The organism is Sphingopyxis sp., from assembly GCF_035998965.1.
Lineage (GTDB): Bacteria > Pseudomonadota > Alphaproteobacteria > Sphingomonadales > Sphingomonadaceae > Sphingopyxis.
Genome location: NZ_DASYHE010000060.1, coordinates 1 through 56,721, shown reverse-complemented (window position 1 = coordinate 56,721; position 56,721 = coordinate 1). Strand labels below are relative to the sequence as shown.

The 56,721-nt window shown below is 65.0% G+C and carries 49 protein-coding genes and 2 pseudogenes (1 of these 51 only partly in view); 18 read left to right on the top strand and 33 right to left on the bottom strand.

Annotated features, from left to right (window positions below; all coding sequences use genetic code 11):
• The 4 genes from VGN68_RS11040 to VGN68_RS11025 all read left to right on the top strand — a co-directional run.
• Nucleotides 1-1,953, top strand: the 3' portion of a protein-coding gene (locus tag VGN68_RS11040; RefSeq protein WP_327476610.1) for a ligase-associated DNA damage response DEXH box helicase. The gene continues 456 nt to the left of window position 1, outside the view; only the last 1,953 of its 2,409 coding nucleotides appear in the window; its start codon lies beyond the left edge, outside the window; it ends in the stop codon at nucleotides 1,951-1,953.
• Nucleotides 1,954-2,031: 78 nt separating this feature from the next.
• Nucleotides 2,032-3,078, top strand: coding sequence for a retroviral-like aspartic protease family protein (locus VGN68_RS11035; protein ID WP_327476608.1), 1,047 nt, complete (start codon nucleotides 2,032-2,034; stop codon nucleotides 3,076-3,078).
• A gap of 40 nt (nucleotides 3,079-3,118) precedes the next feature.
• Nucleotides 3,119-3,832, top strand: coding sequence for a ligase-associated DNA damage response endonuclease PdeM (gene pdeM / locus VGN68_RS11030; RefSeq protein ID WP_327476606.1), 714 nt, complete (start codon nucleotides 3,119-3,121; stop codon nucleotides 3,830-3,832).
• A 160-nt stretch (nucleotides 3,833-3,992) separates the two neighbouring features.
• A complete protein-coding gene (locus VGN68_RS11025) occupies nucleotides 3,993-6,755 on the top strand; it encodes a TonB-dependent receptor (RefSeq protein WP_327476604.1) in 2,763 nt (920 codons plus the stop codon).
• A gap of 202 nt (nucleotides 6,756-6,957) precedes the next feature.
• Here VGN68_RS11025 and holA read toward each other — a convergent pair whose 3' ends face one another.
• From holA to VGN68_RS11005, 4 genes are all read right to left on the bottom strand, one after another.
• On the bottom strand, nucleotides 6,958-7,989 hold the full coding sequence (holA, locus tag VGN68_RS11020; RefSeq protein WP_327476602.1) for a DNA polymerase III subunit delta: 1,032 nt from the start codon (nucleotides 7,987-7,989) through the stop codon (nucleotides 6,958-6,960).
• Between the two features lie 6 nt (nucleotides 7,990-7,995).
• Entirely contained in the window at nucleotides 7,996-8,550 is a 555-nt protein-coding gene (gene lptE / locus VGN68_RS11015; protein ID WP_327476599.1) for an LPS assembly lipoprotein LptE, read from the bottom strand.
• A 128-nt stretch (nucleotides 8,551-8,678) separates the two neighbouring features.
• Nucleotides 8,679-11,228: a leucine--tRNA ligase gene (gene leuS, locus VGN68_RS11010; RefSeq protein WP_327476597.1), complete on the bottom strand. Its 2,550-nt coding sequence runs from the start codon at nucleotides 11,226-11,228 to the stop codon at nucleotides 8,679-8,681.
• 51 nt (nucleotides 11,229-11,279) lie between these two features.
• Complete coding sequence (locus tag VGN68_RS11005) at nucleotides 11,280-11,741, bottom strand: DUF3576 domain-containing protein (protein WP_293968541.1); 462 nt, start codon at nucleotides 11,739-11,741, stop codon at nucleotides 11,280-11,282.
• Between the two features lie 280 nt (nucleotides 11,742-12,021).
• On the opposite strand from VGN68_RS11005, the gene VGN68_RS11000 reads away from it, so the two are divergent.
• The gene (locus tag VGN68_RS11000; protein WP_327476592.1) at nucleotides 12,022-12,735 is read left to right on the top strand and encodes a hypothetical protein; all 714 of its coding nucleotides are present in this window, start codon (nucleotides 12,022-12,024) and stop codon (nucleotides 12,733-12,735) included.
• A gap of 114 nt (nucleotides 12,736-12,849) precedes the next feature.
• Here VGN68_RS11000 and VGN68_RS10995 read toward each other — a convergent pair whose 3' ends face one another.
• On the bottom strand, nucleotides 12,850-13,449 hold the full coding sequence (locus VGN68_RS10995; RefSeq protein WP_327476590.1) for a thiamine phosphate synthase: 600 nt from the start codon (nucleotides 13,447-13,449) through the stop codon (nucleotides 12,850-12,852).
• Between the two features lie 56 nt (nucleotides 13,450-13,505).
• Between VGN68_RS10995 and VGN68_RS10990 the strand changes: the two genes are divergently transcribed.
• The gene (locus tag VGN68_RS10990; protein ID WP_327476588.1) at nucleotides 13,506-14,168 is read left to right on the top strand and encodes a YggS family pyridoxal phosphate-dependent enzyme; all 663 of its coding nucleotides are present in this window, start codon (nucleotides 13,506-13,508) and stop codon (nucleotides 14,166-14,168) included.
• A 7-nt stretch (nucleotides 14,169-14,175) separates the two neighbouring features.
• On the opposite strand, the gene VGN68_RS10985 is transcribed toward VGN68_RS10990, so the two are convergent.
• The 4 genes from VGN68_RS10985 to argH all read right to left on the bottom strand — a co-directional run bounded on the left by VGN68_RS10985 (nucleotide 14,176) and on the right by argH (nucleotide 18,188).
• Complete coding sequence (locus VGN68_RS10985) at nucleotides 14,176-14,964, bottom strand: siroheme synthase (protein ID WP_327476586.1); 789 nt, start codon at nucleotides 14,962-14,964, stop codon at nucleotides 14,176-14,178.
• A gap of 161 nt (nucleotides 14,965-15,125) precedes the next feature.
• Nucleotides 15,126-16,385, bottom strand: coding sequence for a diaminopimelate decarboxylase (gene lysA, locus VGN68_RS10980; RefSeq protein WP_327476584.1), 1,260 nt, complete (start codon nucleotides 16,383-16,385; stop codon nucleotides 15,126-15,128).
• A 148-nt stretch (nucleotides 16,386-16,533) separates the two neighbouring features.
• Nucleotides 16,534-16,785 (bottom strand): hypothetical protein, encoded by a 252-nt coding sequence (locus VGN68_RS10975; protein WP_327476582.1) that lies wholly within the window; start codon nucleotides 16,783-16,785, stop codon nucleotides 16,534-16,536.
• On the bottom strand, nucleotides 16,785-18,188 hold the full coding sequence (gene argH, locus VGN68_RS10970) for an argininosuccinate lyase (RefSeq protein ID WP_327476580.1): 1,404 nt from the start codon (nucleotides 18,186-18,188) through the stop codon (nucleotides 16,785-16,787). The genes VGN68_RS10975 and argH overlap by 1 nt, the downstream gene beginning before the upstream one ends.
• Here argH and VGN68_RS10965 point away from each other — a divergent pair.
• Nucleotides 18,160-18,783, top strand: a complete 624-nt coding sequence (locus VGN68_RS10965) for a TlpA disulfide reductase family protein (protein WP_327476578.1) — start codon at nucleotides 18,160-18,162, stop codon at nucleotides 18,781-18,783. The genes argH and VGN68_RS10965 overlap by 29 nt on opposite strands.
• A 102-nt stretch (nucleotides 18,784-18,885) precedes the next feature.
• Here the strand turns inward: VGN68_RS10965 and VGN68_RS10960 are convergent, their stop codons facing one another.
• From VGN68_RS10960 to zwf, 10 genes are all read right to left on the bottom strand, one after another.
• A complete protein-coding gene (locus VGN68_RS10960) occupies nucleotides 18,886-19,887 on the bottom strand; it encodes an NAD(P)H-dependent glycerol-3-phosphate dehydrogenase (protein ID WP_327476576.1) in 1,002 nt (333 codons plus the stop codon).
• Between the two features lie 149 nt (nucleotides 19,888-20,036).
• On the bottom strand, nucleotides 20,037-20,981 hold the full coding sequence (locus VGN68_RS10955; RefSeq protein ID WP_327476574.1) for an alpha/beta fold hydrolase: 945 nt from the start codon (nucleotides 20,979-20,981) through the stop codon (nucleotides 20,037-20,039).
• A 118-nt stretch (nucleotides 20,982-21,099) separates the two neighbouring features.
• Nucleotides 21,100-21,945, bottom strand: coding sequence for an alpha/beta hydrolase (locus VGN68_RS10950; RefSeq protein ID WP_327476572.1), 846 nt, complete (start codon nucleotides 21,943-21,945; stop codon nucleotides 21,100-21,102).
• Nucleotide 21,946: 1 nt separating this feature from the next.
• Nucleotides 21,947-23,398, bottom strand: coding sequence for a DUF3336 domain-containing protein (locus tag VGN68_RS10945; protein WP_327476570.1), 1,452 nt, complete (start codon nucleotides 23,396-23,398; stop codon nucleotides 21,947-21,949).
• Between the two features lie 147 nt (nucleotides 23,399-23,545).
• Nucleotides 23,546-25,135 (bottom strand): wax ester/triacylglycerol synthase family O-acyltransferase, encoded by a 1,590-nt coding sequence (locus VGN68_RS10940; RefSeq protein ID WP_327476568.1) that lies wholly within the window; start codon nucleotides 25,133-25,135, stop codon nucleotides 23,546-23,548.
• A gap of 113 nt (nucleotides 25,136-25,248) precedes the next feature.
• Entirely contained in the window at nucleotides 25,249-27,579 is a 2,331-nt protein-coding gene (locus VGN68_RS10935; protein WP_327476566.1) for a glycerol-3-phosphate 1-O-acyltransferase, read from the bottom strand.
• 178 nt (nucleotides 27,580-27,757) lie between these two features.
• Nucleotides 27,758-29,365: an HAD-IB family hydrolase gene (locus VGN68_RS10930; protein WP_327476564.1), complete on the bottom strand. Its 1,608-nt coding sequence runs from the start codon at nucleotides 29,363-29,365 to the stop codon at nucleotides 27,758-27,760.
• Between the two features lie 174 nt (nucleotides 29,366-29,539).
• Nucleotides 29,540-30,160: a bifunctional 4-hydroxy-2-oxoglutarate aldolase/2-dehydro-3-deoxy-phosphogluconate aldolase gene (eda, locus tag VGN68_RS10925; protein ID WP_327476562.1), complete on the bottom strand. Its 621-nt coding sequence runs from the start codon at nucleotides 30,158-30,160 to the stop codon at nucleotides 29,540-29,542.
• A 123-nt stretch (nucleotides 30,161-30,283) separates the two neighbouring features.
• On the bottom strand, nucleotides 30,284-32,128 hold the full coding sequence (gene edd, locus VGN68_RS10920) for a phosphogluconate dehydratase (protein WP_327476560.1): 1,845 nt from the start codon (nucleotides 32,126-32,128) through the stop codon (nucleotides 30,284-30,286).
• Nucleotides 32,129-32,236: 108 nt separating this feature from the next.
• Nucleotides 32,237-33,640 carry a glucose-6-phosphate dehydrogenase gene (gene zwf, locus VGN68_RS10915; RefSeq protein WP_327476738.1) on the bottom strand — a complete coding sequence of 468 codons (1,404 nt, stop codon included), beginning with the start codon at nucleotides 33,638-33,640 and terminating at the stop codon, nucleotides 32,237-32,239.
• 183 nt (nucleotides 33,641-33,823) lie between these two features.
• Here zwf and glpD point away from each other — a divergent pair, with 183 nt between their 5' ends.
• On the top strand, nucleotides 33,824-35,338 hold the full coding sequence (glpD, locus tag VGN68_RS10910; protein WP_327476558.1) for a glycerol-3-phosphate dehydrogenase: 1,515 nt from the start codon (nucleotides 33,824-33,826) through the stop codon (nucleotides 35,336-35,338).
• A 35-nt stretch (nucleotides 35,339-35,373) separates the two neighbouring features.
• On the opposite strand, the gene VGN68_RS10905 is transcribed toward glpD, so the two are convergent.
• Nucleotides 35,374-36,039, bottom strand: coding sequence for an MOSC domain-containing protein (locus tag VGN68_RS10905; RefSeq protein ID WP_327476556.1), 666 nt, complete (start codon nucleotides 36,037-36,039; stop codon nucleotides 35,374-35,376).
• Between the two features lie 93 nt (nucleotides 36,040-36,132).
• Between VGN68_RS10905 and fdhD the strand changes: the two genes are divergently transcribed.
• Complete coding sequence (gene fdhD, locus VGN68_RS10900; protein ID WP_327476554.1) at nucleotides 36,133-36,924, top strand: formate dehydrogenase accessory sulfurtransferase FdhD; 792 nt, start codon at nucleotides 36,133-36,135, stop codon at nucleotides 36,922-36,924.
• A complete protein-coding gene (mobA, locus tag VGN68_RS10895; RefSeq protein WP_327476552.1) occupies nucleotides 36,921-37,439 on the top strand; it encodes a molybdenum cofactor guanylyltransferase in 519 nt (172 codons plus the stop codon). Before fdhD ends, mobA begins: the two co-directional genes overlap by 4 nt.
• On the opposite strand, the gene VGN68_RS10890 is transcribed toward mobA, so the two are convergent.
• Genes VGN68_RS10890 through VGN68_RS10880 form a run of 3 tightly spaced genes read right to left on the bottom strand, consistent with a single transcriptional unit; the run spans nucleotide 37,436 to nucleotide 41,721 of the window.
• Entirely contained in the window at nucleotides 37,436-39,709 is a 2,274-nt protein-coding gene (locus VGN68_RS10890) for an FdhF/YdeP family oxidoreductase (protein WP_327476550.1), read from the bottom strand. The genes mobA and VGN68_RS10890 overlap by 4 nt on opposite strands.
• Nucleotides 39,710-39,742: 33 nt before the next feature.
• Nucleotides 39,743-41,038 (bottom strand): HAMP domain-containing sensor histidine kinase, encoded by a 1,296-nt coding sequence (locus VGN68_RS10885; RefSeq protein ID WP_327476548.1) that lies wholly within the window; start codon nucleotides 41,036-41,038, stop codon nucleotides 39,743-39,745.
• Entirely contained in the window at nucleotides 41,035-41,721 is a 687-nt protein-coding gene (locus tag VGN68_RS10880; RefSeq protein WP_327476546.1) for a response regulator transcription factor, read from the bottom strand. The genes VGN68_RS10885 and VGN68_RS10880 overlap by 4 nt, the downstream gene beginning before the upstream one ends.
• A 143-nt stretch (nucleotides 41,722-41,864) precedes the next feature.
• On the opposite strand from VGN68_RS10880, the gene VGN68_RS10875 reads away from it, so the two are divergent.
• On the top strand, nucleotides 41,865-42,923 hold the full coding sequence (locus tag VGN68_RS10875) for a type 1 glutamine amidotransferase domain-containing protein (protein ID WP_327476544.1): 1,059 nt from the start codon (nucleotides 41,865-41,867) through the stop codon (nucleotides 42,921-42,923).
• 66 nt (nucleotides 42,924-42,989) lie between these two features.
• The gene (locus VGN68_RS10870) at nucleotides 42,990-43,454 is read left to right on the top strand and encodes a pyridoxamine 5'-phosphate oxidase family protein (RefSeq protein ID WP_327476542.1); all 465 of its coding nucleotides are present in this window, start codon (nucleotides 42,990-42,992) and stop codon (nucleotides 43,452-43,454) included.
• A gap of 141 nt (nucleotides 43,455-43,595) precedes the next feature.
• Here VGN68_RS10870 and VGN68_RS10865 read toward each other — a convergent pair whose 3' ends face one another.
• Nucleotides 43,596-44,582 (bottom strand): dipeptide epimerase, encoded by a 987-nt coding sequence (locus tag VGN68_RS10865; RefSeq protein WP_327476540.1) that lies wholly within the window; start codon nucleotides 44,580-44,582, stop codon nucleotides 43,596-43,598.
• Between the two features lie 24 nt (nucleotides 44,583-44,606).
• Between VGN68_RS10865 and VGN68_RS10860 the strand changes: the two genes are divergently transcribed.
• Nucleotides 44,607-45,002: a YkvA family protein gene (locus tag VGN68_RS10860; RefSeq protein WP_327476538.1), complete on the top strand. Its 396-nt coding sequence runs from the start codon at nucleotides 44,607-44,609 to the stop codon at nucleotides 45,000-45,002.
• Between the two features lie 238 nt (nucleotides 45,003-45,240).
• Here VGN68_RS10860 and VGN68_RS10855 read toward each other — a convergent pair whose 3' ends face one another.
• Nucleotides 45,241-46,461 (bottom strand): polyhydroxyalkanoate depolymerase, encoded by a 1,221-nt coding sequence (locus tag VGN68_RS10855; protein ID WP_327476536.1) that lies wholly within the window; start codon nucleotides 46,459-46,461, stop codon nucleotides 45,241-45,243.
• Nucleotides 46,462-46,684: 223 nt separating this feature from the next.
• Here VGN68_RS10855 and VGN68_RS10850 point away from each other — a divergent pair, with 223 nt between their 5' ends.
• Both VGN68_RS10850 and VGN68_RS10845 read left to right on the top strand, forming a co-directional pair.
• The gene (locus VGN68_RS10850; protein ID WP_327476534.1) at nucleotides 46,685-48,484 is read left to right on the top strand and encodes an ABC transporter transmembrane domain-containing protein; all 1,800 of its coding nucleotides are present in this window, start codon (nucleotides 46,685-46,687) and stop codon (nucleotides 48,482-48,484) included.
• Between the two features lie 29 nt (nucleotides 48,485-48,513).
• The gene (locus tag VGN68_RS10845) at nucleotides 48,514-49,050 is read left to right on the top strand and encodes a DUF1993 domain-containing protein (protein WP_327476532.1); all 537 of its coding nucleotides are present in this window, start codon (nucleotides 48,514-48,516) and stop codon (nucleotides 49,048-49,050) included.
• Nucleotides 49,051-49,355: 305 nt separating this feature from the next.
• Here the strand turns inward: VGN68_RS10845 and VGN68_RS10840 are convergent, their stop codons facing one another.
• The 7 genes and pseudogenes from VGN68_RS10840 to VGN68_RS10815 all read right to left on the bottom strand — a co-directional run bounded on the left by VGN68_RS10840 (nucleotide 49,356) and on the right by VGN68_RS10815 (nucleotide 54,068).
• Nucleotides 49,356-50,474, bottom strand: a complete 1,119-nt coding sequence (locus tag VGN68_RS10840) for an OmpA family protein (RefSeq protein WP_327476530.1) — start codon at nucleotides 50,472-50,474, stop codon at nucleotides 49,356-49,358.
• A gap of 130 nt (nucleotides 50,475-50,604) precedes the next feature.
• Entirely contained in the window at nucleotides 50,605-51,057 is a 453-nt protein-coding gene (locus VGN68_RS10835) for a DUF2793 domain-containing protein (RefSeq protein WP_327476528.1), read from the bottom strand.
• Between the two features lie 12 nt (nucleotides 51,058-51,069).
• Nucleotides 51,070-51,525 (bottom strand): hypothetical protein, encoded by a 456-nt coding sequence (locus tag VGN68_RS10830; protein WP_327476526.1) that lies wholly within the window; start codon nucleotides 51,523-51,525, stop codon nucleotides 51,070-51,072.
• 9 nt (nucleotides 51,526-51,534) lie between these two features.
• Nucleotides 51,535-51,711, bottom strand: a pseudogene (locus VGN68_RS20575) (phage tail baseplate protein); the annotation flags it as partial.
• A 541-nt stretch (nucleotides 51,712-52,252) separates the two neighbouring features.
• Nucleotides 52,253-52,360 (bottom strand): annotated as a pseudogene (locus tag VGN68_RS10825) (transposase); the annotation flags it as partial.
• 123 nt (nucleotides 52,361-52,483) lie between these two features.
• The gene (locus VGN68_RS10820; protein WP_327476524.1) at nucleotides 52,484-52,873 is read right to left on the bottom strand and encodes a VOC family protein; all 390 of its coding nucleotides are present in this window, start codon (nucleotides 52,871-52,873) and stop codon (nucleotides 52,484-52,486) included.
• A 43-nt stretch (nucleotides 52,874-52,916) separates the two neighbouring features.
• A complete protein-coding gene (locus VGN68_RS10815) occupies nucleotides 52,917-54,068 on the bottom strand; it encodes a cell wall hydrolase (protein ID WP_327476522.1) in 1,152 nt (383 codons plus the stop codon).
• Nucleotides 54,069-54,243: 175 nt separating this feature from the next.
• On the opposite strand from VGN68_RS10815, the gene VGN68_RS10810 reads away from it, so the two are divergent.
• Complete coding sequence (locus tag VGN68_RS10810) at nucleotides 54,244-54,750, top strand: hypothetical protein (protein ID WP_327476520.1); 507 nt, start codon at nucleotides 54,244-54,246, stop codon at nucleotides 54,748-54,750.
• 74 nt (nucleotides 54,751-54,824) lie between these two features.
• On the opposite strand, the gene VGN68_RS10805 is transcribed toward VGN68_RS10810, so the two are convergent.
• On the bottom strand, nucleotides 54,825-55,031 hold the full coding sequence (locus VGN68_RS10805) for a cold-shock protein (RefSeq protein WP_120217235.1): 207 nt from the start codon (nucleotides 55,029-55,031) through the stop codon (nucleotides 54,825-54,827).
• A 404-nt stretch (nucleotides 55,032-55,435) separates the two neighbouring features.
• Between VGN68_RS10805 and VGN68_RS10800 the strand changes: the two genes are divergently transcribed.
• Complete coding sequence (locus VGN68_RS10800) at nucleotides 55,436-55,966, top strand: hypothetical protein (RefSeq protein WP_327476513.1); 531 nt, start codon at nucleotides 55,436-55,438, stop codon at nucleotides 55,964-55,966.
• Between the two features lie 173 nt (nucleotides 55,967-56,139).
• Nucleotides 56,140-56,685, top strand: coding sequence for a ribosome maturation protein RimP (gene rimP, locus VGN68_RS10795; protein ID WP_327476511.1), 546 nt, complete (start codon nucleotides 56,140-56,142; stop codon nucleotides 56,683-56,685).
• Nucleotides 56,686-56,721 lie beyond the last annotated feature (36 nt).

The following is a 56,721-nucleotide window of genomic DNA, read 5'->3' as shown; positions in this document are numbered from 1 at the left end:
GCCTTCGCTCCGGGCAAGCGCGGCGATTTGCTCAGCCTCGCGCTCGCGCGGTTGCAGACGATCGCGCCGGGACTGCGCCGCGTCGGCCTGTCGGCGACCATCGCGGACACCACCGCCTACCGCGCGTGGCTGGCGCCCGACAGCGATGCCGAGAGCGTGACGCTGGTCGAGGGCGAAGCGGGTGCCGATCCCGACATCCAGATCCTGCTGCCCGAAGGCGCGGTACCGTGGGCGGGGCATTCGGGGCGCTATGCGGTGCATCAGGTGATGGCCGAGGTCGCGAAGAACCGCACCACGATCATCTTCTGCAACACCCGCGGGCTCGCCGAACTGATCTTTCAGGAATTGTGGAAGGTCAACGACCTCAGCCTGCCGATCGCGATCCACCACGGCAGCCTCGACCGCGAGGCGCGCCAGCGCGCCGAGGCGGCGATGGCCGAGGGGCGCTTGCGCGCGCTCGTCGCGACCTCCAGCCTCGATCTCGGGCTCGACTGGGGCGATGTCGATTGCGTGATCCAGATGGGGGCGCCCAAGGGATCGTCGCGGCTGCTCCAGCGCATCGGGCGCGCCAATCACCGCCTCGACGAACCGAGCAAGGCGTTGATCGTGCCGGGAAACCGCTTTGAATATCTGGAGGCACAGGCCGCGCTTGACGCGGTCGAGGCGGGCGAGCGCGACGCCGACCGCTTTCGCCCCGGCGCGCTCGACGTGCTGGCGCAGCATGTGATGGCGATGGCGTGCGCGGCGCCATTTCAGGAGGAGGCGCTGCTGGCGGAGATCCGTTCGGCCGCGCCCTATCGCTGGGTCGATGCCGCGCTGTTCACGCGACTGCTCGGCTTTGTCCGCGACGGCGGTTATGCGCTCAAAAGCTATGATCGCTTCCGCCGCCTCGCCCCGGACGGGCAAGGCGGCTGGCGCATCGCGCATCCGCGGCTGGCGGCGCAGCACCGGCTGAACGCGGGGATCATCGTCGATGCGCCGACGCTCGACGTGCGTTTCAGGAACGGGCGACGGCTGGGTACGGTCGAGGAGTATTTCGCGAGCACGCTCAGCCCCGGTGATACTTTTGCCTTCGCTGGGCTGAGCCTGGAGGTCGAGGGCATCCGCGATACCGACGTGCTGGTTCGCGCGACCAGCAAACCGGCGCGTATCCCGTCCTATGTCGGCGCGCGCATGGCGCTCTCGACACGGCTGGCCGACCGGGTGCGCGGGTTCCTCGCCGCCCCCGCGAGCTGGGCGCGCTTTCCCGCCGATGTCCGTTTCTGGCTTGAGATGCAGCAGCTGCGCTCGGTGTTGCCGCGCCCCGGCGAACTGCTTGTCGAAACCTTCCCACACGAGGGCAATCATTATCTGGTCGCCTATCCGTTCGAAGGCTGGAACGCGCACCAGTCGCTCGGCATGCTGATCACCAAAAGGATGGAGCGCGCCGGATTGCAGCCGCTGGGCTTTGTCGCCTCCGATTATGCGCTCGCGATCTGGTCGCTGCGCCCGGTGACCAATCCGGCGGCTTTGTTCGACCCCGCGATCCTTGAGGAGGAATTTGTCGAGTGGGTCGAAGGGTCGCACTTGCTCAAGCGCGCCTTCCGCGAGGTCGCGGTGATCGGCGGGCTGATCGAACGCCAGCATCCGGGCAAGCGCAAGACCGGCAAACAGGTGACCTTTTCGACCGACCTGATTTTCGACGTGCTGCGCAAATATGAGCCAGACCATTTGCTACTCGAAGCCGCGTGGGCCGATGCGCGCGAGCGGCTGACCGACGTCGCGCGCCTCGGCGATCTGCTCGACCGTGCGGCGGGGACGATGTTGCACCAGAAGTTGGAGCGGATCAGTCCGTTGGCGGTGCCGGTGCTGGTGCTGATCGGCCGCGAAAGCGTCGCGGGCGCCGATATCGACGATGCGCTGCTCGGCGAGCTGGCCGACAGTTTGGCCGACCAGGCGATGGGGTCGGCGTAGCCCGGCCGTCCGGCCTTTCGCTTGCTGCCAACGCGGATCAGGCGTAGATTGCACCAAAACATATAGAGGATGCCCGCAATGACCCACCTTTTCAGGCGGTCGATGTTCTGGACGGCACTACTCGCCGCGCCGGTGCTGATCGGCGCCAGCCAAACACCCCCGGCGCCGCCCGTTCTCGCGGCTCCAGCGACCGCTGGCCCGGCCGACGTCCTGATCGAGCCGGGGACGGTGAGCGAGGTCGTCCCGTTCATCCAGCCGTTCGATCTCGATGCAACGCGGCGCATGGCGGTTAACGTCATGGTCGGCGGACAAGGGCCGTTTTCCTTCCTCGTCGACACCGGCGCCGAACGCACCGTCATCGCGCGCGAGCTGGCCGCCCGGCTGGGGCTGGTCGAAGGCGCCAAGCTGCGGCTCGCAACAATCGGCGGGTCGGCGACGGTGCCCAGTTTCCGGATTGCCGCGCTGCAAATGTCGGACCTGCATCTGGCGTCGGTCGATGCGCCCGCCTTTCATGGCCGTCATATCGGCGCTGCTGGACTGATCGGCGTCGATATGCTGGAGGAACGCCGGGTGCTGATCGATTTCCGCAAGGAAAGGATGCAGATTCTGGAAACGCGCCGCCGCGCCCCATCGCTGATCCGAGACGATGACGCTATCGTGGTCACGGCGCGTAATTCGGCCGGCCGTCTGATCCTGACCGACGCGCGGCTGCACGGCAGGCGTATCGACGTCATCGTCGACACCGGAGCGCAGACCAGCGTCGGCAACATGGCCCTGCAGAAGATGGTCGCCGACCGGCGCGCCAATCGCCTACCCTTTTCCGCGACCGAGCTCACCGCAGTGACGGGCGAAGATGTCCCCGCCCTGCGCACCGCGATCAAGCGCATCGTGATCAACGGGCTGGACATCAACGACCTGCCGGTCAGCTTTGCCGACAGTCAGGCGTTCCGCGTGCTCGGGCTCCACGAACGCCCCGCGCTGTTGCTGGGCATGGACAGCCTGTCGCTATTCGACCGGGTCGAGATTGATTTTCCCAACAAACGCGTCGTGTTCGACCTGCCCGACGGAGCGCAGCGGCGGACGGGGCAGCAGATGGCGTTGACGATGGCGAGCCAAGGCGGATAGCAGACTTGCCGGTAGCGGAGCGCGGCGCCATAGCGGCGCGATGACCGCCGCCACCGCCTTTGATTTTGCCGGCCATCAGTTTGTCGCGCTGGCCGACCGCGCCTTGTTCTGGCCGCGGCACGGGGCGCTAATCGTTGCCGACCTGCATCTGGAAAAGGCGAGCTGGTACGCGGCGCTCGGCCAGCCGCTGCCACCATATGACAGCCACGATACGCTGGACCGGCTGGCGAGGCTGGTCGCCGAAACCGGCGCGCAGGCGATCTGGTGCCTGGGCGACAGTTTCCATGACCGTGATGCCGCAAGCCGCATCGTCCCGGCGGTTGCCGAACGGCTGCGGGCGCAGGCGGCGGCGACCAGGCTGCTGTGGATCGCCGGCAACCATGACGGACTGAGCGGCGGCGCGTGGGGCGGCACGGTCGCCGACGAACTGCTGATCGACGGGATCGTGCTGCGCCATCAGTGCGACCGACGCGAAACGCGCCCCGAAATGTCGGGTCATTTTCACCCCAAATTGCGACTGACCGTTCGCGGGCGCAGCGTCGCGCGCGCCTGTTTCGCGGTCGATGAGCGGCGCCTGATTTTCCCGGCCTTTGGCAGTCTCACGGGTGGTCTGGACGTCGGCGACCCCGCCATCGCCTGTAATTTTGATGGAGATTACTGCGCGAAGCTGGTGGCGCAGGGTAAGTTAATTTCTTTTCCGTTCCGCAACGGACAGGAAAATGACGTTACGGCAACCAGCGTCATCGCCGACTGAACCCGTCAGAGCCCCCGCGGCCCGCTACTTTTCGCCTGTGGCGCAAAAGCATCACTTGCCCAGAGAATCGCGAAAAAGCGGGGCTCTGGCTGGATTGGCGGCGCATATCGGCTATGAATCACCGTCTAAAAATAACGAAATCAAGAGAGGAGTGCCCGACATGAAATCAACTTCCCTTCGTGCTGCCCGTTTTATGCGCACCAGCGCGCTTGGCGTTTCGATCGCCATGGCTGTGGTGGCGATGCCCGCCTTCGCGCAGGAATCGACCGCCGACGAAGCCGCCGACGACAGCGATAACACCCCGATCATCGTCACCGCGCAGGGCCGATCGCAGCTTTTGTCCGACGTGCCGGTCGCAATCTCGGCGGTGAACGCTGAAACGCTCCAGAACAGCGGCGCGAACGACATTCGTCAGCTCAACCAGGTCGCGCCCTCGCTGCTGGTGTCATCGACCGGATCGGAAGCAAACGGCTCGGCGCGTATCCGCGGCATCGGCACCGTTGGCGACAACCCCGGCCTCGAAAGCTCGGTCCCGGTGTTTATCGATGGCGTGTACCGGTCGCGGTCGGGCATCGGGCTCAACGAACTTGGCGAAATCGACCGGGTCGAAGTGCAGCGCGGCCCGCAGGGTACGCTGGGCGGTCGCAACTCGTCGGCCGGCCTGATCAGCATCTATTCGAAAAAGCCGGAGTTCGATTTCGGCGCCAATGGCGAAATCACTTACGGCAATTATGATTTCCTGCGCTTCACCGGCAGCGTGACCGGCCCGATCAGCGAAACGATCGCGGCGCGGATCGACGGCGTCTACGTCCAGCGCGACGGTTTCTATCGCGACACGACGAACGACACCGACGTCAACACTCGCGACCGCTATTTCCTGCGCGGCCAGATCCTGTTCGAACCGACCGACGCGCTGTCGATCCGCCTGATCGCCGATTACACCTATCGCGACGAGAAATGCTGTGCCGCGACCTATGTCGACAACAGCGTCAATCCGTTTATCGGCAATCTGAACAATCCGTCGACGCCGCTGGCGCCATTGCAGGCCAATGGCAACAACATCATCAACGTGCTGCGCGATCTGGGCCAGCCGCTGTCCGCGTTCAACCAGGGCTATGCCCGCGACATTTCGGTCAGCCCCGGCCGCAGCTTCGCCGGACAGACCAAGGATTACGGCTTTTCGGGCCAGATCGACTATGATTTCGGCGGCGCGACGCTGACCTCGATCACCGCGTACCGGGAATATCGCTCGGGTCAGGCGGGCGACGTCGATTACGGCTCGGTCGATATCCTCTATCGCGGCGAAAGCGACGACGCCTATCGCCAGTTCCACACCTTTACCCAGGAACTGCGGTTGCAGGGCGAAGCATTCGACGGAACGCTCGACTGGCTGGTCGGCGGTTTCTACGCCAATGAAAAGCTGACCGTGCAGGACAATCTGCGTTTTGGCAGCCAATATGGCCGCTTTGCAAATTGTCGCATCGTATCGGGCGGCGCGCTGGCCGCCGGTTATTCGCCGACCTCGCAAAGCTGCCTTGCCGCGCCGGTTCGCGGCCTGATTGCCAGCGGTGGTTCGGCGCTCGGCGCCGGCGGCCCGGCCATCCTTGCCGCACTCGACCGGCTCGACACGCTGAACGATCGCGGCAGCACGATCGACCGTTATTTCCAGGACGGCACCAACTGGGCGCTGTTCACCCACAACATCATCCACATCACCGATAAGCTCGATCTGACGCTGGGGCTGCGGTACACCAACGACAAGAAGAAGTTCGACGCGACCTTCGGCAACGACAACAACATCTGCACCGCCAACCAGGCGGCGCTCGCACCGCTGCTGACCGGTGCGTTGGCCGCCACCGCAGGCGGTATCATCGGGCTGTCGTGTCAGGGCAATTCGACCGCCGAACTCAACGGTGTGTCGATCAATGACGAACGGAGCGAGGACGAATGGACCGGTACTGCGATCCTGTCGTACAAGCCCACCGACGATCTGCTGCTCTATGCCAGCTTTGCCCGTGGGTATAAGGCGGGCGGGTTCAACCTCGATCGTTCGGCGCTCAAGAACCCGGTGGTCACTTTTGCCTCGGTCGGCGGCGCGCAGGCCGTTGTCGGTAATCTGCAGTTCGACCCCGAGCTGGTCGACAGCTATGAAGTCGGCGCCAAATACTCGACCGGTCCGTTCAGCTTGAGCCTGTCGGGCTTCCGGTCGGATTTCAGCAATTTTCAGCTGAATACCTTCAACGGCACCGTCTTTCTGGTTGCGACCGTCAACGGCTGCGACAATCTGGTCGGCGGATCCGGGGCCGATAGCGACCTGAGCAACGCGACGGGCGCCTGCGCGCCGGATGATGTGACCTATGGCGTACGTACGCAGGGCGTCGAGATCGAAGCCCAGCTGGTTCCGTCCCCCAACTTCCGCCTTGCGGCCGGGCTGACCTATGCGCGCACGAAATATCGCGACGACCTGATCGGCAACAAAAATGGCACGCCGCTTGACCAGGCGCTGCGCAAGTTGCCCGGCGACAATCTGTCGAATGCGCCCGAACTGGTCGCCACTGGCAGCGTCACCTGGACCCCCGACATCGGCAGCAGCGGGCTAACCGGCCTGGTCTATATCGATGGCCGCATGACCAGCGATTACAACACCGGGTCCGACCTATTCCCGCAAAAGGGGCAGGATGGTTATGCGCTGTTCAACGCCCGCCTGGGTGTGCGCGGTCCCGACGAGAAATGGGGCATCGAATTTTGGGCGCAGAATATCTTCAACAAAAACTATGCGCAGGTCGCGTTCAACTCGCCGTTCCAGGCGGGCACGACGTCGGCGCCCTTCGTTGATCCCCAATATCCGGGTGGTCGCCAGATCTTTTCGCAGTTCCTGGCGGAGCCGCGGACCTATGGCGTGACCCTGCGCGGCAAATTCTGACCGCGTAAGACGAACCAAGAACCGCCCGCTCGCTTCGGTGAGCGGGCGGTTTCTTTTTGGGCGGGCCTGCGCTCTCGCGTAGGCAGGAGCTTGCGGCGGGCTCTTGGGTTACGGAGGTGCTTCGCTTCATTTTGCGCAATGACGATTCGATTGATGTCATCGCGCTGGACACGGCCCCGATCTGCGCCAAGGTGGACGCCCTTTACCGGGCGCGTGCCGCCTGATGCGCGATGTCGGTCATCAGCTTGCGAAACAACACCCCGCCGGGTGTCCCGGACGATTTGAGCGCGCGTTCACAATCGATCAGGCGGCTCATCAGCCGTGCAACACGCACCGAATCCCAGATGCGCAGCTGCGCGGTCACCGCATCGCGTTCTTTCCAGAAAATGCCGCTGGTGCGCGCCGCGACGACGGTCGCCGGATGCGCCCCCGCATCGACCTCGGCACGCAGCCGCGCGAGTGCCATGGCGCGAATCGCCAAGGCGCGGATGATACGGATCTCGGCGACGCCGACCGCGGTCGCCTTCGCCAGCATCGCGGGCATTTCGCGCACCTTGCCGCCCAAGGCGACATTGATGCACTCGCTGACGTCTTCCTCATGCGTCGCGGCGCCCAGCGCGGCGATGTCGGCGGCGGTGACCTGCCGCTGGCGATCGGCGGCGGCGTCGAGGTACAGCGCCATTTTCTCGATCTCGCGCCGCATTAGCGCCTGATCGCCCGACACCAGGTCGATCAGCAGTTGCGCCTCGGCATTCGCCAGCCGCAGCCCTTGGTCTTCGGCGGCGCCCATCGCGATGCCGACCAGCGCGCGGCGGTCGGGCTGGTAACAAATTGCGGCGACGGCGTGGTTCGATCCTTCGACCAGCTTGACCAGTTTCGATTTGGCGGTGACCGACGCGCCGGTCGCGATCACTGGGTTGATGACGGTGTCGGCAGCCAGCAGCGCCTCGACCGCGGGGACGCTGTCGTCGCCGCTGCCGGTGAGTTCGAGGCGGATGATCCGCGCTGACGAAAACAGCGACATCGACGCGGCTTCAGCGGCGAGCAGCGAGGGATCCTGCGCCAGCTGTGATCCCGAAAGGTCGATCCGTTCGGCATCCTTGCCCGCGAGCCCGACCAGATGGTTCGCAACCGCGGCCATCGTCGCTTCGTCAGGACCGGTCAGCAGGGTGAAACGAAGCGCGGGGTCGAGGCGCGACTGGCGTTCGAGGTCGGCGGGCTTGACCGTCTTCATCGCCGGTTACGGGGTCGGCGCGGGCGTCGCCGCTGGCGCCTCGGTCGCGGTCCGGCCGCCGCCGCGATCGGCGAAAACGGCCAACCGCGTGACGATCTGGTCCGAAATTCCCGAAGCAAGCCGTTCGAGCGCCGACGATTCGGCGGCGATCGTCGCATATTCGCTGCCGACGACGTCGATCCCGGCATCTTGTGCTGCGGTCGCGTCGAGCAAGACTTCGCCGCTCGCGGCATCGACCAGCTGGTAACGCGCGCGCAAGGTGCGGCGTTCGCGCGTCACCGCATCGTCGGCGCGGACGCCAAAACCGGTGATCGAATCCTCAAGCCGGACATCAAGCCGCAGCCGCTTGCCCGCGCCCTGCCCGCCTTGTGTCGCCTGCAACCGGTCGCGCAGCGCGTTGCGGACCAGCCAGCCCGAATGCCCCTCGATCGGCGCAACATCGACATCGGCGAGCACTGTGGCCACCGCGCCGCGGCTGCCGTTCGCATAGAGCGGACGCAGCCCGCAACCGCCAAGGGTCAGCGAGGCGGCGAGGAGCGAGGAGATGAGAAGGTTACGCATGGTTGGACGATGCCCCCAAATCCCGCTCGTGTCGAGCGAAGTCGAGACACGCTGACGCTGTGCCAGACGCATCTCGACTTCGCTCGATGCGAACGGCAATGGGGGTCATAGGTTCCAGAACCTGCTTGTCAGGGAACAATGTTCACGAGCCGGTCGGGGACCACAATCACCTTATTCGGCGTCGCGCCGCCGAGCAGTTCGGCGATACGCGGGCGCGCCAGCGCCGCGGCTTCAATCGCATCCTTGTCGAGCCCTTTGGCAAGCGTCATCGTATCGCGCAGCTTGCCCGCCATCTGAATCGCGATCGTCACCTCGTCATCGACGAGCAGCGCCGGATCGGCGGTCGGCCATGCGGCATCGGCGACAAGCGTGGTCGCGCGCTGTCCGGCAGACAACGCGGCCCAGGCTTCCTCGGCCAGATGCGGCATCATCGGCGCGACGAGGCGGATCAGCGTCAAACACGCTTCCGCGCGCGTCGCCGACGGCTTTGCCTTTTCGATGTCGTTGGCGAGCGCATGGATTTTGGCGACCGCCTTGTTGAAGCCCAGCGCTTCGATGTCGGCCCCGACCCCGGCGATCGCCTGATGCAGCTTGCGCGCCAGCGCTTTATCTTCGCCGCCGTCGCCGCTATTTTCGGTGTCGCCGAACAGGCGCCACAGGCGCTGGACAAAGCGCCACGCGCCCTCGATCCCCGCCTCGCTCCACGGCAGGTCGCGCTCGGGCGGGCTGTCGGACAGCATGAACCAGCGCGCCGCGTCGGCGCCATATTGGTCGAGAATCGCGTCGGGATCGACGACATTCTTCTTCGACTTCGACATCTTGATGACGCGGCCGACCTGCACCGGGGCGGTGTCGGCGATCAGCGTCGCGCCGTCGGCGCTGCGCTCGATCTCGTCCGGCGTGAAATAGAGCGGCGGCAGGCCTTCGCCTTGCTCGCGGCTGTAGGTCTCGTGGGTGACCATCCCCTGCGTGAACAGGCTGGCGAATGGTTCGACGATGTCGATCATCCCCATCTTGTGGAGCGCGCGGGTCCAGAAGCGCGCGTAGAGCAGGTGAAGGATCGCATGTTCGACGCCGCCGATATATTGATCGACGGGCAGCCAGCGGCGGATCACCTCGGGATCGAAGGGCCGGTCGCTCGGCGAACTGGCGAAGCGCAGGAAATACCAGGACGAATCGACAAAGGTGTCGAGCGTGTCGGTTTCGCGCACCGCATCGCCGCCGCATTCGGGGCAGCGCACATGCTTCCACGTCGGGTGACGATCAAGCGGGTTGCCAGGGATTGAGAAATCGACATCCTCGGGCAGCACGACGGGGAGTTGATCCTTGGGGACCGCTACGGTGCCGCAGGCGTGGCAGTGGATGAACGGGATCGGGGTACCCCAGTAGCGCTGGCGCGAGACGCCCCAGTCGCGCAAACGCCACACGGTGGTGCCTTTGCCCCAGCCTTCATGCTCGGCGCGCGAGACGATCGCGGCCTTGGCCTCGTCGATCGTCATCCCGTCGAGGAAGTGGCTGTTCACCAGCTTGCCCGGGCCGGTATAGGCTTCGTCGCCGGTGAAATGCTGCGCGGTTTCGTCGCCATCGGCGATCACGCGGTGAACGGGCAGCCCATATTTGCGCGCGAAATCCAGGTCGCGCTGATCGTGCGCCGGGCAGCCGAAGATCGCGCCGGTGCCATAATCCATCAGCACATAATTCACGACCCAGACGGGCAGGTGCAACGCGGGGTCGAGCGGATGCTCGACGGTCAAGCCGGTGTCGAAGCCCAGCTTCTCGCCGGTCTCCAGCTGTTCGGCAGAGGTTCCCTGGCGGCGGCATTCGGCGATGAAGTCGGCGAGTTCGGGCGCGTCCTGTGCCATCCGTTCGGCCATCGGGTGGTCGGGCGAAATCGCCGCAAAGCTGGCGCCGAACAGCGTGTCCGGGCGCGTCGTGAAGACGTCGAAACCGGCGGCGCCGCCGACCAGCCTGAACGAAAACTCGAGTCCCTGCGACTTGCCGATCCAGTTTTCCTGCATCAGCCGGACCTTGTCGGGCCAGCTGTCGAGACCGCCGAGGCCTTCGAGCAATTCGTCGGCAAAGTCGGTGATCTTGAGGAACCACTGCGACAGCTTTTTCTTTTCGACCAGCGCGCCCGAGCGCCAGCCGCGGCCGTCGATCACCTGTTCATTGGCGAGCACGGTCATGTCGACCGGATCCCAATTGACGTAGCTTTCCTTGCGCGTCACCAGCCCCGCAGCGAACAGGTCGAGGAACAGCGCCTGTTCCTGCCCATAATAGTCGGGATCGCAGGTCGCGAGCTCGCGGCTCCAGTCGATCGCAAGGCCGAGGCGCTTCAGCTGCCCGCGCATCGCCGCGATATTGTCGCGCGTCCAGCCGCCCGGATGCACGCCCTTTTCCATCGCGGCATTTTCGGCCGGCATTCCGAACGCGTCCCAGCCCATGGGATGCAGCACGTCGTGGCCGGTCATCTTCTTGAAGCGCGCCAGCACGTCGCCCATCGCATAATTGCGGACATGCCCCATGTGGATGCGTCCCGACGGATAGGGGAACATCTCGAGGATATAGGCCTTGGGCTTGTCGGCGCTGTCGGTGGTGGCAAAGCTGTTCGCCGCCTCCCACGCCTTTTGCCAGCGAGCGTCGGCGGCGAGGGCGCCAAAGCGCGGTTCGCGGGTCATTCGTCGGTTACCCCGTTTGTCTGTGTGTCGGCGCGAGTCCGCGCCGCCGGATTAGTCCTTGAAGGCGCTGCGGCGCAGATCACGGGCGCGGGTAAGGATGATTTCCTCCAGCTTTTGCACCGTCGCCGCCTGCACCGGCGCATCGACCCATGCGGCACCCTGCGCCACCTGGCGCGAAGCGGCGACGCGCAGCGCGTCGGCGCGCAGATCGCGGTCGAGGATCGACACCGTCACCTTCATCCGCTCGCCCGGGTTGCCCGGGTTGGCATACCAGTCGGTGATGATCACCCCGCCCGACGAATCGGCCTGCAGCAACGGCATGAACGACAAGGCATCGAGCGAGGCACGCCACAAATAGCTGTTAACGCCGATCGTCGTCACCTGGCTGGCGGCGAGGTCGGCGCGCGGCCGATCCTTGCTGGCACACGCCGAAAGCCCGAGCGCCGCGAGCCCGAGCAGCGCGAACGCGACCGGACGGCGACCGCGCGAAGCAAGGACGGAAAGCTGGGACATGCCGATAACACCTTATATATTGGGCGCTGCCGGATCCAAAAATCCGCGCCGCGCAGAACGATATTGCCAGCGTCTCTATCGCCCTTGCCGCCGCCCCGCAAGCACGGCAATTTCCCCGCTGCCGCGGTTCAGATTCTGGTCAGATTCGGGGCTGACTGTGGTGATCGCGCAACAATTTCGGCCAAAAGCGGTTATGCCATAATAATTTACTGGGATTCACTGGAAAAATGGTCACAGGGGGACTATCTCCTGAATCACTTGGGGTTGGAGTCGCAGGGTTATGACGCGGAAACCGCGGCATTTTTGGAAAGGTAGCCTCACCGCTTTGGCGGTGGTTTCGCTTGCCTTGCCGCCTGCGCTTGCGGCGATGTCGCGCTCCGAGCGCATTCGCGATACCGCTTTGTCCGAAACCCTACTCGGCCAGTTCACCCCGGCGTCGGGCGATCCGCGCCTCATCGCGCGCTACGCCAAAATGTCGGCCGAACAGCGCCGCAGCTTCAGCTTCACCCCCGCGCTCACCGATGACAGCCGCAAGAACCGCGCGATTACCGTCGTGATTCGCGCCCGCGACGACGCATCGAGCGCCGCGCGCACGTCGGCCGTTGCGGCGGGTCGCACCGCCCCGATCGCAATCACTCCGGTCGCCTATAATCTGGGCGCGTCGGTCGGATTCGAGAAATTCGTCACCCCCACGCTGCCCCGCGGCACCGACCTCAGGAACCTGCCGGTCGCCAAGGCACCCGAACAAGCCGAAAAGAAATCGCGCTTTGCGACGCGGATGATCAGCCGTCCGGCCGACCCCAGCGGCGCGACCGACCGTATCACTGCGCCCGGCGATGCCCCCGCGGTCGATGTTGTCAGCAGCTATCGCCTGACCAAGAATATCGATGTTACCGCCGGGGTCCGCTATCGCAGCGATGATCGCGTTGAGCCGCTGACCGATGCCCGCCGTGACAGCCAGGCGGTCTATGTCGGAACCGCCTTCCGCTTCTAACCAGCATGGATTTCTGGCGCGAAGTGGCCTGCAAATGGCACGTTTCCTAGCTTCCGGTGCTTAGGTGAAGGACGCTGCGATCCGAGTCTCTTTCGACTCACCCCAGACCAAATCTCAACGCAGCCTTTGGTAGCGTTGCGCCGCTTTTTCTTCCCAAGCATCGATCGCCGCCCAGCCGGGTTGGAGTCCGCTTGCTCGCCGGTTGAGCTGGCGCGCGCGCGCAGCGGTCATTCCGCCGAGCGCGATCATCTGTCCGCCCGCGAGCCGCACCAATCGTAGCCACGCGGCACGGCCGAGCGCAGGCGCACCGGGGTGCGAGCGCGTCGGGTACAGCGGCGAGATGAACACGCCGTCGGCCCGTGCGCGGCGGGCGCGGCGGGCCTCGCGCGCGCTATGTACCGGCATCGTGACGATCAGGCCCAGCCGGTGCGCCTGCGCGGCGCGGCGCGCGTCTAGCTGGCGCAGATGGACGCCGTCGGCGCCCCAGCGATGCGCCATTTCGGGCGCACCCGCGATCAGCACGGTCAAGCCGCGCGTCCGCGCCACCCGCATCAGCCGCCGCAACAGGCGCCAGCGCGCACCGCGCGCCAGACTGTCATGCCGCAGTACGATCCCGCTCCCCGGCGGCAGTAGCGCCGCCAACCACACGACCCCAATCGTCAGCCGTTCGTCACTGAACAGCCATTGGCGCGGCAAGGGGTGGCGTCGGACCATCGCCCTTCCTATAGGCGCGTCGCGGGCGCACGCAACGCGCCGGGATGGGAACATCGATGAGTAACGCAGCGGACCGACTGAGCGAAGTACAGGCGAAGATCGCCGACGCGGCAACGCGCGCGAAGCGGCGCCCCGACGACATTTGCCTGATCGCGGTGTCGAAAACGCATGACGCGGCTCAGATCCGCCCGCTGATCGCGGCGGGCCAGTGCCATTTCGGCGAGAACCGGGTGCAGGAAGCCGCGACGAAATGGCCCGAACTGCGCGCTGAAACCCCCGACGTCAAACTCCACCTGATCGGCCAGCTGCAATCGAACAAAGCCGAAGAGGCGGTCGCGCTGTTCGACGCGATCCATTCGGTCGATCGATCATCGCTGGTGCAGGCGCTCGCGAAATCCTGCGACAAAGCGGGCAGGCAGCCGCGGCTGTTCGTGCAGGTGAATATCGGCGACGAGGAGCAAAAGGGTGGCTGCAAGGTCGCCGACCTGCCCGCGTTGCTGGCCGAAGCCAAGGCAGCAGGGCTGACCATCAGCGGCCTGATGGCAATCCCTCCCGCAGACATCGAACCCGCACCCTTCTTCGCACTGCTGGATGAGTTGGCGGAGCGGAACGGGTTGTCTGAGCGCTCAATGGGGATGAGCGGCGATTATGAAACCGCCGTGATGCTGGGCGCGACGCATGTGCGCGTCGGAACGGCGTTGTTCGGGGCGCGCGGGTAGCGACCCGCTACCTGCGGCTCGTTACCGCCGATATGTCCAGCCACAGCGACAGGCCCCCGGGCGGGTCGGCAGGCGGCGCGTCCGTCACATGCCGCACGGCATCGGCGCGGGCGCGAGCGAGGATGGCGGCGGGCGTCGCCGCCGGGTAAAAAATATGATCGGCTTCGCCCAGCAGGCGCGCGGTGCGCAGGGTCAGGTCGTCGGGGTCGGGGCTGGTCAGGTGGATCATTTCGAGGCGTGACGGCTGGGTGACCGTGTCGCCGGTCAGCCAGGCATCGATCTTGTCCGCCGCGCTCTCGTCGAGCGGATCGAGCGCGCCGCCGGGGGCCAGCGCGGCGTCGATGGCGCGGCGGCGGTCGGCGGCGGTGGGCCAGCGGGCTTTCATCGCGTCGCGCGCGGCAGACAGCGCCGATGCCAGGGCGCCGAAGCGGGCGGGGAGTAATGCTTCGATGCGTTGGCGGACGGCTTTCGCCAGACCCGCCGAGGCGCCGCCGGTGCCGATCGCGATGGTCACGGGGGCGCGGTCGACGATCGCGGGGGTGGTGAAATCACAAAGGTCGGGGCGGTCGACGACGTTGACGAGCAGGCCGTGGGCGCGGAGTTCGGTGGCGGCAGCGCGGGCGGCTTCTTCGTCGTCGAGCGCGACGAAGGCGATGGTGGCGCCTTGCTCCCAGGCCGGGACCATGCGGCCGCTGGCGCGCTCGATGAGGCGCGCCTTGGCGGCGGCGGCCTCCCCGTCGCCGACCAGCACGACGGTGCGACCGGTGAGGTTCAGGAAGATAGGGAGTTGGTGCATGGGCGGCCTATAGCAAGCCCCTCCCCTTTAGGGGAGGGGTTGGGGTGGGGTTTTGCGAGGTGGCGCTAGGCCGATGGACCCCACCCCGCTCGACTAAGGCCCAGCTACGCTGGACCAAGTCTCGCTGCCCCTCCCCTAAAGGGGAGGGGTTTTAAAGGGCGTCAATCAATCCAGTCCGGCACCCGCTCCGCCGCCATGATCGTGCTGGCGGCGATGCGGTCGGCGACCTTGATGTAGCGGTCGCCGTCGACGAGCACTTCGGGCACCAGGCTGCGGCTGTTGTAGGTCGACGCCATCGTCGCACCATAGGCACCCGCGGTGCGGAACACTGCGAGGTCGCCCGATTCGACCTTGTCGGTGACGCGGTCGCGCGCGAAGGTGTCGCCGGTTTCGCACACCGGGCCGACGATCGACGCGGTCATCTTTTCCCCCGTCGGCTTCACCGCGACAAAGTCATGATAGGCGTCGTAGAGCGCGGGGCGTGCGAGGTCGTTCATCGCGGCGTCGACGATGACGAAGGGGTTGGTCGCGCCGGGCTTGACCCACAGCACCTCGGTCAGCAGCACCCCGGTGTTGCCCGCGATGACGCGGCCGGGTTCGAACATCAGCGTGACGTCCCAATCCTTCGTCACGCGCGCGACCATCGCGCCATAGTCGGCCATGCTCGGCGGATTATCGTCAGCCTTGTACGACACGCCGAGACCGCCGCCGAGATCGACATGGGTGATGCTGTGCCCCGCGGCGCGCAGATCCGCGACGAGGCGGCCGACGCGGGTGAACGCGGCTTCGAGCGGGTCGAGGCTGGTCAGCTGGCTGCCGATATGGACCGCAATACCGCGCATCTGCAGCCCGGGGAGCGCCGCAAGGCGGTCAAACATCGCGGGCGCGATGTCGATGCCGACGCCGAATTTGTTGTCAGCCTTGCCGGTCGAAATCTTGGCGTGGGTGCCGGCATCGACGTCGGGATTGACGCGCAGCACCGCGCGCGCGGTCATTTCCTTGGCGAGTGCGATTTCAGCGAGTGCGACGCCTTCGGCCTCATGTTCGATATTGAACTGGCCGATGCCGCGGTCGAGCCCCAGCGCGAGCTCGGCGCGGGTTTTGCCGACCCCCGAAAAGACGATGTCGTCAGGCGCCATGCCCGCGGCGAGCGCGCGTTCAAGCTCGCCGCCCGACACGACGTCGGCGCCGTAACCCTGCCGCGCCAGCACGCGCAGCACGCCGAGGTTGGGGTTGCTCTTGATCGCAAAGGCCAGGTGCTTGCGCGGCACGTCCTTCAGCCCGTCGCGAAATTCCTGCGCGTGACGTTCGAGCATCGCGCGCGAATAGACATAGACGGGGGTGCCGACTTCTTCGGCAAGGCGCGGCAGCGGGATATCTTCGGCGTGGAGAACGCCGTCACGAAGTGCAAATTGATCCATTATTTTAGTCCTGGTCATCATCTCCCGTTCGCCCTGAGCTTGTCGAAGGGCCGTTCTTTCTTGCGGCGTCGCAGGAAGAAGGACGGTGCTTCGACAAGCTCAGCACGAACGGAAAGGGAAGCAAATTCTATCGTTCGACCGCCGCCCTTCAGCCCGGGGGCGGCAAATCGAAATCATCGGGTTCGCGGCGTTCGGATCGTTTGAGAAGTTCGTCGCTGCGCGCGGGGCGGGCCTGCGCGTCAGGCGTCGTGAGCTCCTCCGTGGTCGGGGCGCGGGTCGCGCCGACGGGAACGACCGCGGCGGGCTGGCCCGCCACGGGCTTCAGATCTTCCTTGCTGCCGCAGGCGCCGAGCAGGGCTGTTGCGGCGAGCGTTGCGATGATGAGGCTCTTCGTCGCCATCAATTATGTCCTTCCAGCGCGGCGCGGGCCGCCGCGATCGCCTGCCTTACCCGTTCGGGAGCGGTGCCGCCATAGCTGGTGCGACTGGCGACCGATGCCTCGACGGTCAGCGCTGCGAGCACGTCGGATGTCACCGCGGCATGGATCGCCGCAGCGTCGGCAGCGGGGAGCGCCGACAGCTCGACGCCCAGTTCCTCGGCGCGCTTGACGCAGGCACCGACGACATGATGCGCCTCGCGGAACGGCAGGCCATTTTCGCGCACCAGCCAGTCGGCGAGGTCGGTTGCGGTCGAATAGCCCGACGCGGCGAGGGCGCGCATCCGGTCGGTTCGGAAGGTCAGCGTTTCGACCATGCCGGTCATCGCGGCGAGCGACAGCGCCAGCGCGTCAAAGGCGCCGAAGACGGTTTCCTTGTCGTCCTGCAAATCCTTGGAATAGGTGAGCGGCAGGCCTTTGACGATTACCGCAAGCCGCTGGAACGCCCCGAGCAGCAGCCCCGCGCGCCCGCGCACCAGTTCGGCGGCGTCGGGGTTACGCTTTTGCGGCATGATCGAGCTGCCGGTCGACCAGGCGTCGGGCAGGCTGATGAAGCCGAAGGGCTGGCTGGCCCAGATGACGATTTCTTCGGCGAGCCGCGACAGGTGAATCGCGGCGATCGACGCCGAGGCACAAAATTCGAGCGCAAAATCACGATCGGACACCGCGTCGATGCTGTTCGCCATGGGACGGTCGAAACCGAGCGCGGATGCAGTGGCGGCGCGGTCGATCGGAAAGCCGCTGCCCGCGAGCGCCGCGGCGCCCAGCGGCGATTCGTTGAGGCGGCGACGCGCATCGGCAAAGCGGCTGCGGTCGCGGCCGAGCATCTCGACATAGGCGAGCAGATGATGGCCGAGCGTCACCGGCTGCGCGACCTGAAGATGCGTAAAGCCGGGCATGATGCTGTCTGCATGTTCGTCGGCGCGCGCCAGCAATGCAGCCTGCATCGCGGTGAGCCCGGCGTCGAGGCGCTCGCACGCGGTGCGCGTCCAAAGGCGGAAATCGGTCGCGACCTGGTCGTTGCGCGAGCGCGCGGTGTGGAGTCGCCCGGCGGCTTCGCCGACAATCTCCTTCAACCGCGATTCGACGGTCATGTGGATGTCTTCGAGCGCGAGGTCGACGGGGACGCCGTTCGCGGCAAATTCTTCGGCGATTTGCGCCAGGCCGCGGTCGATCTGGACCGCATCGTCGGCCCCGATGATGCCGGCGGCGCCAAGCATTGCGGCGTGGGCGCGGCTGGCGGCAATGTCTTCTTCCCACAGCCGCTTGTCGACAGGGATCGAGGCATTAATTTCTTGCATGATCGCGGCGGGACCGCCACCGAAGCGGCCACCCCACATGCTGCTCTTGTCCGGAGTATCCGTCATTCGCCGCGTCCCAAACCCGTATCTAGCGATCCTCGCCGTCCTGCTGGCCGGATCAATCGCGGGCTGCGATAGGGAAAAGGCGGGCGGCGGGCAACCCGCAGACGGCCAAGCAAATATTTCGGCAGGCCAAGCGAAGGGCGTCGGCCAATTCGAATATATGATCGACCGCAGCCACAAGGGCGAAGCGGCGCCGTCGGTGGCGTTCACCGGTCCCGACGATACGCCGGTGACGCTGGTGGATTTTCGCGGGCGTCCTTTGCTCGTCAACCTGTGGGCGACCTGGTGCGCGCCGTGTGTCGCGGAGATGCCAACGCTCGATGCCTTGGCGGCCAATCGCGGCGAGGCGATGACGGTGATCGCGGTGGCGCAGGACTTGCAGGGTGCCGAGGTCGTCGATCCGTGGTTCCAGAAGGCGGGACTGAAGGCGTTGCAGCCGTATCTGGATCCCGAAAACGGCTTGCTCGATGCCGCGAACAGCGCGTTGCCGACGAGCATCTTTTACGACGCCGAGGGGCGCGAGTTGTGGCGCGTTATCGGGGCGATCGACTGGCAGGGCAAGGAAGCGCGGGCGTTGCTGGCGGAGGGCGGGGTTTAGGATAACCGTCGCCCCCGCGAAGGCGGGGGCCGCTGTCGTTCTACGCAACCAGGCAGGGACACGCCGATTGCGGCCCCCGCCTTCGCGGGGGCGACGTCTTTTTTACCCCGGATGCGCTTCGTCGCCGACCGCCGAGCGCAGCAGGCCGCGAAACACGTCCTGCGCGCTGCGTTTGCCATGTGTCACGTCGAACACGTCGCGCGCGATCGGCATGGCGAGATTGTAGCGTTCGGCGAGCGCGATGACGGTCGGGGCGCTCTTCACCCCCTCGGCGACCATATTCATGCCCGCGATGATCTCGTCGATCGGGCGACCTTTGCCGAGTTCGACCCCGACATGGCGGTTGCGGCTCAAGGGACTGGTGCAGGTCGCGATCAGATCGCCCATGCCGGTGAGGCCCGAAAAGGTTTCGGGGCGGCCGCCCATCGCAACGCCGAGCCGGGTGATTTCCGCGAGCCCGCGCGTCATCAGCGCCGAGCGGGTGTTGTCGCCCGCCCCCAGTCCGTCGCCCATGCCGACCGCGATCGCGATGATATTCTTGAGCACCCCGCCGAGCTCGCAGCCCAAGAGGTCGGTGTTGGTGTAAACGCGGAACAGCCCCGAATGGAACACCGGCTGGAGCGCGCGGACGACGATCTCGTCCTCCATCGACAACACACTGGCCGCCGCCTGTCCGGTCATGATTTCGCGCGCGAGATTGGGGCCGGTGAGGACGCCGACGGGGTGGCCGGGCAGGACTTCCTCGATCAGTTCTGTCATCCGCTTGCCCGACGAGAGTTCGAGGCCTTTGGTCAGGCTGATGACCGGTACCCAGGGGCGGAGGTGCTGGCGTGCTTCCTCGAGCACGGCGCGGAAGCTGTGCGAGGGGACGCCCATGATGAGCACGTCGGCGCCGGCGACGACCTCGGCCATGTCGCCGGTCGCGCGCAGCACTGTCGGCAGCTTGATGCCAGGAAGATATTTGCGGTTCTCGTTTTCGCGGTTGATGCCCTCGACCGTCTCGGCATCGCGCGCCCACAAGGTGATTGGCGCGTTGCGCGACACCACCGCCGCGACCGTCGTCCCCCAGCTGCCTCCACCGAGCAGGCCGACCTTCAGGCGCATAACTCTCTCCCCCTGTTTTGTGGGGAGAGTGGCGGGAGATGAGAAGGTTGGCAAGCGACGCTTACAGCGTTCGTCATGCCGGACTTGATCCGGCATCCATCGCCGACATGGCGTCGTGGACCCCGGATCAAGCCCGGGGTGACGGGGCTTTAGGACTGCTTGGCCAGAAACGCCTTCATCACCGCGGCCGTCGCCTTCGGATCCTCGATCATCGGGACGTGGCCGACATGCTCGAAGATATGGCTCTGGCTGCCCGCGATGCCCGCTTCGAGCACCGGCACGCAGCTGACGTCGAGCAGGCGGTCGTGGCGGCCCCAGATGATCAAGGTCGGCGCCTTGACCTCGCCCAGCCGGTCGTTGAGCGGAAAGTCGCGACCTTCGTTCGCGATGACCCAGAAGATGCCGTCGAGCTGGTCGCGATATTTGAGCGCGTCGGCGTAGAGCACGGGTTTGACGCGCGCCGGGATATAGGGCGGTTTGTGGACGACCATGCCGACCAGCCGGTCGGCGTCCTCCAGCCCGGTAAGGACGAGCGGGTTGTAATCCTCGTTCGCGGCCTGTTTCTGGAGGTCGCTTTCGTTGGCACCGTTCACCCCGGCGTTGTTGAGCAGGATCAGGCTGGCGAGCGCATCGGGATAGTCGATCGCGTAGCGCAGCGCGATCCAGCCGCCCATGCTGTTGCCGCCGATATGCGGACGGGCGAGGCCGAGGGTGTCGGCGAATTGCTTGAGCCGCGCGGTTTGCGCGCCAAGGTCATACGCAAGGTCGGGGTTGCGCTCATTCTCGCCGAAGCCGGGCAGATCGGGGGCGATGACATGATAGTCGCGCGTGAGGTAGGGCGCGATCATTGACCAATTGTCCTTGTCACCGGCAAAGCCGTGGACGAGCAGCAGCAAGGGTTTCGCCGGGTCGCCGCCCTCCAGATAGGGCCATCTGCGGCCGTCGACGGTCACGCTTTTCTGCACCATCCGCCCGCGCTGGCGCAGCAGCGCACGCCCGAGCGCCACGAGGCGGCCGGGGAAGACGAAATACATCAGCGCCAGCGCGATCAGCGGAGCGAAGAGGAGGATGAGGAGGATGAGGAGAATTTTCATCGGTTTCTAACTCAGTCATAAATCCGTTCGTGTCGAGTGAAGTCGAGACACCCAGCGGGGTAGCGCAGGGGCTCAAGGTGTCTCGACTTCGCTCGACACGAACGGGATTGGGGTTTGTTCAGTCTTTCGCCATGCGCGCATCGAACCAGCCGATCAAATCGTCCAGCACCGCTTCGCGTTCCGGCTCGTTGTAAATTTCGTGGAACAGGCCGGGGTAGATTTTGAGATTCTTGTCGGTCGAGGCGACATGATCGAACAGATATTGCGAACCCGCCACCGACGCCAAGCTGTCGTCCGAACCATGCTGGAACAGGATCGGCAGGGTAATGCGCGGCGCGCCCGCCTGCGCCGCCGCCATCGCGTCCATGAATTCCTTGCCCAACCGCGCGCCAATCTTGCCGGTATAGACCAGCGGGTCGGCCAGATAGGCGGCGACCACGGCGGGATCGCGGCTGACGCCGTTGGCGTCGAGCGACAGCACGCCGAGGCGCGGAAAGAATCGCGACAGGAAGCGGCTGATCCAGACGGTAAAGCGCGACGGCGGCGCGGCGGGGACGATCGCGGGGCCGGAGAGCGCGGCGGCGGCGAACGCCTGCTGGCGCTCGATCAGGAACAAGGTCGAAATCAGCCCGCCCATGCTATGGCCGAGCAGCAGGCGGGGGGTGTCGCCATGATTGACCTCGACCAGCGTCAGCAGCTCGGCCATGCCGTCGGTGAAGGCCGAAAAGCGCGGGACAAAGCCGCCCTCGCCATCGGACAAGCCATGCCCCCAATGGTCGATCGCATAGACGGCGTAGCCCGCGTCGGTCAGCCGCTTCGCGACATGGCCGTAGCGCCCGGCGTGTTCGGCATAGCCATGCGCGAGCAGCACCACGGCTTTCGGCAGGCCTGCGGGCAGCCAATGGGTGACATGGAGCTTGGCCCCGGCGCCGGTCGATCCCGCGGGCAGGATCACCGCCGCCATGTCAGCGCACGGCCTTCTTCAGCGCCGCGGTGCTGCGGTGGCCGGGGCCGTCGTCGCCGGCGCGGTCGATCCGGGCCAATATGCCCTCGAGCGCGCGGCTGATCGCGGTCTGGGTGCGCACCATTTCGACCTTGGGCCAGGCGGTACGTTCACCGGTGTCGATCAGCTCGTCGATATCCTCCTGCCCCAGATCGGACAGTATTTTCGCGGGGGACCAGAATTTGGGCGGGCGGATGATGTTGATATCGCCGGTATATTCCTGATTGATCACCGAGCGCGCCATATTGGCGAGGCTGTTGAGCGGCGGCACCCATTCGAGCGGCTTCTGGAAAATGATCATATTGGCGTTGAGCCACGCCTTAAAGGTCGCCATCGACGCATGTTGAATCGCCTCGATCGGCGCCATCTGCTTGCGCGTGTCGGTCGCGAAGGGCAGCGCGATCGGGTTCGCCTGGCTGACGATATGGTGGTTGACCCCGTAGAGGCGTTCGAGCCGCTTGGTCGGGATGTCGTGCGTCACCGACCCGTCGACCCAGCGCCGGTCGGGCTGGTAGGGGATGCGATTACCCGCATCGTCGCGCGCCATCAGCATCACCGGCGGGAAGACGCCGGGGACCGCGCAGGATGCCAGCACCGCTTCACGGATCAGCACATTGGGCGCGGTAATCGCGTTGAGCAGGCGACCGTTCTGATGCTTTTCGGCGGGCGCCACCGAAACGTTGAGGTGGCGGCCGCTGATCTCGAACGCCTCCTGAAAGGTCAGGTCGGGGATCAGATCGGCGAGCCGGTCGCGCACTTCGTCCGACGCCAGCCGCTTCTGCTTGGGATCGCGCGCCGGATTGGCGAGGCGCTCGCTTTCGAGCAGCGCGCCGATGTCGTTGTCCTTGCGGGTGCAGACGACCGCGGCGACGATCGACCCGCCGCTCGCGCCCGACATGATCGCGGGCAGCACACCTTCGGACCAGAGCGCCTTGACCACACCGATGTGGAAAAACAGGAAGCTGCCCGAGCCCGACAGCAATAGCGCCGAGCGGCCGTAGCAATGCTGGGCGCGGCGGAAGAAATCGCGCTTTTCCTCGCGGGGGATGCTGCGCGCAGCGGCGATCTTGTCGAGCGAAGCGACAACCTCGGCTACATAATCCTCGATCAGCTTTTTGGTGCCGAAGCGCGCCTTTTGATAGAGGCGCTCATGGCCCATGCCGTCGATATTGCCGTGGATGCCTTCGTTAAGGACGAACAGCAGCCCCTTGACGTCGCCCGCCGCCGACAGCTTGCGCAGCCGCTCGAGCCGCGCGCGGATCGCCTTATAATCGAAATGCTTGCTTTCGTCGGCGTCGCGCCAGGTTTGTAGCCCCGATTTCTTGTCATGCGCGCGCGCGGCCTTGGCCCAGGCGATGTAGTCGGGCGCGGTCACAAGATCTCGGTCGGCGCTGAGCGTCGGGGTGAAAAGCATTCAGTGTTCCTGTTGCGCATGGTCTATTTTTTCGGAGTCTTGCGGGTTACGTTGCCTTTGGCAACTGTTTTGACATTGGGCTCCCCACCGCCGTCATCCCGGACTTGATCCGGGATCCATTCCAGCGCCGACGTCATGGATCCCGGATCAAGTCCGGGATGACGAAGAGATGGACTTTTTCTTTCCCTTTGCCGGGGCTTTCGGCTTCACGCCGGGGTTGGCGGCAGGTTTTGGGACGGCTTTCGCTTTCGCCTTGGGTTTTGGCGCTGCTTTGGCCGCCGGTTTTGGCGTTGCCGTAGCGGTTTTCGGCTTTTCAGCTTTCGGCACCGCCGCCATCAAATCGGCGAAACTTTCCTCGATACATTCGCGGAAAAAGGCGATGTCGGGCATGATCGCGCGTTCGCAGACGATCGAAAAGGCGATGCGGCCGTTGTAGCTGGGGGTCGCGACGAACAGCCCCATATTGTTCGCGAGCGGCGCCATGCCGTGCTGCATGACGAGCTGCGCGCCCGCCAGATAGAGCGGCACCTGCGCGCCGGGGACGTTCGAGATGAACAGGTTGGTGCCGCGCACCGCGAACCGCTCGCTGGTGACCAGCCGCGCGACCGCGGCCATAGTCGCGCCCGGAATATGCTGCGACAGGTCGGTCATGATCCGCGCGCTGACGCCAGCCTTCGCCTCTTTCGCCTCGACCGTGTAGTCGCGGATCGCCGCGAGACGCGCGAGCGGGTCGGCGATGTCGCTGCGCACCGGGACGCTCATGGCCGACACCTGATTGCCGGGGGTGCTGGCTTTGCCCGCGGCCTTTTCCTTGCCGCGCAGGTTGATCGGGGCGACCGCGACCAGGCTGTCCTTCGGCAATTCCTTGTGCTTGGCGAGATATTTGCGCAGCGCGCCGCCGACGGTGGTCAGCACGACGTCGTTGACCGTCGCGCCCGGCACTTTTTTGCGGACCAGCGCGACATCGGCGAGCGCCACCGATGTACCGTCGAACATCTTGTGCGGGCCGACGGGAACGTTGAAGCGCGTCTCCGGCACCCCGGCGGTCATCCCGCCTTCGGCCATCGCCTTGCGCGCCGACGAGATGATCGCGGGCGACATTTTCATCAGCGCGTTCATGAATTTGACCGGCGATTGCAGCGACGCCGACCAGGCGCGCGACAGCGTTTCGGCGCTCGACGGCGGATCGCCGAGATCCTCGACCGGCGGCGGTTCGGCAATCGCTGGGGTGCCCTTGGCATCGATGTCGCTCATCGCGATGAAGGCGTGTGCACCCGACGCGCCGTCGACCGCGGCGTGATGGACGCGGTGGAGCATCGCAAAACTGCCCTTGGGAATGCCCGGGATCCGGTCGAGCCCCTCGATGATGTAAATGTCCCACAGCGGGCGGTTCATATCCATCGGTTTGGAAAAATAGCGCGCCACCGCGATGCATAACTGCCGCCAGTCGCCGGGCTCGGGCAGGCGCGCATGGCTCATATGCGCCTCGACATCGAAATGCTCGTCCTCGACCCAATAGGGATGGTCCATGTCGAATGGCAGGCGATGGAGGCGGCGTTTGAATACGGGCGACGTGTCGACGCGGCTCTCGACGTGGCGGATGATGTCCTTGAAGCGCACGAAGCCGCCCGGTGCGGTCGATGGGTCGTATATATAGACCCCCATGATGTGGGTCAGGTTGTTCGCGGTCTGGGTGTAGAGGAACTGGGCGTCCTGCGCGCTGAGCTGTTTGAGCATTTTATCCTCCGGCCACAATCGTCATCCCGGCGAAGGCCGGGATCTCATCGTGGCAATCTAACGCAATGGCGAGATCCCGGCCTTCGCCGGGATGACGAAAATAGGGTGGCAGTTTAGACATCGCTCGTCCCCACCAATCGATCCGCCAGCGCCACCGTCGACAGTCGCATCGTTTCCATCACGTTCGCCAGCCCGCGCAGTTCCATCAGCAGCGCGCGGCGCGCGGCGAGGAGATCGGGGGTCGCTTCCTCGGCCAGACCCATATGGCGCATCAGCGACAGGCCGTTGGCGAAAAGCAATTTGCCGATCGCCGCCTCGCTGCTGATCCGGCGGAGCAGATAGGCCTGCTTGCCCTCGGTCAGCGCGGCGTCGAGCAAGGCCTTTTCATCGACCGCATCGCCCTGCTTTGCGCGCGCGAGCAGGTCGGCGACGACCGAATAGGCCTCGGCAAAGGGCAACAATATCGCGTGGCCGACGACGGGTTGGCAACGGCGCAGCAGCTGCGCGATGCCGCGGTCGCCGCTGGCGAGGCGGCGGTCCCACACCGGGTCGATGCGTTCGAGTTCGGCGCGCAGGGCCGCCATATGCTCGTCGCGCGGCGGGTAGAAGAATTCGAATTTGAACAGATCGCGCAGGCGATCGATCTTGTCCCAGAAGGCCGCGGTCGCGTCGCCGCTGTCGGCATCGCGCAATTCGAACAGCACCAGTTCGATCATCGCGCGGTCGAGGAAATGATGCGCGATGATGTTGCGATAATAGCTCGCCATCGGGTGTTTTGCGGGGTCGATCGAATAGATGTTTTCGCTGCCCGCCTCGTAACGGGTGAGCAGCCCGCTGGTGACGAGCGTATCGACGGTGGCGGACAAAGCCGCGTCGTCGCCGCTTTCGAGGTCGCTACTGATCCGGATGCCGCGCGCCCGCGCCCAATCGGTCACCGCGCCGATCGCCCCGAGCAGTTCAGCCGAGGTTGCCCCCCGCGGCGCCATGCCGAGCAGGATCAGGCACATCACCGAGGTGACCGTGAGCGGGGTGACGCGGTTCGCCTCGACCGCGACCGCAAAGGCGATGCGTTCGAGCGCACGTTTGTCGTCGGCGCCGGGGGCGGTATCGATCACCACCGGGTTGCCGATGTCGAGCCGGATGCGTCCCGAGGGTTCCTTCAGGCTCTTCATATAGCCGATGAACCACGACAGGCTTTCGGGCTTTTTGCTGCGCCCGGTCTGTTCGGCGGCATATTCCTCGACATCGCGGATCAGGTCGAAGCTGGTGACGAAGGGGACGAAATGCACCCCGCGCGTGCCGGTCGCATGTGCGGCGTCGAGGACATATTTCATCAGGCCATATTTGGGCGGCATCAGCTTGCCGAGGCGCGAGCGCGTCCCTTCGAACGCCCAGCTCAAGGGGAAGCGCTTGGCGAGCAGCCAGGCGATATAGTGGCGCAGCACCAGCTTATAGACCGGCTGGTCCTGAAAGCTGCGGCGGATGAAGATCATCCCCGAGCGGCGGAAAAATTCGCCCATTACCGCAAAGTCGAGATTCGCGCCGCCGAAGCTGTGCAGCATCGGCATGTCGTTTTCGTAAGTGAGGCGGCTGGGGGTCGCGCCGTCGATATAGGTTTTGTGGGTGAAGAGGATCGCGGTCGGATGTTCGCGCAGGATCGCGCGCAGCCGGGCAAGCTCGGCGGCATCGACCTCCATCTCGGGCGCGTAGCCGCCGAACATCATGCGGTCGAGCCGGGCGCGAAGATCAAGGAAAAGCGCGCTGGGCCGCGCAATGACCTCTTTCATCAGCGGGCGGGCTTCGCGGAACAGCTCGGCGACCGGGCGCCCCGTCGTCTCAGACAATTCGGCGAGTGCGGCGCGGAATTTGGGGCTGGTGCGCAGGCCGTCGGCGACAAAGCGCGGCACCTTGTAGCGGGTGCCGCGGATGCCGCGCTCGGCGACGTCGAGCGCGAGTCCCGCCTGCCGCGCGACGAAACCGGCAAATTCGGCGCCGTCGGGGCCGGCCGCGTCGCCGCCGCCGGTTTGCGCCGCGAAACGGTCGCGCAATGCGGCGAGCGTCGCCGCCTCACCGACCAATATCTGCGCGCGGCGGCGGTCGCGGAGCAGGATCAGCCGCGCGCGCAGTGAGCCGGGATGGCGCGGGTCGCCGAACAATATGTGGCGGAATTTGAGCGCGCGGCCGCGCTCGAACCCCGGGATGCGCCACGCGACGCGCAGTGGCACCACCTGCCGCGACGGCTGTCCGTCGAGTCGGGCGCGGAGCGTTTCGAGCGGCAGGGCGTGATCGTCGTCGGCGATCGCAAGGCTGGCCCATTGGGGGTCGTTGTCGCCGGCGGTGGCGTGGACCCAGTCGAGCAAGAGCTGGCGTTCAACCCCGTTGCGCGCGTCGATGATATAGAGCCGGTCGGCCGCGTCCTCTGCTATGGTGGGAGTGCGGGGCATGCCGTCGGCCACTGGCTTAGCCTCGTCCCGCCGATGCGCGGCTGGCATCGCGCCATCTTGAAGCCCACACATCCGCTTGCCCTGAGCTTGTCGAAGGGCCGTTCTTCCTTTCAAACCGCGCAGAAGAAAAGAACGGCCCTTCGACAAGCTCAGGGCGAACGGAGGAACAGGTCATCGTCTAAACCGCCCCTCCCTTTCCCGGGGAGGTTTTCTTAGCCACCGCTTTCTTGGCGGGCGCCTTTTTCTTCGCCGCGGGCTTCTTCGCCACCGCCTTTTTCGGCTTAGCCTTTTCGGTCTTCGCCTCGGACGGCGTAGCCTCCGGCGCAGGTTCCTTCGCCACCGATTCCGCGACGCTCTCCTCGGGCTGGCCCAAAGTCCGCAGGAACATGTTTCGCACGTCGCGAACATGATTGTTTATTGTGCGCGGGGTCCACTTCGACGTGTCGACCGGCGGCAGCACCGTGACCCGCACCGTCGCGGGGCGCATCACAAACTCGTTCTTCGGCGCGACGTCGGTGGCATTATGGATCACGATCGGGACGATCGGCACCCCCGCCTGCATCGCCAGATGGAAGGCGCCCTTTTTGAACGGTTCGAGCTTGGGGGTCAGGCTGCGCGTGCCTTCGGGCGAGATGCAGATCGACTTGCCCTCGATCTTGATCGCATCGACCAGCGGCTCCATCGCCTTGATCGCGCTCTGACCGTCGGCGCGGTCGACGAACACGGTGCCGCCCCATTCCATCAGTTTCCCGAGGATGGGGATATTCTTGATTTCCTTCTTGCCCACCCCGCCCATGTCGCGGCGGATGAGCTTGGCAAGGATCATCACATCGGCCTTGCTCTGGTGGTTGAAGATGAAGACGCAGGGGCGCGACGACCACAAGTTCTTTTCGTCCTCGACCTCCAACTCGACCCCGGTGATCGCGGTCGCGAAATCGCCGAACAGGCCGATCGAAAAATTCGCCGCCTCGCGCTGCGAGCGGGTCAGCGCCCAGATCGGCAGGCCCGCGGCAAAGGCGCCGACGAGCGAGCCGGTCGCGTAGATGGTGCGGGTGTAGTCGACCCACGACGGCGTGCCGCGGCTCCCGAAACGCTGGACCGGCCAGCCTTTCTCTTCGGCAATGGCCTTGAGTTTCAAATTCGGATTAAGCGGGCGCGGTTTGCCGACGCGTTCGAGCAATTCGATATCGTCATCGCTGTCCGAATAGAAAAAGCTCTGGTCGAGATCGAGGCCATATTCGGCGGCGAGTTCCTCCGCGGCGAGCACCTTGCCTTCGCCGAAACAGAGCGGGCGGATGATGTCGCCGGTGAACACCCCGTCCTCGATCTCATAGGCCGAGCATTTGATGTCGGTGATGCCAAGGTCACGCGCGGTCGGTTCGATCTGATAGATCGTCGCCGACGAGATGATCGCGACGCGGTGGCCCTTCGCCTGATGCGCTTCGATGATCGCGCGGGTTTCGGGGTAAATCTTGCGCGCGATATGTTTTTTGTAGAGCTCTTCGCCGAATTCGATGAAGCTTTGTTCGTCGACGCCCTTCATGAATTTCGCGGCGCCCGACATCAGCCCGGAAAAGCCAATGGTGCCAAGGCTGTGCTGCGCGATGACCTGCGCGGTCTCGGCGATTTCCTCCATCGACATTTCGCGGCGCTGGAATTTCTCGCGCAACATCGCGGTGGCGGAATAGCCCGAGATGATGGTGCCGTCGAAATCGAACAGCGCGGCGATATGCGATCCCGGCTCCGATGCCAGAACTTCGTCCAAATGCGGTTGCAGCCTCGCCACGCCTGTCTCCCCACCAACGGCTATATTGCCGTTTTACCTAGGCACAGTGGCAGTAAAGATGGCGTTTATCAATGCGTCCAATTCGTCGTCCCCGCGTAGGCGGGGGCCGCTGTCGCGGTATGCAGCGACGCAGGTTAAGGCCGACGGCGGCCCCCGCCTTCGCGGGGGCGACGGTTAGGACACGAGCGCAGCGGCTTCGCTTGCCAGCGTCTCGATCCGCGCCGGATCGAGCGGCCCCGATGGCACGACCCAGCTGCCGCCGACACACAGCACCGCTTCGAGCGCGAGCCAGTCGGGCGCGGTCGCGAGGCTGACGCCCCCGGTGGGGCAGAAGCGCGCGTGTCCGAACGGACCGGCCAGCGCCTTGAGCGCCGGGATACCGCCGCTGGTCGCCGCGGGGAAAAATTTGAAGCGGTCGAGTCCCAGGTCCATGCCGCGCATGATGTCGCCAGCGTTGGCGGTGCCCGGCAGGAAGGGAATACCGCTCGCGACCGCGGCCTTGCCCAGATTGTCGGTGAGGCCGGGCGAGACGATGAATTCGGCGCCGGCGTGGATTGCGGCGGTAAGCATCGCGGGGTCGAGCACGGTCCCCGCGCCGACGATAGCGCCTTTCACGGCTTTCATCGCGGTGATCGCGTCGAGTGCGGCGGGGGTGCGCAGCGTGACTTCGAGCACCGTCAGCCCGCCCGCCACAAGCGCCTCGGCCATCGGCACCGCGTCCTCGACCCGGTCGATGACAATCACCGGGATGACGGGGGCGAGGCGCATGATCTGGTCGATGGATTGGTCGGTCATAAAAACTCCGTTCGAAATCCAAAATTCCGTTCGCCCTGAGCTTGTCGAAGGGCCGTTCTTTTTTTCAAGCGTCGCCAAGAAAAGGACGGTGCTTCGACAAGCTCAGCACAAACGGATGAGGGGCTAGCCCGTAACTACCTCCATTGCCGCGAGCACTGCCGACCCGCCCTTTTCGGCTTCGTCGGCGTGGTGGCGGAACAGGGCGAAGAGTTCGCGGCCGACCCCGACTGCGGACGGCGGGGCGACCGCGGGCGAGCGCGCGGCCCAGATCGCGGGGTCGACGAGCGCAAGCACCTCACCCTGACGCGCGCAAATGCGGACGATGTCGCCGTCGGTCAGGAACGCGAGCGGGCCGCTGACCCCGTCGGGGCCGGGTAGCGCTTCGGGCGAGAGGTGGATCACCGCGGGCACCTTGCCGCTCGCCCCCGACATGCGGCCGTCGGTGAGCAAGGCGACGCGGAAGCCGCGGTCTTGCAACACGCCGAGCGCCGGGGTCAGCTTGTGCAGTTCGGGCATGCCATTGGCGCGCGGTCCTTGAAAGCGGACGACCACGATGACGTCCTGCTCCAGCTCGCCCGCCTTGAACGCGGCGAGCACCGCGTCCTGATTGTCGAAGATCCGGCACGGCGCCTCGATCGTCCAGCGATCCTCGGCGACCGCGCTGGTCTTGATGATCGCGCGGCCCAAATTGCCCGCGAGCAGGCGCATGCCGCCGTCGGGCGAGAAGGGCGCAGCGACGGGGCGCAGCATGGTGTCGTCGCGGCTTGTCGCGGGCGCGGCCTGCCATTGCAGCGCGTCGTCGATCAGCACGGGTTCGGCGGCATAATCGGCCATCATGCCGCCGACGGTCAGCACGTCGCCGTGCAGCAGCCCGGCACCAAGGAGTTCCCGCACGACATAACCGATCCCGCCCGCGGCATGGAAATTATTCACGTCGCCCGCGCCGTTCGGATAGACGCGCGCGAGCAGCGGCACCGCGTGGCTGAGTTCGTCAAAATCCTGCCAGTCGATGATGATCCCCGCCGCGCGCGCGATCGCGGGGAGATGGATCGCATGGTTGGTCGATCCGCCCGTCGCGAGCAGGCCGATCGCGGCGTTGACGATCGCTTTCTCGTCGACGCAGCGCGCCAGCGGGCGATAATCACTGCCGTCCCATCCGATCTGCGCAACACGATGCGTCGCGGCGCGCGTCAGCTCCTGGCGCAGCTTGGTGCCGGGGTTGGTGAAGGCGCTGCCGGGGATGTGGAGCCCCATCAGCTCCATCATCATCTGGTTGCTGTTCGCGGTGCCGTAGAAGGTGCAGGTACCCGCGCCGTGATAGCTTGCCGCTTCGGCGTCGAGCAGTTCGTCGCGGGTCGCCTTGCCTTCGGCATAAAGCTGGCGAACGCGCTGCTTTTCCTTGTTGGCGAGCCCCGAGGGCATCGGCCCGGCGGGGATCAGGATTTGCGGCAAATGACCGAAACGCAGCGCGCCGATCAGCAGGCCGGGGACGATCTTGTCGCAGATGCCGAGCAGCAAGACACTCTCGAACATCGCATGACTGAGCGCGATCGCGGTGCCCTGCGCGATGTTATCGCGGCTGAACAGCGACAGGTCCATGCCCGCCTGCCCCTGCGTCACCCCGTCGCACATCGCCGGAACGCCGCCCGCGACCTGCGCGGTCGCGCCGACTTCGCGCGCGAAGAGTTTGATCTGTTCGGGGTAGCGGCCATAGGGCTGATGCGCGGAGAGCATGTCGTTGTAGCTGGTGACGATGCCGATGTTCATCGCGCCGCCGGTGCGGATGACGGGCTTGTCGTCGCCCGCGGCAGCGAAGCCGTGCGCGAGGTTGCCGCAGGACAGGTTGCCGCGGTTGGTCCCGGCCTCGCGCTGGCGGTCCATGAGGTCGAGGTAGGCGGCGCGGCGCGGCGCGCTGCGCGCGATGATGCGGTCGGTGACGGTGGCGATGGTGGGGTGGAGGGTGGTCATATGAATATCCCGTCGCCCCCGCGAAGGCGGGGGCCGCTGGAGGTCTTTTCAAGCGGCGCTGTGTAAACCGACTGCGGCCCCCGCCTTCTCGGGGGCGACGAATATTCTTCAATCATGCCAGCTCGCCCCGTCGCGCTCGATCAGCGCGATTGCGCTCGACGGCCCCCAACTGCCCGCCGTGTAGCTCTGTGGCGCCATGTCGACCGCGGCCCAGGCGTCGCGGATCGAATCGATCCATTGCCACTGCGCCTCAACCTCGTCGCGACGCACGAACAGCGTCTGATCGCCCTCGATAAAGTCGAGCAGCAAGCGTTCGTAAGCGATCCGTCGCCGCTCGCCGGCAAAGCTGTGCGAGAGCGAGACGTCCATCGTCACTTCTTTGAGCTTCACCCCGTCGCGGTCGAGGCCGGGCTGCTTCGCCATCACCTTGACCCGGATATTTTCCTCAGGCTGGAGGTTGATGATCATCATATTGGCGTCGAGCTTGCCCGCGCCGACGCGCGCGAAGATATTGTGCGGCACCGGCTTGAACTGGATCAGCACCTCGGACTTGCGCTCGGGCATGCGTTTGCCGGTGCGCAGGTAAAAGGGCACGCCCTTCCAGCGCCAATTGTCGATGAAAGCCTTGATCGCGACGAAGGTTTCGGTGTTCGACGGTTGCCCCAGCTCGTCAGCATAGCCGGTCACAGCGCCGCCATTGACCGCGCCACTGCTGTACTGGCCCTTGACGCTGTGCGCCTTTACGTCCTCAGCGGTCAGCTTGCGCAGCGAGCGCAGCAGCTTGACCTTTTCATCGCGCACCGCGGTGGCGCTTACGCTGGCGGGCGGCTCCATCGCGATGATCGCGAGCAATTGCAGCATATGGTTCTGGACCATGTCCTTCAGCGCGCCGACCCCGTCATAATAGGAGACGCGACCTTCAAGGCCGACAGTTTCGGCGACGGTGATCTGCACATGGTCGATCGCCTGCGCATTCCACAGCGGCTCGAACAACATATTGGCAAAGCGCAGTGCGAGCAGGTTCTGCACCGTTTCCTTGCCGAGATAATGATCGATGCGGAAAACGCGGTCCTCGGCAAAGGCGTCGCCGACCTGCGCGTTGACCTCACGCGACGAAGCGAGATCGTGGCCGATCGGCTTTTCCATTGCGATGCGGCATTCGGCGCAGGCGATACCGGCGGCGTTCAGCCCCTGCGCGATCGGTCCGAACATCGACGGCGGAGTCGATAGATAGACGCCGATCGGACGTTGCATCCGGTCGCCGAGCAACGCGGCAAGTTCGTCATAGCCGGTCCCTGCCCCGGCATCGATCGCACAATAATCGATGCGGTCGAGGAACGCCGCGACACCGGCGTCTTCTATACGATCGGCGGGCAGATGCTCGACCAGCGCCGCGCGCACCTGCGTATGAAAGGCGGCGCGATCCATCTTCGAGCGCCCCGACCCGATGATCGTCAGCGCATCCGCCAGTAGCCCGTCGAGGTGGAGGTTGTAGAGCGAGGGAAACAGCATGCGCTGCGCAAGGTCACCCGTCGCGCCGAACAGCACCAATGTCTCGACTTTCACGCTCACCACAATCCCCTTGGCTGTCCGTTACAGGAAATGGCGGAGGGGAGGCATGATTGCAACGCGCATACGTAAACCGACGATGATGTCCCCTTGGCAAAATCGGCATTGCTGCCATAGGGACAGCCGATGCCCGACACGGTCCAACCTTATGACATCATCGTAATCGGCGGCGGCGTCAACGGCGCCGGGGTCGCGCGTGATGCCGCGGGACGCGGGGCGCGGGTGTTGTTGATTGAAGCCGGTGACCTGGCGCAGGGGACGTCATCGGCGTCGACGAAGCTGATCCATGGCGGGCTGCGCTATCTGGAGCATTATGAGTTCGGCCTGGTGCGCGAGGCGCTGAAAGAGCGCGAGACGTTGTGGGGCATTGCGCCGCACATCATCTGGCCGCTGCGCTTCGTGCTGCCGCACCGCCCGGGACTGCGCCCGCGCTGGTTGCTGCGGCTCGGGCTGTTCCTCTATGACCATATCGGCGGGCGCAAGAAGCTGCCCGCGACGCGGTCGATCAACCTGCACCGCCATGCGGCGGGCTCGGTGTTGCAGCCGCAATATACGCATGGTTTCGAATACTCCGACGGCTGGGTCGATGATGCCCGACTGGTGGTGCTCAACGCGCGCGATGCCGCCCAGCATGGCGCGAAGGTCCGCACCCGCACCCGCGCCGACATGCTGCGCTGCGAAGACGGCCTGTGGGTGGTCGAGGCGAGCTGCGCCAACGGGCATAGCTATCGCTTTACCGGCAGCGCAATCGTCAACGCCGCGGGACCAGCGGTGCTCGACCTGCTCAAGCGCGCCGATGCCGAACCGGAACACAAGATGCGGCTGGTGCGCGGGTCGCATATCGTCGTGCGGCGGCTGTTCCAGCATGATTATGCCTATTTCTTCCAGCTTCCCGACGGGCGGATCTTTTTCGCCATTCCCTATGAGCGCGACTTTACGCTGATCGGCACGACCGACGTCGATCATGATGGACCGGCGAGCGAGGCGCGCGCGAGCGCCGACGAAATCGCCTATCTGTGCGAAGGCGCCAGCCTCTATTTTCGCGAACCGATCACGCCTGCCGATGTCGTGTGGACCTATTCGGGGGTGCGGCCGCTGATCGAAGATGGCTCGGGGCGGCCGGAAGCGGCGACGCGCGGTTACCGCATTGACCTCGATATGACGGAAGGTGCGCCGCTGCTCACCATCTATGGCGGCAAGATTACCAGCTACCGCCATGTCGCCGAAGCGGCGGTCGACGAACTGGTGGGTCAGGTGCCCGCGCTGACCGGCAAGCGCTGGACCGGCAAAGCGGCGCTGCCGGGGGGTGATTTCCCGATCAGCGGCGCGGCGGCGCTCAAGGCGGAGATCAAGCTTGCCCACCCGTTCCTGACCGCCGCCACCGTCGATCGCATCGTCAAGGCCTATGGCACCGATGCGCGGCGCTGGCTGGGCAACGCCGACAGCTGGGATGCGCTGGGCGGCGAAATCGCGCACGGGCTGAGCGTCGCCGAGGCGACGTGGCTGGTTGAGCAGGAATGGGCGCAGACGAGCGACGATATCCTGTGGCGGCGGAGCAAGCTGGGGCTGCATTTCCGCGCCGAGGATGTGGCGAGGCTTGCCGCGTGGATCGAATCGAAACCCAGCGCTCATGAAGCATGATGGCGTTCGGCTAAAACACCGCTATCCTTGGATCTCTAAAGATCTAAGGCATATTGCTCCGCCAGCTTGGCGCGGCGCACCTTCCATGTTTCGGCGAGCACCGGCACATCGCTCAGCGCGCGGAGGTCGGCGGGGCGATCCTTTGCCTCGCCGCCGATCAGCAAGCCGAACAGCGATGCCAGCGGCCATTCAGGATAGGGGCGCTCGACGAGTTTGAGCGTGTCGCCCGCGCGCACCTGCCCCGTTTCAAGGACGCGGTAGTACCAACCGGTGCGCCGCGTCTTGACGACCTGCGCCATCACCCCTTTTGTCCCGAACCGATGGTCGAGTTTCCAGCACGGCTGGCGCGCCTGGCTGACCTCGACGAGCGCGGTGCCGAGGCGGAAGCGGTCGCCCAGGCAGACGTCGCTTTCGTCGAGTCCAGTGGTCGAGATATTTTCGCCGAATGCGCCGGGCGCGCCCAGCAATGCATGATCGCCAAGCTGGCCGCGCCACCAGCCGTAATGATCGGCGGGATAATGGTGGATCGCCTTGTCGATGCCGCCATGGACGGTGCGATCAGCCTGCGCGTCACCAACCAGTCCCAAGGGCTCAACCGCCACGGCGTCCATAACCGGCAGCTTGCCGATCGCGCTCGGTTCGTCGTCGCCGCGGAAGGGACGAACCTGGCCCAGCAGGACGGCAAGAATGTTGGTTTGCATGACCCCGATAGATAGATCGCGCGCCGAAAATGGCAATTGCCCGAGCGGGACAAGCCGAACCGGGTCGGCTACGATGCGGGCATGAGCGATGCGATGATCAACCTTTCCATACAGCGACTGGGCCTCGCCGAACCCGGCGACGCCGCGCTGAGCCGCGGCATCGCCGTCGAAGCCCCGGTGTCGATCGAGGTCGGCGGCATCGGCTATGCTGTGATGATGGCGACCCCGGCCGATCTGGAGGATTATGGCTTGGGCTTCGCGCTGAGCGAGGGGCTGGTCGAGACCCCCGATCAGCTCGAGCGGATCGACGTGCATCCGGTCGAGGGCGGCTGGGCGCTGCGCCTCTGGGTACCGCCCGACCGCAAAGCACTCGCGCTCGAACGCGCGCGCCAGCGGGTGAGCGAGAGCAGCTGCGGGCTGTGCGGGATCGAGAATATCGAGCAGGTCTTGCGTCCCCTCCCCTCGCTGACCGCGCGCATCGCGACCGACCGCGCTGCGATTGCTGCGGCGCTGACCGCGCTGACGGATCATCAGCCGCTCGGGCGCGCCACCGGCGCGGTCCATGCCGCGGCCTTTTGTTCGCCTGCTGGAGAAATACTGCGCGCGCGCGAGGATGTCGGGCGGCACAATGCGCTCGACAAGCTTATCGGAGCGCTGGCGCGGGCGGGGACCGATCCGGCGACCGGTTTCATCCTGTTGTCGGCGCGGTGCAGTTATGAACTGGTCGAAAAGACGGTGCGCGCCGGCTGTCCGATGCTGGTCACCATTTCAGCGCCGACCAGCCTCGCCGCGGAGCGTGCGGTGCAGGCGGGGCTGACGCTGGTCGCACTGGCGCGCGCCGACGCCGCGCTCGTCATCAACGATGCGCGGGGGATGATCGCGTGAGGACGCTGGGCGCGGTGCTCGCGGGTGGGCGGTCGCGCCGTTTCGGTTCGGACAAGGCGGTCGCAATGCTCAATGGGCATTCGCTGCTGGATCATGCGCTGGCTTCGCTGCGCCCGCATTGCGACGCTGTGGTGATTGTCGGCCGCGACGAAGGCATCGCCGACTGGCCGCGCCCCGACATGGGGCCGCTGGGCGGCATCGCGGCGGCGCTGATCCTTGCGGCCGAAACCGGTTTCGACCAGATGCTGACCGCGCCAGTCGATTGCGTGCGCTTGCCGCCCGACCTGCGCGCACGGTTGGAACCGGCATCGGCGTTCGTCGACACCCAGCCGGTCATCGGGCTGTGGTCGGTCGCGGCGTTGGACGCCTTGCAGGCGATGCTGACGAGGGAGACCGACCATGCCGTGCGCGCTTTTGCCCGGCGGGTCGGTGCGCGCGGGGTCGCGATCGATTTTGCGCTGCCCAATATCAACAGTATTGACGATCTGGCGCGGCTGGCGAGCGACCCGGGCTAAGCCGCCATCGCAACGACGCGCACCGGGATCGCCTTCGCTGCCGGACAGCCGCTTGTCTTGTCATAATGGCCGAGCGGCAGCAGCGGGTTGAGTTCGGGATAATAGCCCGCGACCGAACCGCGCGACATTGGATAATCGATGATCGTCAGCCCCTCGACCCGGCGGACGACGCCGTCGTCGGTGATCGTTTCGAGCGCAACTTTGGTCCCCGCCGCCAGCCTGCGGTCGGCGATGTCGTCGGCGTTCATGAACAATATCATGCGGTCGTTGTACACGCCGCGATAGCGGTCGTTGTAGCTGTAGATCGTCGTGTTGAACTGGTCGTGCGAGCGCACGGTGGCGAGCCGCAACATGCTCGGGTCATCAACGGGCGCGTTGACTGCAAGGCCGGGCAGGATCAGGAAATTGGCCTTGCCGTTGGGGGTTGCCCACGCGCGGCGACGCGGAGGGATGTCGAGGTGGAAGCCGAGCGGCGCCTTGATCCGCTCGGAAAAATCGTCGTAGATTGCAGGATAGACCGCGGCGATCTTGTCGCGGATCAGGCTGTAATCGTCGATATAGCTCGCCCAATCGACCTTGCTGTCGGGCAAAGTCGCCATCGCCATGCGGCAGACGATTTCGGTCTCGGTCAGCAGATGCTCGCTCGGCGGGTCGAGCACGCCGCGCGAGGCGGTGACGTTCGACATCGAATCCTCAATGGTGACGAACTGTTCACCCGCCGCGGTGACAATCCGTTCGGAGCGCGCGATGACGGGCAGGATCAGCGCGTCCTTGCCGTGGACGAGATGCCCGCGGTTGAGCTTGGTCGCGATGCCAACGGTCAGGTCGAGCTGGCGCATCGCATCATAGGACCGGTCGGTATCGGGAACCGCGCGCACGAAGTTGCCGCCAAGGCCGATGAAGACTTTTGCGCTGCCGTCGAGCATCGCCTCGATCGATTCGACCGTGTGATGGCCGTTCTCGCGCGGGGGTTCGAAGCCGAACACCTCGCGCACCTTGTCGAGATAGGTCTGACTCGGCCGTTCATCGATCCCGACGGTGCGATCGCCCTGGACGTTCGAATGGCCGCGGATCGGTGAAATCCCGGCGCCCGGCTTGCCGAAATTGCCCTTGAGCAGCAGCAGATTGGCGATCTGCTGCACCAGCTTCGATCCCTGCTGATGCTGGGTCACTCCCATGCCGTAGCAGATGATCGTGGCGCTCGAACGGATATAGATGTCAGCGCAGCGGCAGATCTGCGCCTCGTCCAGCCCCGATGCCACGACGATCGCGGACCAGTCTTGTGCGGCGATGTCCGCCTGGAGCGCCGCAAACCCATCGGTGTGTTCGGCAATGAAGTCACGGTCGAACACCGCCTCGCCCGCCGCGTCGCGTTCGAACATGACCTTCATCATACCCTTGAGCAACGCGAGGTCGCCGCCGATCTTGATATGGACGAACTCGCTGGCCACCTCGGTCGAGCCGAAGGTCGCCATCTGGACGATGTCCTGCGGCTCGGTGAAGCGGACCAGCGCACGTTCGGGCATCGGGTTGACCGCGACGATCGGCACGCCGCGTTTGCGCGCCTCGACCAGCGGGGTCATCATCCGCGGCGCGTTGGTTCCGGCATTGTGGCCGATCAGGAAGATCGCCTCGGCATGTTCGAAGTCGCTCAGGACCACCGTCCCCTTGCCGATGCCGATCGATGGCGGCAGGCCGCGGCTGGTCGGTTCGTGGCACATGTTCGAACAGTCGGGAAAATTGTTCGTCCCAAACTCGCGCACAAAGATCGAATAAAGGAATGCCGTCTCGTTCGCGGTGCGGCCCGAGGTGTAGAATTCGGCTTGATGCGGGCTGTCCAGCGCGCGCAGATGCTGCCCGATCAGCGCAAAGGCATCGTCCCAGCTGACCGGCACATAATGATCGGTCGCGGCGTCATAGCGCATCGGCTCGGTCAGCCGTCCCTGCATTTCGAGCCAATAGTCCGACTGCTCCATCAAATCGGTGACGCTGTGCGCGGCAAAAAATTCGCGCGTGACGCGAAACGTCGTCGCCTCATGCGCCAGCGCCTTCGCGCCATTTTCGCAAAATTCGAGCTTCTTGGTGCAGCTCGCGTCGGGAAAGGCGCAGCTCGGGCATTTGAACCCGCCAGGCTGGTTCATGGCCAGCAGCGCGCGCGATCCCTTGGTCACGACGCTCTGTTCCATCAATACCTTGGCCGTGGCAGCAGCGGCGCCCCAGCCGCCCGCGGGGCTGGTATAGGTTCGGTAGCGGGGTTTCTCGTCGGCCATGGCGACGGGATTAGATCATATCGGGGCGCTTTTCTATCGATCGGCGAATTTTAGCGTGAAACGGGCGCCGCGTCCGTTCGGCCCTGCGCCGCTGGTCAGGTCCATGCCGGCCGCGGCGCACAACCGCCGCACAATATCGAGCCCAAGTCCGCTGCCCACGCTCGCCTCACCTTTGGCAAAAGGTGCGAATGGATCGGCGACCATCCCCATACCGGGGCCGTCGTCGCAAATCGTCAGGCAATCCTGTTTAAATTCGATGTGCAGATTGGCCGCAGCCGCATGCTGGAATGCGTTGCCGATCAGATTGTTGAGCACAAGCTGCAACGACGTCGGCTCGGCAACGATCGTCGCATCCCCAGCGACATTGTTCGACACGGAAAGTCGGTTCGCCGGAAAACGCACTGCCGCCGCGGCGATGGCCTTGTCGACAACCGGGCGCAGAGCGACGCTTTGCACCGGAAAGGCTTCGCCCTCGCGCGCCAGCGCGAGCAACAGGTCGAGCGTGTCCGTCATGTCGATGGTGGCGGTTTCGATCCGGCGCAGCGCCTCGGGGATCGGCGCGGGCAGGTCGCCACGTTGCGCAATGACTTCGGCCGCGCCGCGAATGACCGCCAGCGGGGTGCGCAGTTCGTGGCTCGCGTCCCGGGTGAAACTGCGCTCGCGGTCGACAAAGCCGCGGATGCGCTGGAACGCCTGTCCGAGTGCGCCCGCCAGCACCCCGATCTCGTTCGCCGGATAATCCTCGCGGCGCACGACAGGGACGGTTTCGCTGCCACCGTCGGCGACGTCTTTCGCGAGTCGGCTGAGGGGGCGCATCGCGCGATTGGCGAGCCACCAGCCAAGCAGCGCCATCACCAGCGCGATGAACAGGCTGAGCCCAATCAGGAACTGGATCATCCCATCGCGCACCGGACGAACGAGCAGATAACGACTGACCTCGGCCACTGCGACCGCGGGCGTGCCGCCGGGAGCCGCACCGGTTCGCCGATCCAGCATGAAATGCTCGACATGGTAGTGACGCCCCGCCACTCCATAAAATTCGCGCTGCTGGGGGTTGGCTGCAACTCGTGCGGCCAGGTCGGCGGGTAGGCCAGCCTTTCCAGTATAGATTTTGACGTAGGCGACTTCGGGTATTGTCAGGGTACCATCGCGGCGCCAGCTTTGCTGCTGCCGCGCAATTTCGCCGGTTAATGCGTTGCTGAACAACCGGTCTTCGAGCGTGTAAGCAAAGATAAAAGTCGCCAGGCCGAACACCGCGCTGGTAGCGAACACGGTGGCGACCAGCGCGGCGATAACGCGGCGGCGCAGACTGTAGGACCGCTGCCTCATTGCGGCGCGCTCAGGCGAAAGCCGATGCTGTGGACGGTTTCGATCATCGGCGCGCCGAACGGCTTGTCGACGATCTGGCGCAGCAGGTGGATGTGGCTGCGCAGCGCATCCGACGATGGCGGCTCGTCACCCCATAGTTTGCGCGCGATCTCGGTGCGCGCGACCGGCTGCGGCGATGCTTCGGCGAGCAGCAGCAATATGTCCCAGAGCAGCGGCGACAGCCGGAGCAGCTGCCCAGCGCGGGTTGCGGTGCGCAACTGGCGGTCGATGGTCAGCGTACCGACGACGATGCTGTGCGACTGTCCCAGCTGCGGCCGCTGCGCCAGCGCCGTGATCCGCGCCGCCAGTTCGGCGAGCGAAAAGGGTTTGACCAGATAATCGTCGGCGCCGCTCGCAAATCCCGCCAGCTTGTCGTCGAGGGTATCGCGCGCGGTGAGCATCAGAATCGGAATCCGGTGATCGGCGCGGCGGCGGATTTCGGCGCACACGCTCAGGCCGTCGCGGCTCGGCAGCGCGAGGTCGAGCAGGACAACATCGACGGGGCGCATCAAGGCCTCGCGCACCCCCACTTCGCCATCAGCGGCATAATGGAGCCGATGCCCCAGCGCCTCCAGATAGTCGATGACGTTGCCCGCCAGATCGGCGTTATCCTCGACCAGCAAGATGTCGAATGCGTCGTTCAAACCAGATCCTTCACCGGGCCCGCCCAGTTCCCCCGCAAAGCCTTGGCGATGCAAGGTCAAAATAGCGTCAAAACCGCTTTCACATCGTCCTGACGTCAGATCTGCCAGACCGGCGGCATCCTGACACCATGTGGAGCGAGACGATGGAGAAACAGAAGAAGAATTTGGCGATGTGGGCGGTTGGCCTGTTGATCGCCGTCCCCCTGCCCTCCCAGGCACAGGCCGATGTCGGCCCCAAGGCGGACCGCGTCTTGCTCGTCGTCAGCAGCCATGGCGCCGACGGCGGCAACACCCGCCCCGGCTTTGAAATGGACGAATTGTCGCAGGCCTATGCGGTGTTCGCCGACAATGGGCTGACCGTCGACATCGCCAGCCCCGCGGGGGGTGTTGTCGTCGCCGACAAATTCGATCCCAAAAAGCCCTATAACAGCCGCTTCATCGCCGATTCCGTGGCCAGCGCCAAGCTTGCCTCGACCCTCCCATTGGTCAAAGCGGCCAGCGACAATTACGCCGCGGTGTTCGTCGTCGGCGGCAAGGGCGCAATGTTCGACCTGCCGGTCAATACCGACCTCAAGACGCTGATCGCGCAAACCTATGACGCCGGCGGGGTGATCGGCGCGGTCTGCCACGGTCCCGCCGTGCTAATGAATGTACCGATGAAGGACGGCAAATCGCTGATCGCTGGGCGCGCCGTGACCGGCATGTCGAACGAGGAAGAATTGCTGTTCGGCAAGCGCTGGATCCCCGCCTTTCCCGTGTTGCTTGAAGACGGCCTGCGCGGCGCCGGGGCAAAGTTCAGCGCCGCGCCGATGATGCTCAACCATGTCGTCGCTGATGGCCGGATCGTGACCGGGCAGAACCCCTTTTCGACGTTCGGCACCGCCGAGGCCGTGGTTCGCGCAATGGGCCGCAAACCCGCGCCGCGCGAACCCTTCGCCGACGAACGCAGCATCGCGCTGATCCAACGGGTGCTTGCGGGTGAGGTTGCCGAAGCACGCCACTCGCTCAAGGCGAACCCGGCGCACTATGACGTCCCGCTGATCGCCGCCTGGGGGCTGTACCGGTCGAAAACGCCAGGCGCCGACCGGACGATGATCGAAAGCGCAATCACCGTGATGGAAGTCGCGCTGCCACATTATGACGAGCCGCGGCTGGTGGCCGCGATCGCCGAGGCGCGCGGCAAGTTGACGACGGCGTCGTAGCGCGACGCAACATTGGGGGGCGTGATGCGTTAGGTGCGCATCACGCTAGAAAAAGGAATCCCCCCGATGAGCGACGACATCAAGAAGCAGTTCTGGAAAGCCCTGGCCGACAGCCCCTATGTGATGATCGGCGCGACCGGCGAACGCGAACATCATATCCCGATGAATGCGCAGCTCGACAAGGACGCCGACGGCGCCTTCTGGTTCTTCACCTCGACCGACAACCGCCTAGCGGGCGGCGGCCCCGCGATGGCGCAATTTGCGTCAAAGGGACACGACCTGTTCGCGTGTATTTCGGGCACGCTCGTCCATGAAAGCGACCGCGCGCTGCTCGACAAATTGTGGAGTAACGGCGTCGCGGCTTGGTACGACGGCGGCAAGGACGACCCCAAGCTGGTGCTGCTCCGCTTTGATCTGGCTGACGCCGAAATCTGGACCGCCGACCCCGGGATCAAGGGCATCTTCAAGCTGATGACCGGCATGACGATGAAGGAAGGCGAACTCGGCCAGCACGCCGAGGTGATGCTGTAATTGCAAATCCTCCCTGTGGCGCAGCCATGGGGAGGTGGCAGCGCGAAGCGCTGGCGGAGGGGCTTTGGCGCTAACGTCGCGGCCACTCCACGACTCCCTTCGCGAGTTGTCCCCCTCCCCATCGCTGCGCGACGGGGAGGATCAAACGACGGGTGGCCCGATCCGCCCTTCCCGAAACTCGAACCCACCCTCCCGGTCCCGCGCCAGCAACGCGGGACCGTCCAGGTCGACCCAACGCGCGCGCTGCGCCAGCAAGAACGCGGGGGCGATCGCTAGGCTGGTCGATAACATGCACCCGACCATGATCGACAATCCCGCCGCGTCGGCGGCATCGGCGATCCGGAGCGCCTCGGTCAGCCCGCCCGCCTTGTCGAGCTTGATATTCACCCCGTCGTAAAAGGCGCCGATCCGCATGACATCGGCGACAGTCTGGCAGCTTTCGTCGGCAACGAACGGAATCGGCGCATAAATCGGATCGAGCAGCGCGTCGGCGCCGACCGCAACCGGCTGCTCGATCATCTCGACGCCAAAGTCGGCGAGCGCCTCGGCTTCGCTCAAAATATCAAGTTCGCCCCAGCTTTCATTCGCATCGACGATCAGCTGCGCCTCCGGTGCGCCGGTGCGCACCGCAGCGACGCGCAGCCGGTCATCTTCGCCGGTCAGCTTGATCTTGAGCAGGCGATAGCCGTCGGCCTCGGCGGTCGCAGCCTGTCCGGCCATCGCCCCCGGCGATCCCAGCGAAATGGTAAAGGCGGTGACCCGCGCGATCGGAGCGCCTTCGCAACCAACAACCTGCCACAGACGCAGCCCGCGCTGCTTCGCCTCCAGATCCCATAGCGCGCAGTCGAGCGCGTTACGCGCGGCCCCGGGCGCCATCAGCTCCTGCACCGCGGCCCGCGCCTCGGCCGCATCCATGTCGGCGATATGCGGCGCGGCGCGCAGAATCGCATCGCGGCACCCCACGGCATCCTCACCCAGATAAAGGACAGGCGTGCCTTCGCCGCGCCCGATCGCCCCTTCGCCCGCCACCTCGGCAACGATGACATCGACATGGACGCCATGCACCGCGACGAAGTCTGCCGCGACCGCCCAACGCTCAACCCGCGCGCTTTTCAGTTGGATCGCCATACAGGAAGGCTAGGGTAGATCGCGATGACCGGCAAATCCCTTTCCGAACGCATCGGTGACCTTGGCCACCGCCTCGCCGTTGACGCACACGCCGCGTGGCTCGCCGCGCGCGACCCGCGCGTGCCGATGCTCGCACGGTTCCTTGCGGTCGCGGTCGCCGCCTATGCGCTGTCGCCGATTGACCTGATCCCCGATTTCATTCCGATCCTCGGCTGGCTCGATGACCTGATCATCGTCCCATTGGGATTATGGGCGGTGCGCCGCCTGATCCCCGGGCCGCTGTGGAGCGACCTCCACGCCGCCGCAGAAGCCGCAAGCGAACGCCCGTCGAGCCGCGCGGGGCTGGCGTTTGTCCTGCTGCTATGGGCGGGGTTGCTCTATCTTGGATATTGGGCGGTACGGACGTCGCCGATGCATTGAAAACTGCGTTCATGCCGACGTCCGCTTTGGGGTCGGGAACTGCCCTAACATCCTCTCCCCTTGAGGGAGAGGATAGCGCAGCTTGCTCCGTCAGGAGCTAGCGAAGCTTGGTGAGGGGGTGCGCCGCCAGCGGGCGCAAAACCCCTCTCAACTGCGGCTAGGCAGCGAGCTGCCGAGCCTTCGTATCTCTCCCTCAAGGGGAGAGAAAGGAAATGGGCCATGTCCGCCACCGGCCGCTTCACCCCCCGTTGCTGCGGATCCACCCCTCGACCACCGGCGCAATATCCTCGCGCCATTTACGGCCATTGAAGATGCCGTAATGGCCGACGGTCTTGGCCATCAGATATTTCTTCTTCTCGGCGGGTAGCGATTTGGTCAGCGTAAGCGCCGCTTTCGTCTGGCCGATCCCCGAAATATCGTCGCGCTCGCCTTCGATCGCCAGCAGCGCAATATCCTCGATCGCGGTGAGGTCGACCGGCTTGCCGCGATGCAGCATCTCGCCCTTGGGCAGCGCGTGGCGTTGGAATACGACATCGACGGTTTGCAGGTAGAATTCGGCGGTCATGTCGCACACCGAGCGATATTCGTCGTAAAATTCCTTGGTCTTGTCGGCCTCTTCGCCGTCGCCGTCGACCAGATGTTTGAACATCGACCAGTGGCTCATCATGTGATTGCCCAGGTTCATCGACATGAAGCCCGCAAGCTGCAGAAAGCCGGGATAGACGCGGCGCCCAGCGCCCGGATAATAGGCCGGGACCGTCGCGATGACATTTTCCTGGAACCACGCATGCGGGCGCGTCATCGCATGCTGGTTGACTGCGGTCGGCGCCTTGCGCGTGTCGATCGGGCCGCCCATCATCGTCAGCGTTTTCGGACGGCACTTGTTCTTGTCCGCGGCCATGATTGCCGCAGTGGCAAGCGCGGGAACCGACGGCTGGCACACCGCCAGCATGTGCGCGCCGGGGCCGATATGCTCCATCCAGCCGATCAGATAATCGATATAATCGTCGAGGTCGAACTTGCCCGCCTCCAGCGGCACGTTGCGCGCGTCGCGCCAGTCGGTGATCCACACGTCATGCCCGGGCAGCATCCGCTCGACCGTCCCGCGGAGCAAGGTCGCATAATGGCCCGACATCGGCGCGACGATCAGCAGTTTCGGCGCATCCTTGCTACCCTTGTGCTTGAAATGCTTGAGCTGGCCGAACGGTTTGCGCGCTTCAATCGACTCGGTCACTCGCACGATTTCGCCATCGACTTCGGTTTCGTACAGCTCGAACCCTGGCTTGCCGCGCGGCGCGGCGGCGTGCGCGAACACCTCCAGCGCCGATGCAAATTGCGGACTGCCGCCGAAATAGCCGAGCGGGTTCGCGGGATGCTGCATGACCTGCGCGCCCGCGGTCGCCAGCGCGCTCGCGCCCGCGAGCCAGCTCTTTTGCATTTCAAAGGCGTGATACAGCATGATCGATACGTTCCTTGGCAAGCCCCGACGCTCTTTGGGCGTCTGTTCGTTGACGCCAGTCTAGGGCTTCGATTTCATTGTGCAATGCATCAAAATCGCTGTACCTGTGCAATTTCGGTCCTAAACCGCCCCTCCGCTATGCAGCCCGGCTTCAAAGCACATGAAGCAAGGCGGTCATTCTGCGTCGTTGAGCGCGGGCGTCGCCGCTGCTAGGGCCGCTGCAATGGCCAGTACCCCCGACCTTTCCCTAGCGAAAACCGCCGCCGAACCCCGCCGCAAGCTCGGCAGCCTGCGGATGATCTGGCACTATGCCAGCGCCTATCCGCTGCAACTGGTCATCGCGGCGGTTGCGCTCGGCGTCGCCGCGCTCGCGACCTTGGCGATTCCATGGCAGTTCAAGGAAATGATCGACAGCGGCTTCGTCGCCGGCGGCGGCGACGTCGCCCCGCATTTCCGTCTGTTTTATGGCATCGTGTTGACTCTGGCGCTCGCCACCGCGCTGCGCTTCTATTTCGTCAGCTGGCTGGGTGAACGCACCGTCGCCGACATCCGCCAGGCGGTGCAACGCAACCTGCTGCGTTTGGCGCCCGGCTTTTTCGAGGAAAACCGGCCGTCCGAAATCGCCTCACGGATGACGTCGGACACCACCATCATCGAACAGGTCGTCGGCACCACCGTGTCGGTGGCGCTGCGCAATATGGTGATGGGCATCGGCGGCATCGCCTATCTCTTCACTTTGTCGCCCAAGCTGACCGGTGGTATCCTGCTCGGCATCCCGGTGATCATCATGCCGATCGTCCTGCTCGGCCGCCGCCTGCAAAATGTCTCGCGATCAAGCCAGGACCGCGTCGCCGACATCGGCGCGACCACCTCCGAACAGCTTGGCGCGATGAAGATCGTCCAGGCCTTCGGACAGGAAGATCGTGAGGCAGGCCGCTTTGCCGCGGCGGTCGAGGCGACCTTTGCCACCGCGAAGCGCCGCATTCGCCTCCGCGCGATCATGACCGCGATCGTCATCGGCCTGCTGTTCGGGGCGATCACGACCCTGCTGTGGTACGGGGCGGAGGGCGTCGCCGCGGGGACGATCACCGGCGGCACCATCGCTGCCTTTGTCCTCACGGGCGGCCTGGTCGCAGGCGCGTTCGGCGCACTGACCGAGGTTTATGGCGACCTCTTGCGCGCCGCGGGCGCCGCCGAGCGGCTCAGCGAACTGCTCAATGCGGAGGCGAGCATTGCCCCGCCCGCACAACCCCGCGCCTTACCCGAACCCCCGCGCGGCACACTCGAATTCGTAAACGTCGAATTCCACTATCCGACCCGCCCCGACGCCCCCGCGCTGCACGATTTCAACCTCGCGATCCAGCCGCGCGAAACGGTCGCAATCGTCGGCCCCTCGGGCGCCGGCAAGTCGACCCTGTTCCAGCTGGCCGAGCGTTTTTACGATCCGCAGACCGGGCAGATCCTGCTCGATGGCGTCCCGCTCACCGACGCCGACCCGGCCGATATTCGCGCCCGCATCGCGATGGTGCCGCAGGAAACCGTGATCTTCGCCGCCTCGGCGCGCGACAATCTGCGCTACGGCAATTGGGACGCGACCGACGATCAATTGTGGGACGCCGCGCGCGCCGCCAATGCCGAGGAATTTCTCCGCAAGCTGCCCGACGGTCTCGACACCTTCATGGGCGAAGGCGGCGCCCGCCTGTCGGGTGGCCAGCGCCAGCGGGTCGCGATCGCCCGCGCGCTGCTCCGCCGCGCGCCGCTGTTACTCCTCGACGAAGCCACCTCGGCGCTCGACGCCGAATCCGAAAAGCTGGTGCAGGACGCGCTCGAAAACTTGATGCACGACCGGACGACGATCGTCATCGCGCACCGCCTCGCGACCGTCCGCGCCGCCGACCGGATCATCGTCATGGACAATGGCCGCATCGTCGAGGAGGGCAAGCACGACACGCTCGTCGCCGCCGACGGCCTTTACGCCCGCCTGGCGCGGTTGCAATTCCAGGACAATCTCGCCCCGGCCTGACCGGCCTCTACCCTGCCAAGGATGCGACCATGCTCTATGAAATGACCGTTCCTGCTTACACAAACGGCCTGCGCGCGCTGTCGGCGCAATTGGACAAGGCGCTGGCCTGGGGCGCCGATAACGGGATTGGCGAATTACAGCTGGTCGTCGCACGCCTCGCGCCCGATATGTTCCCGCTCGCTGCCCAAATACGTTTCAGCTGCTTGCAGGCGATCCAGCCACTCATCCGCCTTGGCGCGACCGACGCGCCGACGCTGACCGAGGATGCGGCGGACTTTGCCGGCCTTCAGGCGCAGATCGCATCGACGCTGACGTGGCTCGACATCATCGATGCCGCCGCCATCGACGCCGACCCGGATCGCCCTGTCGGTTTCGATCTGCCCAACGGCATGGCCTTCGACATGACCGCGCTCACCTATGTTCGCGACTGGGCGCAGCCACAATTTTATTTCCACGCCGTCGCCGCCTATTCGATCCTCCGCCATATGGGCGTGCCGCTCGGCAAGATCGACTATGTCGGCTATATGATGGCCTACCTGCGCCCGGGCACCGCCCCCGCCGCCTAATCCGCAGCAGACAGGGCAAAGGCCCGATTAGCGCCGCCTATTGCGGCATCGCGGGACCAGTGCGTTTCGATCCGCCGTCACACAGATCGCGCCGATCGCTCGGTCGATGCGACGCCACTATGATTTCGTCAGACCATGGGCTGCCCGAGGGTATGCCACAGGCGCCGGGTGGCTGGCGGTGGGGTGCGTAAATTTCTGCCACTATGCGCAACCCGCCATCTGGCCCGCGCCAAAAGAAAGGGCGGCACCTTTCAGTACCGCCCTCGCTTGTTTCTTCCAGTCCCGGTCGGGAATGGAAACCGGTCTTACATGCCCGAGTTCGGACCGTAAGTGATTTCCACGCGACGGTTCTGGTCGTTGCGGACGCCATCGGCGGTGGCAACGGCCGGGCGGCTTTCGCCGAAGCCCTGCGCGCTGATCGAGCCATCCGAGATACCGCGAGCGGTCAGATAGCTGCGAACCGCGGTGTTGCGGCGTTCCGACAGGCCGACGTTGTACGTGGCCGAACCCGAACGGTCAGCGTGACCGGCCAGCATGACCTGCGTACCCGTGCAACCACGGTTGTAGGCGCTGATCGCGTTGTCGAGCGTCGAAGCCGCTTCCGGCGTGATGTTCGACTGATCCCAGTCGAAGTACACGATGTACGGCCCAGGCTCACACACCGGCGCCGGGGGCGGCGGGGGCGGCGGGGGCGGCGGGGGCGGCGGCGGGGGAGGCGGCGGCGGCGGTGCCACAACCGGCTCCGGTGCACCACCAAAGTTGAAGGTCAGCGTACCCAGAACCGAGTGCGAACGGAAACGCGTCGAAACGTCACGGCCAACCTGGTCAACCAGATCGACATTATCAACGTTGAAGAAGCGGTACTTCACGCCAACGTCGATGGTGTCGCTGAGGGGAGCGCGGATGCCCGCGATCGCCTGCCAGGCAAAGCCCGTGTCCGAATCGTCAAGGAACGCACCGGCGAACACAGGTTCGACCGACACGCGAGCCACACCGGCACCACCGCCGACAAAGCCCTGAAGCCCGTCGTCGTCACCGAAGTCGAGCATGCCATTGACCATGAAGCTCAGCGCATTGGTATCGCCGTTCAGATCGAAAGCACCGGTCGCGAGCGGACCTGCACCGCTGACCGACTGGGGGATTCCCGGAACATTAAAGCGGCCCGACTTGATATCGGCTTCACGATAACCGACTTCAACTTCGGCGCGGAAACCGCCGAAATCGTAACCGACAGTACCCTCGAAGTCATAACCATAACGATGATCGAGCGAACCGGCGTTTTGCGTCGCGCCAATATCGAGATCCAGATCTTCAATGATCATAACGCCGGCGCCCACGCCAACATACCAAGAGTCGTCGCGCGCCAAAGCAGGCGACGCCAGGGCAGTGGAGGCTAACGCCACAGCTACGGCAAGCTTCCTCATAGTAATTCCCCTTTCAAATTGAGATATACGTCTCGGCAGACGTCCTACTCGCCGCTTTGGTTCCGTGCAAGTGAACAAATCGCTAATCTGTTGCTAAAAAGTCGCACTTTTCAAATCCGCGAGCGGAAATTCAGCCTGAAATCAGAAGGCCCTGCGCCGCAAGGTGCAGGATCAACGTCGCCAGCGCGCTACGCGCTTCGGCATCGATTGTCGAGCCTCCCGATGGCACTGCAATCGGCCTCGGCTCGACCCAGGCGCCATCGTCGAATCGCAACCGCGCTCCATCGGTCAATCGAGTCACAATCATGCCAGCACGCGGCGCGGCGAATCGCCATCCGCCGGCGGTCCATAGCGCGATCGCTTTTGCATGGTCGTGCCAGCCGCCCGTTGCAGTGTCGCCGACCAGCCAGCATTGCCCCGGTGCGGGGTCGGACGGGGGATCGTTTATCGGGCCAGCCTCGACCGCGCTATGCTCCAACGCGTCGATCAGGGTCAGCGCTTCGTTATGCGTCAACTCTTTCTGCGCCTGCGCCACTGCAAGCAGCGGCAGCGCATGGCGCGCCGTTATCGCCATATCGGTCATCGCATTCTCCTTTTATATCAGTGGCAAGATGAGCGGTCGTGACAGGTCGAAATCGCCAACTTGGCGAATCGCCAGCGCGGTCCCGGGCGGCAACGCCGCCATCACACCGGCGTCGATTGACAGCATCGGCACCGCGCTGTCCCATGCCGCGATGCCCGGAACCGGCGGCGACAGGACAATGCGCCACGCCTCTTGCCCCTCCCCCAGCGGCAGATCGACATGGTCGCGCCAGCCGGCATCGGCCCGGCTCCGACGCCGCCACGATATCAGGACACCGCCCGCCCCGTCGGGAGCGATGCGCCCATGCACCGGCGCCAGCGGCCGCAACGCTTGGCGCGCGGCCGGCACCGTCACGTCGGTCATCGCCGTTCCGCCGCGCGGCGCCCATTGCACCCGCGCCGCGCCGCTTTCCGCTGCAACCGCCAGCGCCTCGGGCAACAGCATCGGCGCACTATCGTCGAGCAGCACGAACGGAGCCCCCGCCGCTTGCCCCGTTGCGCTCCCGGTCCCTGCCCGCCCGCGCAGCAAAAGCGACAACCGCCATGTCGCCGGGCCGACGACCTCGGCCGCGCCGACCCCATCATCCCATAAGTCCCATACACCCGCGACAAAGCAGGCCGCGCAGCACCCTGCGCAGCCTTCCGGCCAAACCAGTTCATGATGTTCTCCAAAAGAAAACGGCCAGCAGATGCTGGCCGCATATATTTCAGTGAAAGAGCCGAGTCAGTCGGCGGACGAAACAGTGTCGCCTGATGCTGGTTCGACGAAACTTACCACAATCGCTCCGAGCCGGATTTCGTCATCGCCAATAAAGGCGCGGACCTTAATTGCGCAATCCTGGGTTATTACAAGGTTATGCATTCTAGCGGGCAAAAAAAGCTCGACAAAAGAAACTGAATTCTCATCTCCAAACGGAGAGGGGTTTAAGGGAGTAGACGGAAATTCCGCTGAGGCCTCGAACAACAGCTCGTCGCCATCCTTGTTTTTCTGTGTATTGTTACGCGCGTACAGGAATCCCCACAATTACCCCGCCGATCATCCTCAGGCTAAGTCAAACCCGCAAGAGTCATGGTGCTATCCGCTAAGCGCCCTTGGGGCTTATCGTGAGTGGTTGCAGGACCACTATATAGAGGGCGGCAAATTTGCCGGATACCTACAGGGCAAGGTTAAGAGCGGCGACCTAGACCCGACCACCGATCACACCGCAATGCGGGCAGACAACGCCGTCAGCCCAAACGATGCTTTCCAGATGCTCGAAAGCCTTGGCTTCGTCGTGGAAGTAGGGGGAAGAAAGAACCGACATGGTGATATGCTCCGTTGATGAGCATTATCTACCACTTAGCTGTGGGTGTGTAAAGTACATAATCGCGCGACATGTGCCATATCAGCGTAACGATGTCAAGTATAAATAACCTATATGGTTATCCTATGCGCTTTTCGGCGGTTCCCACAGTTCGATCGGATTGCCCTCCGGATCGTGAACCCGCGCGAAGCGGCCGGTCGCCGGGTCGTTCCATTCGGGTTTGGTGATCACATCGTCGCCGGCTTCGTGAAACGGGGCCAGCACGGCGTCGAGGTCATCGACGCGCAGGTTGATCATATACTGGCGGTCGGCGGCGAAATAGTCGGTGTCGGCCTTGAACGGCGCGAACACCACCGGCCCCGCGGCGACATTCCACGTCCATTCGTCGATCGGGCCGGTGTCGTCGGCGTTGCATCCCGCACCGATGCCCAGCCGTTCCTTGTACCAGGTGTTGAGCGCGTCGGGATCGCGCGCCCGGAAGAACAGCCCGCCGATGCCTTTGACATGCCCCATGTCCGCCTCCTCATCATGTGGCGGGCAGACTAGGCCGATTGCGTCAGCGTTTCCACTCTCCGCTGCCGCGGAATTCCTCGCGGACCTGGCCCGACTGGTTGAGCCGCGGGTCGGCGTAGATCGGCGTCGGCGCGGGCGCGGCGACGGGCGATGACATGACGGGCGCGGTCGGCGCCATCGTGCCGGGCAGCGGCGCCGCGGCGACATCGGGGAGAGGCGCACCGACGCCGCTCAGCATCGGGGCCGGACCCGCACCGGGGGGCAGACCCTGACCCTTCAGGATCGCCAGCTGCTGCGCCAGCGGCAGATAGGGGCCGGGCACCGGCTCGCGGCCCAGATACGGCGCGCGAAACGCGTCGGGCATGCCCCAGCGGCCGCGCCAGCGGTGGAAGATATGCGCGCCGACGATGTTGGTCATCACCAGGCTCTTGCCCCAGCGCGGCCAGATCGCTTGGGTGTGATAATGGGTGGCCAGGCCGACCTTGGGGAAAACAAAGCCGCCCAGCGCCGCCGAGGCCACGCGGCTGGCGCGCAGCCAGTTGGGCTTGCTGGGCGCGCGCGCCATCGCACCGTCGCAGCTGAAAGTGAATTGGCACACCCCCGCGCGCTGCGACCCCTGAAAGACGACGCCGCACACGGTGTTGGGAAAGCTGGGGTGGCGGACGCGGTTGATCACCGTCTGCGCGACGCCGCGCATCCCGTCGTCGGTCTCGGACGCCGCCTCGTAATAGATGGCGGCGGTCAGGCAATAATGCGCGCGCTCGCGGTCGAGCGCGGTGACGCCGCGAAAGACATAAGGTTTGGCGGGCGGGCCGACAAAGGCCTCGTCGCGCAGCAAGGCCGGGTCGGCGGGGGGCAGCGCGGCGGCATCGCCAAAACCGATGCTGGCCGGATCGGGCAGCGTCGGATCGATCTTCAGCGCCTCCTCATAATCCTCGGCATTCATGATCGCCCAGCGCGCGGGGTCATAGGCACGAAAATCGAGCGGCACCGATACGCTGTACGGGCCAAACGCCGCGGGCGGGCGGAGCTGCCCGCTCGACAGCAGAAACGCCAGGCACGCAACCGCCATGACCGCGATGATCGCCGCCCAAAAGGCGCGTCCTGGCCCCGCCGGTTGTTCCGGCGCCGGGTCGCGCCACGTCGAGCGGGCGGTCAGGTTCAGTTCGGGCTTCATGCGCGCATCAAATTCCATCGCCCCGCCCGCGCCGATTCGCGCGAACGGGGTGCCAAGCCGCCTTATACGCGCAAACGCCAATAAAATGTTGCAGTCGTGGAGATGTGCCGCGGCAGGACGTCCAGACTGGACCCGGAAAGGCTCATCGGCGGGCGTTAGCGACCTGTTGACGCCGGTGGATTACAGCCGTGCCATGACCGGCGTTGGCATCCCATCCTATCGGCGCAGCGCGCGCACCGATTGGCGGATGTGGTTGCTGTTGGCGTTTGGCCTAGGGTTTCTGTGGGCCGGATCGGTCATCGATCCCGCCGATAATTGCAGCGAGGACGGCCGCGAATGCGCGCCGTGGCTGGTGCCGCTGGCGCAGGGGTTCGGGGCGCTCGTCGCGCTGGGCGCGGGGCTCAACATGCTCGCCAATCCGAACCGCGGCAGCTTTGTCGATCCCGCAACCGGCGATCTGGTGTGGTGGCAAGGACGGATCGGCAGCAGCGGCGGCGACGAAGGCCGCATCCATCCCTCGCAGATCGGCAAGTTGCGCATCGTCCGGCAGGACGACAGCGATGACGAAGTGCATCTGTACAACCGCGCCGGCGACCGGCTGTTCTGGTTCGATCAGGAGGTGATACCGTGGCCCTATGAGCGCTGGGCGGAGCGGCTGGCGGCAGCGTGGCCGCACATCGTCGTCGAACGAAGCGACTGACGGTATCGATCGCGGGGGACTATCCGCCGCGATGGTCCGGCCCGGCGCCCGAGGGGCGCCGAGCCGAAGATCATTCAGGCAGGCTGAAGATTGACAGCCGAGGTCTTGCCGCGCTGGTCGGTTTCCAGCTCGTACGAAACGCGCTGTTCCTTGTTCAGCGTCGACATGCCGGCGCGCTCGACGGCAGTGATGTGGACGAAGCTGTCGCCCGAACCATCTTCGTTGGCAATGAAACCATAGCCCTTGTCAGTGTTGAAGAATTTTACGGTGCCGATAGGCATGGGATGTTTCCTTTCACGAAAACAGATAATCAACCGGCAAAAGCACCGGAGGAGCTGGTAGCGCGTGAAGGGAAGTATCCGCCGTAGGCATCAAATTTCCGTCGCAGGCGACGTTAGCGAAATCCTACTGCGACAAATTTGACGAAAAGTCAAGCTTTTGCGCAGGTCATCGAATCCCAGTCGCGCCGAAGCCTCATGATTTGGCGATATCGTCGCGCGCTGCGTAGCGATATCCGATCCGGGCAAAATCGGTTGGGGCGCAAGGTCGTCGCGGCGGCGCGCAGCGCAGTATTTTGTACCGGTTGCTTTGCATAAGCGTCGGTGGGCGCCATGGCCGGACGGTTGGCGCACGAGAAACGCGTGTCCGCAGTGTGCGGGAACGCGTGCGATCATTGGGGGTAGGCATGACCGATGCACAGCGGCGCGAACGAAATTTCTGGTGCTTCTGGTTGGGCGGATTGCTCATCCTGGCGATCATGATCGCGATGAATCCTCTGTTTGCGAACGACGTCGCGCCATGGGGGATCAGGGACCATCAATCGGCTGGGAGCGCCATGGGCGTCGACGCTATTCAGGCCGCGTGGCAGGCGGCGGGGGTGATGGACATTGCGCGGTGGGCGATCGCGTTGGACCTGATCTATATCGCGGTCTATTCCTTTGGCGCCTATCGCGGCGGGCAGATGTTTCGCGCCGCGGAAAAGCCGGCGCTGCAAAGGCTGGGCTGGCTGATCATGATTGCCGCGATCATTGTGTGCGTCGGCGACTATATTGAAACAATCTGTCAATTTATCCAGGCACTGCGCTTTGCGGGCAATGATCGCTTGGCCGAAATCGCCGCCGCGGCGCAGCCGATCAAGTCGACAGCGTTCCTGATCAGCCTGTTCGGCATCATCGCCGCCTTGATCGTCCGGCGGCGAGGGCGGCGCTCCGCATAAGGCTGATATCAGAAGATCGCGCACCCCGCTCTCTCATTCCCCCTTGCCGACTCACCCGCCGCAACGTATACGCAGCGTACTTCTTGACATGGTTAGCCAGTTGGGACGTCGGGGCCGCGGGCCGCGGCGGCTATACCCACATGCTTGCCGGTCATCCGATTTGAAAGACTGACTTGGCCGATCTTGACGTCCTGACCGCGATCATCGCGCCCGAAGCCGAGGCGATGGGCCTGTCGCTCGTGCGCGTTGCCTTTTTTGGCGGGACAAGCGATCCGACCTTGCAGGTGATGGCCGAGCGTCCCGAGACGCGGCAGCTGACGATCGACGATTGCGCCGACCTGTCGCGCCGTATTTCGGTGCAGCTCGACGCGCTGGAGGAAGCGGGCAAGGATCCGATCGATCAGGCGTATCGGCTGGAAGTGTCGTCGCCGGGGATCGACCGCCCGCTGACCCGCCCGAGCGACTTCGCCGATTGGGCGGGTCATGAGGCAAAGGTCGCGCTGAAGGAAAAACTCAACGGCCGCCAGCGCTTCAACGGCCTCTTGGTCGGGATCGACGGCGATATCGTCACGATTTTGGACAAGGAAGAAGTCGAGCACAAACTGCCGTTCGACGCGATCGACACGGCCAAGCTGGTGCTCACCGACAAACTCATTGCTGCAACCGTCCCGCTTTCAGCCGAAGGCGCCGACGAACTGGAAGAAGAAGGACAGGACTGATGGCCACTGCCATTTCCGCCAACCGCGCCGAACTGC

Excerpts from the sequence above, each read along its gene's own strand:
- VGN68_RS11005 (WP_293968541.1), bottom strand. The coding sequence starts at position 11,741 with ATGTCCCAGCTTTCCGTCCTTGCTTCGCGCGGTCGCCGTCCGGTCGCG.
- VGN68_RS10860 (WP_327476538.1), top strand. The coding sequence starts at position 44,607 with ATGACCGGCAAATCCCTTTCCGAACGCATCGGTGACCTTGGCCACCGC.
- VGN68_RS10815 (WP_327476522.1), bottom strand. The coding sequence starts at position 54,068 with ATGGAATTTGATGCGCGCATGAAGCCCGAACTGAACCTGACCGCCCGC.
- VGN68_RS10885 (WP_327476548.1), bottom strand. The coding sequence starts at position 41,038 with ATGAGGCAGCGGTCCTACAGTCTGCGCCGCCGCGTTATCGCCGCGCTG.
- VGN68_RS10865 (WP_327476540.1), bottom strand. The coding sequence starts at position 44,582 with ATGGCGATCCAACTGAAAAGCGCGCGGGTTGAGCGTTGGGCGGTCGCG.
- VGN68_RS10960 (WP_327476576.1), bottom strand. The coding sequence starts at position 19,887 with ATGCGCCTGAAGGTCGGCCTGCTCGGTGGAGGCAGCTGGGGGACGACG.
- holA (WP_327476602.1), bottom strand. The coding sequence starts at position 7,989 with ATGAAGACGGTCAAGCCCGCCGACCTCGAACGCCAGTCGCGCCTCGAC.
- leuS (WP_327476597.1), bottom strand. The coding sequence starts at position 11,228 with ATGACCCGCGAACCGCGCTTTGGCGCCCTCGCCGCCGACGCTCGCTGG.
- VGN68_RS10955 (WP_327476574.1), bottom strand. The coding sequence starts at position 20,981 with ATGAAAATTCTCCTCATCCTCCTCATCCTCCTCTTCGCTCCGCTGATC.
- VGN68_RS10965 (WP_327476578.1), top strand. The coding sequence starts at position 18,160 with ATGCTGCTCTTGTCCGGAGTATCCGTCATTCGCCGCGTCCCAAACCCG.
- pdeM (WP_327476606.1), top strand. The coding sequence starts at position 3,119 with ATGACCGCCGCCACCGCCTTTGATTTTGCCGGCCATCAGTTTGTCGCG.
- VGN68_RS11000 (WP_327476592.1), top strand. The coding sequence starts at position 12,022 with ATGACGCGGAAACCGCGGCATTTTTGGAAAGGTAGCCTCACCGCTTTG.
- eda (WP_327476562.1), bottom strand. The coding sequence starts at position 30,160 with ATGACCGACCAATCCATCGACCAGATCATGCGCCTCGCCCCCGTCATC.
- VGN68_RS10890 (WP_327476550.1), bottom strand. The coding sequence starts at position 39,709 with ATGGCCGACGAGAAACCCCGCTACCGAACCTATACCAGCCCCGCGGGC.
- lptE (WP_327476599.1), bottom strand. The coding sequence starts at position 8,550 with ATGCGTAACCTTCTCATCTCCTCGCTCCTCGCCGCCTCGCTGACCCTT.
- VGN68_RS10985 (WP_327476586.1), bottom strand. The coding sequence starts at position 14,964 with ATGCACCAACTCCCTATCTTCCTGAACCTCACCGGTCGCACCGTCGTG.
- VGN68_RS10870 (WP_327476542.1), top strand. The coding sequence starts at position 42,990 with ATGAGCGACGACATCAAGAAGCAGTTCTGGAAAGCCCTGGCCGACAGC.
- VGN68_RS11035 (WP_327476608.1), top strand. The coding sequence starts at position 2,032 with ATGACCCACCTTTTCAGGCGGTCGATGTTCTGGACGGCACTACTCGCC.
- VGN68_RS10855 (WP_327476536.1), bottom strand. The coding sequence starts at position 46,461 with ATGCTGTATCACGCCTTTGAAATGCAAAAGAGCTGGCTCGCGGGCGCG.
- zwf (WP_327476738.1), bottom strand. The coding sequence starts at position 33,640 with ATGCTGTTTCCCTCGCTCTACAACCTCCACCTCGACGGGCTACTGGCG.
- VGN68_RS10990 (WP_327476588.1), top strand. The coding sequence starts at position 13,506 with ATGAGTAACGCAGCGGACCGACTGAGCGAAGTACAGGCGAAGATCGCC.
- VGN68_RS10950 (WP_327476572.1), bottom strand. The coding sequence starts at position 21,945 with ATGGCGGCGGTGATCCTGCCCGCGGGATCGACCGGCGCCGGGGCCAAG.
- VGN68_RS10975 (WP_327476582.1), bottom strand. The coding sequence starts at position 16,785 with ATGGCGACGAAGAGCCTCATCATCGCAACGCTCGCCGCAACAGCCCTG.
- VGN68_RS10835 (WP_327476528.1), bottom strand. The coding sequence starts at position 51,057 with ATGACCGATATGGCGATAACGGCGCGCCATGCGCTGCCGCTGCTTGCA.
- argH (WP_327476580.1), bottom strand. The coding sequence starts at position 18,188 with ATGACGGATACTCCGGACAAGAGCAGCATGTGGGGTGGCCGCTTCGGT.
- VGN68_RS10905 (WP_327476556.1), bottom strand. The coding sequence starts at position 36,039 with ATGCAAACCAACATTCTTGCCGTCCTGCTGGGCCAGGTTCGTCCCTTC.
- VGN68_RS10845 (WP_327476532.1), top strand. The coding sequence starts at position 48,514 with ATGCTCTATGAAATGACCGTTCCTGCTTACACAAACGGCCTGCGCGCG.
- VGN68_RS11025 (WP_327476604.1), top strand. The coding sequence starts at position 3,993 with ATGAAATCAACTTCCCTTCGTGCTGCCCGTTTTATGCGCACCAGCGCG.
- VGN68_RS10840 (WP_327476530.1), bottom strand. The coding sequence starts at position 50,474 with ATGAGGAAGCTTGCCGTAGCTGTGGCGTTAGCCTCCACTGCCCTGGCG.
- VGN68_RS10820 (WP_327476524.1), bottom strand. The coding sequence starts at position 52,873 with ATGGGGCATGTCAAAGGCATCGGCGGGCTGTTCTTCCGGGCGCGCGAT.
- edd (WP_327476560.1), bottom strand. The coding sequence starts at position 32,128 with ATGACCACCCTCCACCCCACCATCGCCACCGTCACCGACCGCATCATC.
- VGN68_RS10850 (WP_327476534.1), top strand. The coding sequence starts at position 46,685 with ATGGCCAGTACCCCCGACCTTTCCCTAGCGAAAACCGCCGCCGAACCC.
- VGN68_RS10945 (WP_327476570.1), bottom strand. The coding sequence starts at position 23,398 with ATGCTTTTCACCCCGACGCTCAGCGCCGACCGAGATCTTGTGACCGCG.
- VGN68_RS10995 (WP_327476590.1), bottom strand. The coding sequence starts at position 13,449 with ATGGTCCGACGCCACCCCTTGCCGCGCCAATGGCTGTTCAGTGACGAA.
- fdhD (WP_327476554.1), top strand. The coding sequence starts at position 36,133 with ATGATCAACCTTTCCATACAGCGACTGGGCCTCGCCGAACCCGGCGAC.
- VGN68_RS10805 (WP_120217235.1), bottom strand. The coding sequence starts at position 55,031 with ATGCCTATCGGCACCGTAAAATTCTTCAACACTGACAAGGGCTATGGT.
- VGN68_RS10875 (WP_327476544.1), top strand. The coding sequence starts at position 41,865 with ATGGAGAAACAGAAGAAGAATTTGGCGATGTGGGCGGTTGGCCTGTTG.
- glpD (WP_327476558.1), top strand. The coding sequence starts at position 33,824 with ATGCCCGACACGGTCCAACCTTATGACATCATCGTAATCGGCGGCGGC.
- lysA (WP_327476584.1), bottom strand. The coding sequence starts at position 16,385 with ATGGATCAATTTGCACTTCGTGACGGCGTTCTCCACGCCGAAGATATC.
- VGN68_RS10935 (WP_327476566.1), bottom strand. The coding sequence starts at position 27,579 with ATGCCCCGCACTCCCACCATAGCAGAGGACGCGGCCGACCGGCTCTAT.
- VGN68_RS10800 (WP_327476513.1), top strand. The coding sequence starts at position 55,436 with ATGACCGATGCACAGCGGCGCGAACGAAATTTCTGGTGCTTCTGGTTG.
- VGN68_RS10810 (WP_327476520.1), top strand. The coding sequence starts at position 54,244 with ATGACCGGCGTTGGCATCCCATCCTATCGGCGCAGCGCGCGCACCGAT.
- VGN68_RS10940 (WP_327476568.1), bottom strand. The coding sequence starts at position 25,135 with ATGCTCAAACAGCTCAGCGCGCAGGACGCCCAGTTCCTCTACACCCAG.